At 70.0% G+C, this 56,060-nt stretch carries 56 protein-coding genes (2 of these 56 only partly in view); 43 read left to right on the forward strand and 13 right to left on the reverse strand.

From position 1 onward, the window contains the following. The 3 genes in view from ACFPZ3_RS64965 to tkt are tightly spaced (at most 7 nt apart) and all read right to left on the reverse strand, a layout consistent with a single transcriptional unit that may run on beyond the window. Window positions 1–303: the start of a glucose-6-phosphate isomerase gene (locus ACFPZ3_RS64965; protein ID WP_379524450.1), read on the reverse strand. It extends 1,305 nt beyond the left edge of the window; 303 of the gene's 1,608 nt are visible here — the first part of the coding sequence; it begins with the start codon at window positions 301–303; its stop codon lies beyond the left edge, outside the window. Then, window positions 303–1,394: a transaldolase gene (gene tal, locus ACFPZ3_RS64970; RefSeq protein ID WP_379524374.1), complete on the reverse strand. Its 1,092-nt coding sequence runs from the start codon at window positions 1,392–1,394 to the stop codon at window positions 303–305. The genes ACFPZ3_RS64965 and tal overlap by 1 nt, the downstream gene beginning before the upstream one ends. A 7-nt stretch (window positions 1,395–1,401) precedes the next feature. Further along, complete coding sequence (tkt, locus tag ACFPZ3_RS64975; protein ID WP_379524451.1) at window positions 1,402–3,432, reverse strand: transketolase; 2,031 nt, start codon at window positions 3,430–3,432, stop codon at window positions 1,402–1,404. 375 nt (window positions 3,433–3,807) lie between these two features. Here tkt and ACFPZ3_RS64980 point away from each other — a divergent pair, with 375 nt between their 5' ends. From ACFPZ3_RS64980 to ACFPZ3_RS64995, 4 genes are read left to right on the forward strand one after another with little or no spacing between them, the layout of a single operon-like run. Next, window positions 3,808–4,752, forward strand: coding sequence for a heme o synthase (locus tag ACFPZ3_RS64980; protein ID WP_379524375.1), 945 nt, complete (start codon window positions 3,808–3,810; stop codon window positions 4,750–4,752). Between the two features lie 53 nt (window positions 4,753–4,805). Further along, window positions 4,806–5,189 (forward strand): ArsR/SmtB family transcription factor, encoded by a 384-nt coding sequence (locus ACFPZ3_RS64985; RefSeq protein WP_379524376.1) that lies wholly within the window; start codon window positions 4,806–4,808, stop codon window positions 5,187–5,189. After that, window positions 5,186–6,163 carry a cation diffusion facilitator family transporter gene (locus ACFPZ3_RS64990; protein ID WP_379524377.1) on the forward strand — a complete coding sequence of 326 codons (978 nt, stop codon included), beginning with the start codon at window positions 5,186–5,188 and terminating at the stop codon, window positions 6,161–6,163. Before ACFPZ3_RS64985 ends, ACFPZ3_RS64990 begins: the two co-directional genes overlap by 4 nt. Beyond that, window positions 6,150–7,340 (forward strand): PrsW family intramembrane metalloprotease, encoded by a 1,191-nt coding sequence (locus ACFPZ3_RS64995; RefSeq protein WP_379524378.1) that lies wholly within the window; start codon window positions 6,150–6,152, stop codon window positions 7,338–7,340. Before ACFPZ3_RS64990 ends, ACFPZ3_RS64995 begins: the two co-directional genes overlap by 14 nt. Before the next feature lie 41 nt (window positions 7,341–7,381). Here ACFPZ3_RS64995 and ACFPZ3_RS65000 read toward each other — a convergent pair whose 3' ends face one another. Both ACFPZ3_RS65000 and ACFPZ3_RS65005 read right to left on the reverse strand, forming a co-directional pair. Next, a complete protein-coding gene (locus tag ACFPZ3_RS65000) occupies window positions 7,382–8,047 on the reverse strand; it encodes a SanA/YdcF family protein (protein WP_379524379.1) in 666 nt (221 codons plus the stop codon). Between the two features lie 104 nt (window positions 8,048–8,151). Continuing rightward, the gene (locus ACFPZ3_RS65005; RefSeq protein ID WP_379524380.1) at window positions 8,152–9,138 is read right to left on the reverse strand and encodes a COX15/CtaA family protein; all 987 of its coding nucleotides are present in this window, start codon (window positions 9,136–9,138) and stop codon (window positions 8,152–8,154) included. A 7-nt stretch (window positions 9,139–9,145) separates the two neighbouring features. Between ACFPZ3_RS65005 and ACFPZ3_RS65010 the strand changes: the two genes are divergently transcribed. The 8 genes from ACFPZ3_RS65010 to ACFPZ3_RS65045 are packed head-to-tail and all read left to right on the forward strand — an operon-like array spanning window position 9,146 to window position 16,529. After that, window positions 9,146–10,402 carry an NAD(P)/FAD-dependent oxidoreductase gene (locus tag ACFPZ3_RS65010; RefSeq protein WP_379524381.1) on the forward strand — a complete coding sequence of 419 codons (1,257 nt, stop codon included), beginning with the start codon at window positions 9,146–9,148 and terminating at the stop codon, window positions 10,400–10,402. After that, the gene (locus ACFPZ3_RS65015; RefSeq protein ID WP_379524382.1) at window positions 10,399–10,653 is read left to right on the forward strand and encodes a (2Fe-2S)-binding protein; all 255 of its coding nucleotides are present in this window, start codon (window positions 10,399–10,401) and stop codon (window positions 10,651–10,653) included. Before ACFPZ3_RS65010 ends, ACFPZ3_RS65015 begins: the two co-directional genes overlap by 4 nt. Next, window positions 10,650–11,978, forward strand: a complete 1,329-nt coding sequence (locus tag ACFPZ3_RS65020; RefSeq protein ID WP_379524383.1) for an FAD/NAD(P)-dependent oxidoreductase — start codon at window positions 10,650–10,652, stop codon at window positions 11,976–11,978. Before ACFPZ3_RS65015 ends, ACFPZ3_RS65020 begins: the two co-directional genes overlap by 4 nt. Before the next feature lie 27 nt (window positions 11,979–12,005). Continuing rightward, complete coding sequence (locus ACFPZ3_RS65025) at window positions 12,006–12,899, forward strand: dihydrodipicolinate synthase family protein (RefSeq protein ID WP_379524384.1); 894 nt, start codon at window positions 12,006–12,008, stop codon at window positions 12,897–12,899. After that, window positions 12,896–13,897 carry a proline racemase family protein gene (locus ACFPZ3_RS65030; RefSeq protein ID WP_379524385.1) on the forward strand — a complete coding sequence of 334 codons (1,002 nt, stop codon included), beginning with the start codon at window positions 12,896–12,898 and terminating at the stop codon, window positions 13,895–13,897. Before ACFPZ3_RS65025 ends, ACFPZ3_RS65030 begins: the two co-directional genes overlap by 4 nt. A 47-nt stretch (window positions 13,898–13,944) precedes the next feature. Further along, entirely contained in the window at window positions 13,945–14,898 is a 954-nt protein-coding gene (locus ACFPZ3_RS65035; RefSeq protein ID WP_379524386.1) for a proline racemase family protein, read from the forward strand. Then, window positions 14,895–15,848: an ornithine cyclodeaminase family protein gene (locus tag ACFPZ3_RS65040; protein ID WP_379524387.1), complete on the forward strand. Its 954-nt coding sequence runs from the start codon at window positions 14,895–14,897 to the stop codon at window positions 15,846–15,848. The genes ACFPZ3_RS65035 and ACFPZ3_RS65040 overlap by 4 nt, the downstream gene beginning before the upstream one ends. Window positions 15,849–15,860: 12 nt before the next feature. Next, a complete protein-coding gene (locus ACFPZ3_RS65045) occupies window positions 15,861–16,529 on the forward strand; it encodes a GntR family transcriptional regulator (RefSeq protein WP_379524388.1) in 669 nt (222 codons plus the stop codon). A gap of 414 nt (window positions 16,530–16,943) precedes the next feature. Here ACFPZ3_RS65045 and ACFPZ3_RS65050 read toward each other — a convergent pair whose 3' ends face one another. Next, the gene (locus tag ACFPZ3_RS65050) at window positions 16,944–17,864 is read right to left on the reverse strand and encodes an EamA family transporter (protein WP_379524389.1); all 921 of its coding nucleotides are present in this window, start codon (window positions 17,862–17,864) and stop codon (window positions 16,944–16,946) included. A 109-nt stretch (window positions 17,865–17,973) separates the two neighbouring features. On the opposite strand from ACFPZ3_RS65050, the gene ACFPZ3_RS65055 reads away from it, so the two are divergent. Beyond that, a complete protein-coding gene (locus tag ACFPZ3_RS65055; protein WP_379524390.1) occupies window positions 17,974–19,200 on the forward strand; it encodes an MFS transporter in 1,227 nt (408 codons plus the stop codon). Window positions 19,201–19,300: 100 nt separating this feature from the next. Here ACFPZ3_RS65055 and ACFPZ3_RS65060 read toward each other — a convergent pair whose 3' ends face one another. Together ACFPZ3_RS65060 and ACFPZ3_RS65065 are read right to left on the reverse strand one after the other, a co-directional pair. Continuing rightward, window positions 19,301–20,068: an ABC transporter permease gene (locus tag ACFPZ3_RS65060; RefSeq protein WP_379524391.1), complete on the reverse strand. Its 768-nt coding sequence runs from the start codon at window positions 20,066–20,068 to the stop codon at window positions 19,301–19,303. Beyond that, the gene (locus ACFPZ3_RS65065; protein ID WP_379524392.1) at window positions 20,065–20,973 is read right to left on the reverse strand and encodes an ABC transporter ATP-binding protein; all 909 of its coding nucleotides are present in this window, start codon (window positions 20,971–20,973) and stop codon (window positions 20,065–20,067) included. The genes ACFPZ3_RS65060 and ACFPZ3_RS65065 overlap by 4 nt, the downstream gene beginning before the upstream one ends. A 170-nt stretch (window positions 20,974–21,143) precedes the next feature. On the opposite strand from ACFPZ3_RS65065, the gene ACFPZ3_RS65070 reads away from it, so the two are divergent. The 10 genes from ACFPZ3_RS65070 (at window position 21,144) to ACFPZ3_RS65115 (ending at window position 30,947) form a co-directional block, all read left to right on the forward strand. Beyond that, on the forward strand, window positions 21,144–22,373 hold the full coding sequence (locus ACFPZ3_RS65070) for a multidrug effflux MFS transporter (protein ID WP_379524393.1): 1,230 nt from the start codon (window positions 21,144–21,146) through the stop codon (window positions 22,371–22,373). Between the two features lie 92 nt (window positions 22,374–22,465). Further along, window positions 22,466–23,164 carry a helix-turn-helix transcriptional regulator gene (locus ACFPZ3_RS65075; RefSeq protein ID WP_379524394.1) on the forward strand — a complete coding sequence of 233 codons (699 nt, stop codon included), beginning with the start codon at window positions 22,466–22,468 and terminating at the stop codon, window positions 23,162–23,164. Further along, complete coding sequence (gene sufB, locus ACFPZ3_RS65080) at window positions 23,161–24,573, forward strand: Fe-S cluster assembly protein SufB (RefSeq protein ID WP_379524395.1); 1,413 nt, start codon at window positions 23,161–23,163, stop codon at window positions 24,571–24,573. Before ACFPZ3_RS65075 ends, sufB begins: the two co-directional genes overlap by 4 nt. Next, on the forward strand, window positions 24,573–25,694 hold the full coding sequence (gene sufD, locus ACFPZ3_RS65085; protein ID WP_379524396.1) for a Fe-S cluster assembly protein SufD: 1,122 nt from the start codon (window positions 24,573–24,575) through the stop codon (window positions 25,692–25,694). The genes sufB and sufD overlap by 1 nt, the downstream gene beginning before the upstream one ends. Then, window positions 25,691–26,011, forward strand: coding sequence for a non-heme iron oxygenase ferredoxin subunit (locus tag ACFPZ3_RS65090; protein WP_379524397.1), 321 nt, complete (start codon window positions 25,691–25,693; stop codon window positions 26,009–26,011). The genes sufD and ACFPZ3_RS65090 overlap by 4 nt, the downstream gene beginning before the upstream one ends. Window positions 26,012–26,015: 4 nt before the next feature. Continuing rightward, a complete protein-coding gene (gene sufC / locus ACFPZ3_RS65095) occupies window positions 26,016–26,762 on the forward strand; it encodes a Fe-S cluster assembly ATPase SufC (protein ID WP_379524398.1) in 747 nt (248 codons plus the stop codon). Continuing rightward, entirely contained in the window at window positions 26,759–28,015 is a 1,257-nt protein-coding gene (locus ACFPZ3_RS65100) for a cysteine desulfurase (RefSeq protein ID WP_379524399.1), read from the forward strand. Before sufC ends, ACFPZ3_RS65100 begins: the two co-directional genes overlap by 4 nt. Before the next feature lie 2 nt (window positions 28,016–28,017). After that, a complete protein-coding gene (gene sufU / locus ACFPZ3_RS65105; RefSeq protein WP_379524400.1) occupies window positions 28,018–28,458 on the forward strand; it encodes a Fe-S cluster assembly sulfur transfer protein SufU in 441 nt (146 codons plus the stop codon). Continuing rightward, window positions 28,455–28,814 (forward strand): metal-sulfur cluster assembly factor, encoded by a 360-nt coding sequence (locus ACFPZ3_RS65110; protein WP_379524401.1) that lies wholly within the window; start codon window positions 28,455–28,457, stop codon window positions 28,812–28,814. Before sufU ends, ACFPZ3_RS65110 begins: the two co-directional genes overlap by 4 nt. A 309-nt stretch (window positions 28,815–29,123) precedes the next feature. Then, complete coding sequence (locus tag ACFPZ3_RS65115) at window positions 29,124–30,947, forward strand: DEAD/DEAH box helicase (protein WP_379524402.1); 1,824 nt, start codon at window positions 29,124–29,126, stop codon at window positions 30,945–30,947. Window positions 30,948–31,107: 160 nt separating this feature from the next. Here the strand turns inward: ACFPZ3_RS65115 and ACFPZ3_RS65120 are convergent, their stop codons facing one another. Genes ACFPZ3_RS65120 through ACFPZ3_RS65130 form a run of 3 tightly spaced genes read right to left on the reverse strand, consistent with a single transcriptional unit; the run spans window position 31,108 to window position 34,224 of the window. After that, entirely contained in the window at window positions 31,108–32,061 is a 954-nt protein-coding gene (locus ACFPZ3_RS65120; RefSeq protein WP_379524403.1) for a carbohydrate ABC transporter permease, read from the reverse strand. Next, window positions 32,061–32,969, reverse strand: coding sequence for a carbohydrate ABC transporter permease (locus ACFPZ3_RS65125; protein WP_379524404.1), 909 nt, complete (start codon window positions 32,967–32,969; stop codon window positions 32,061–32,063). Before ACFPZ3_RS65125 ends, ACFPZ3_RS65120 begins: the two co-directional genes overlap by 1 nt. Window positions 32,970–32,982: 13 nt before the next feature. Continuing rightward, window positions 32,983–34,224, reverse strand: a complete 1,242-nt coding sequence (locus ACFPZ3_RS65130) for an extracellular solute-binding protein (protein ID WP_379524405.1) — start codon at window positions 34,222–34,224, stop codon at window positions 32,983–32,985. Window positions 34,225–34,466: 242 nt separating this feature from the next. Between ACFPZ3_RS65130 and ACFPZ3_RS65135 the strand changes: the two genes are divergently transcribed. From ACFPZ3_RS65135 to ACFPZ3_RS65170, 8 genes are all read left to right on the forward strand, one after another. Then, complete coding sequence (locus ACFPZ3_RS65135; protein WP_379524406.1) at window positions 34,467–35,441, forward strand: acetylxylan esterase; 975 nt, start codon at window positions 34,467–34,469, stop codon at window positions 35,439–35,441. Window positions 35,442–35,549: 108 nt separating this feature from the next. Then, entirely contained in the window at window positions 35,550–35,813 is a 264-nt protein-coding gene (locus ACFPZ3_RS65140; protein WP_132516046.1) for a phosphoribosyl-ATP diphosphatase, read from the forward strand. Between the two features lie 55 nt (window positions 35,814–35,868). Continuing rightward, window positions 35,869–36,714, forward strand: coding sequence for an ATP phosphoribosyltransferase (hisG, locus tag ACFPZ3_RS65145; RefSeq protein WP_379524407.1), 846 nt, complete (start codon window positions 35,869–35,871; stop codon window positions 36,712–36,714). 85 nt (window positions 36,715–36,799) lie between these two features. Next, window positions 36,800–37,342, forward strand: coding sequence for a carbonic anhydrase (locus tag ACFPZ3_RS65150; RefSeq protein ID WP_379524408.1), 543 nt, complete (start codon window positions 36,800–36,802; stop codon window positions 37,340–37,342). A gap of 70 nt (window positions 37,343–37,412) precedes the next feature. After that, entirely contained in the window at window positions 37,413–38,309 is an 897-nt protein-coding gene (locus tag ACFPZ3_RS65155; protein ID WP_379524409.1) for an ABC transporter ATP-binding protein, read from the forward strand. Continuing rightward, window positions 38,309–39,043: an ABC transporter permease gene (locus ACFPZ3_RS65160; protein WP_379524410.1), complete on the forward strand. Its 735-nt coding sequence runs from the start codon at window positions 38,309–38,311 to the stop codon at window positions 39,041–39,043. Before ACFPZ3_RS65155 ends, ACFPZ3_RS65160 begins: the two co-directional genes overlap by 1 nt. Beyond that, a complete protein-coding gene (locus tag ACFPZ3_RS65165) occupies window positions 39,040–40,176 on the forward strand; it encodes a sensor histidine kinase (protein ID WP_379524411.1) in 1,137 nt (378 codons plus the stop codon). Before ACFPZ3_RS65160 ends, ACFPZ3_RS65165 begins: the two co-directional genes overlap by 4 nt. Then, entirely contained in the window at window positions 40,173–40,778 is a 606-nt protein-coding gene (locus tag ACFPZ3_RS65170) for a response regulator (protein ID WP_379524412.1), read from the forward strand. The genes ACFPZ3_RS65165 and ACFPZ3_RS65170 overlap by 4 nt, the downstream gene beginning before the upstream one ends. A gap of 6 nt (window positions 40,779–40,784) precedes the next feature. Here the strand turns inward: ACFPZ3_RS65170 and ACFPZ3_RS65175 are convergent, their stop codons facing one another. After that, window positions 40,785–41,840 (reverse strand): EAL domain-containing protein, encoded by a 1,056-nt coding sequence (locus tag ACFPZ3_RS65175; protein ID WP_379524413.1) that lies wholly within the window; start codon window positions 41,838–41,840, stop codon window positions 40,785–40,787. A 90-nt stretch (window positions 41,841–41,930) separates the two neighbouring features. On the opposite strand from ACFPZ3_RS65175, the gene ACFPZ3_RS65180 reads away from it, so the two are divergent. Then, window positions 41,931–42,599: an acVLRF1 family peptidyl-tRNA hydrolase gene (locus tag ACFPZ3_RS65180; protein WP_379524414.1), complete on the forward strand. Its 669-nt coding sequence runs from the start codon at window positions 41,931–41,933 to the stop codon at window positions 42,597–42,599. Window positions 42,600–42,746: 147 nt separating this feature from the next. On the opposite strand, the gene ACFPZ3_RS65185 is transcribed toward ACFPZ3_RS65180, so the two are convergent. Beyond that, window positions 42,747–43,568, reverse strand: a complete 822-nt coding sequence (locus ACFPZ3_RS65185; RefSeq protein WP_379524415.1) for an NAD(P)H-binding protein — start codon at window positions 43,566–43,568, stop codon at window positions 42,747–42,749. An 87-nt stretch (window positions 43,569–43,655) separates the two neighbouring features. Between ACFPZ3_RS65185 and ACFPZ3_RS65190 the strand changes: the two genes are divergently transcribed. The 11 genes from ACFPZ3_RS65190 to ACFPZ3_RS65240 all read left to right on the forward strand — a co-directional run. Further along, on the forward strand, window positions 43,656–44,240 hold the full coding sequence (locus ACFPZ3_RS65190; protein ID WP_379524416.1) for a TetR/AcrR family transcriptional regulator: 585 nt from the start codon (window positions 43,656–43,658) through the stop codon (window positions 44,238–44,240). Between the two features lie 165 nt (window positions 44,241–44,405). Further along, window positions 44,406–45,419, forward strand: a complete 1,014-nt coding sequence (locus ACFPZ3_RS65195) for a LacI family DNA-binding transcriptional regulator (protein WP_379524417.1) — start codon at window positions 44,406–44,408, stop codon at window positions 45,417–45,419. 497 nt (window positions 45,420–45,916) lie between these two features. Further along, window positions 45,917–46,567, forward strand: coding sequence for a DUF1961 family protein (locus ACFPZ3_RS65200; RefSeq protein ID WP_379524418.1), 651 nt, complete (start codon window positions 45,917–45,919; stop codon window positions 46,565–46,567). A 183-nt stretch (window positions 46,568–46,750) separates the two neighbouring features. Further along, window positions 46,751–47,320: a YesL family protein gene (locus ACFPZ3_RS65205; protein WP_379524419.1), complete on the forward strand. Its 570-nt coding sequence runs from the start codon at window positions 46,751–46,753 to the stop codon at window positions 47,318–47,320. A gap of 119 nt (window positions 47,321–47,439) precedes the next feature. Then, a complete protein-coding gene (locus ACFPZ3_RS65210) occupies window positions 47,440–48,873 on the forward strand; it encodes an extracellular solute-binding protein (protein WP_379524420.1) in 1,434 nt (477 codons plus the stop codon). 65 nt (window positions 48,874–48,938) lie between these two features. Further along, on the forward strand, window positions 48,939–49,916 hold the full coding sequence (locus ACFPZ3_RS65215; RefSeq protein WP_379524421.1) for an ABC transporter permease: 978 nt from the start codon (window positions 48,939–48,941) through the stop codon (window positions 49,914–49,916). Between the two features lie 11 nt (window positions 49,917–49,927). After that, window positions 49,928–50,839 carry a carbohydrate ABC transporter permease gene (locus ACFPZ3_RS65220; protein ID WP_379524422.1) on the forward strand — a complete coding sequence of 304 codons (912 nt, stop codon included), beginning with the start codon at window positions 49,928–49,930 and terminating at the stop codon, window positions 50,837–50,839. 26 nt (window positions 50,840–50,865) lie between these two features. Next, a complete protein-coding gene (locus ACFPZ3_RS65225) occupies window positions 50,866–53,439 on the forward strand; it encodes an exo-rhamnogalacturonan lyase family protein (protein ID WP_379524423.1) in 2,574 nt (857 codons plus the stop codon). A 116-nt stretch (window positions 53,440–53,555) separates the two neighbouring features. Further along, window positions 53,556–55,154 (forward strand): ABC-F family ATP-binding cassette domain-containing protein, encoded by a 1,599-nt coding sequence (locus ACFPZ3_RS65230; RefSeq protein ID WP_379524424.1) that lies wholly within the window; start codon window positions 53,556–53,558, stop codon window positions 55,152–55,154. Between the two features lie 113 nt (window positions 55,155–55,267). Beyond that, complete coding sequence (locus tag ACFPZ3_RS65235; protein WP_020547488.1) at window positions 55,268–55,483, forward strand: helix-turn-helix domain-containing protein; 216 nt, start codon at window positions 55,268–55,270, stop codon at window positions 55,481–55,483. Window positions 55,484–55,606: 123 nt separating this feature from the next. After that, window positions 55,607–56,060, forward strand: the 5' portion of a protein-coding gene (locus ACFPZ3_RS65240) for an enoyl-CoA hydratase/isomerase family protein (RefSeq protein ID WP_379524425.1). The gene runs 362 nt beyond the window's last position; 454 of the gene's 816 nt are visible here — the first part of the coding sequence; it begins with the start codon at window positions 55,607–55,609; the stop codon falls past the right edge of the window.

Here is a 56,060-nt window from a genome sequence, read left to right on the forward strand (position 1 = left end):
GTCGGCGGTGTCGCAGATGACCTGCGCCGCCAGCGACGAACCGCCCATCCCGGCCAGGACCACATTCGTCAGGCCCTCGGCGCGGGCCCTCCCGGCGAGCCCGCCCAGAGTGGGCAGGAGCTCGCGGGAGGAGCGGGGCAGGGTCAGCCAGCCGAGCCTGACCGCCGCCTCCGCCTCGGCGTCCTCACCCCACAACGTGGGGTCGCCGCCGGCGAGCCGCGAGGGCACGCCGTCGGCGACGAGGCGCCCCGCGACGGAGGAGGCGGCCGAGGCCACCCCCTCCTCGCGGTAGGAGACCTCCATCACGGAACCAGGTTCTTCGTGACGCTCTCGAGCAACTCGTTCCAGGACGCCTCGAACTTCTCCACGCCCTCGTCCTCCAGCACCTTCACCACGTCGTCGTAGTCGACGCCGGCGTCCTTGAGCGCGGCCATGGTGTTCCAGGCCTGCTCGTAGAACGGGCGGACGGTGTCGCCGGTGATGTTGGCGTGGTCGGCCGTGGCGTCGAGCGTCTTCTCCGGCATCGTGTTGACGGTGCCGGGCGCGACGAGCTGGTCGACGTAGAGGGTGTCGGAGTATTCGGGGTTCTTGACGCCGGTCGAGGCCCACAGCGGCCGCTGCGGCCTGGCGCCCGCCGCGCGCAGGCGCTGCCAGCGCTCGGAGTTCACCACGTCCTCGAACGCCGCGTACGCCAGGCGCGCGTTGGCCACGCCCGCCTTGCCCTTGAGCTCCGGCTTGCCCAGCTTGTCGAGCCGCTTGTCGATCTCGGTGTCCACGCGGCTGACGAAGAAGGAGGCCACCGACTCGATCGTGGCCAGGTTGAGGCCCTTGGCCTGCGCGGCTTCGAGACCGGCGAGCCAGGCGTCCATGACCGCGCGGTAGCGCTCAAGGGAGAAGATCAGCGTGACGTTGACGCTGATGCCCTCGGAGATCGCCTGCGTGATCGCGGGCAGGCCCTCGACCGTGGCCGGGATCTTGATGAACAGGTTGGGCCGGTCCACCATCCACCACAGCGCACGCGCCTCGGCGATCGTCTTCTCGCTCTCGCGGGCCAGGCGCGGGTCCACCTCCAGCGACACGCGGCCGTCCACGCCGCCGCTGGCGTCGTAGACCGGGCGCAGCACGTCGGCGGCCCAGCGGATGTCGTAGGCGGTGATGGCACGGACCGCCTCGCCCACCTCGACGCCGCGTACGGCCAGGTCGTGGAGCTGGGCGTTGTAGGCGTCGCCCTTGCTGAGCGCGTTGGCGAAGATCGTCGGGTTGGAGGTCACCCCGACGACGTTCTTGTCGCGGATCAGCTGTTCGAGGTTGCCGCTGCGCAGGCGCTCACGGCTGATGTCGTCGAGCCAGATGGCAACACCCTGGCCGGACAGCTTGTTGAGGATCTCGCTCATCGCTTCTTCAGTTTCCCGTCGTCTCGCCCTTGTCCTGACCCAGCTTGGCCAGGCTCGCCTTGGCCGCCGCAGCCACGCGGTCCGCCGTCAGCCCGAACTGCTCGTACAAAGTCCTGTACGGCGCAGAGGCACCGAAGTGTTCGAGGCTGACCACTTCGCCGCACTCGCCGACGTATTCGTGCCAGCCGAGCGCGATGCCCGCCTCGACCGCGACACGAGCCCGGATCGAGGAGGGCAGAACCGTCTGCCTGTATGCGGAATCCTGCCCCTTGAACCACTCGACACACGGCATCGAGACCACCCGTGTGGGGATGCCCTGAGCTTCGAGCAGATCGCGGCCGTTCACCGCGATCTCCACCTCGCTGCCGGTGGCGATGAGGATGACCTTCGGCTGCCCGTCGGACGCCTCGCGCAGCACGTAGCCGCCGTGGGCCACGCCGTCGGCGCTGGTGCCCTCGAAGACCGGCAGGTTCTGCCGGGTCAGCGCCAGGGCGGCGGGCCGGTCGGTGTGCTCCAGCACGGTCTTCCACGCGTAGGCGGTCTCGTTGGCGTCGGCCGGGCGCACCACGTCGAGGCCGGGGATCGCGCGCAGCGCCCACAGGTGCTCGATCGGCTGGTGGGTCGGGCCGTCCTCGCCCAGGCCGATGGAGTCGTGCGTCCACACGTAGGTGACCGGCAGCTTCATCAGCGCGGCCAGGCGCACCGAGGGCCGCATGTAGTCGGAGAAGACCAGGAACGTGCCGCCGTAGGGGCGGGTGCCGCCGTGCAGGGCGATGCCGTTGAGAATCGCGCCCATGGCGTGCTCGCGGATGCCGAAGTGCAGCGTGCGGCCGTAGCGGTTGCCGGGGAAGTCCTTGGTCTGGAACTCCTCGGGGATGAAGGACGGCTCGCCCTTCATCGTGGTGTTGTTGGACCCGGCCAGGTCGGCCGAGCCGCCCCACAGCTCGGGCAGCACCGGCGCCAGCGCGTTGAGCACCTCGCCGGAGGCCTTGCGGGTGGCGACCGACTTGCCCGTCTCGAACGACGGCAGCGCGGTGGCCCACCCGGCCGGCAGCTCGCGGTGGGAGATGCGGTCGAGCTCGGCGGCGCGCTCGGGGTTGGCCAGGCGCCAGTCGGCGTAGGACTTCTCCCACTCGGCGTGGTCGGCGCGGCCGCGCTGGGCGATGCCGCGGGCGTGCGCCAGCACCTCGGCCGGCACGTCGAAGGTCTTAGCCGGGTCCATGCCCAGCACTTCCTTGGTGGCGGCGACCTCGGCCTCGCCCAGGGCGGAGCCGTGGACGTCGCCGGTGTTCTGCTTGTTGGGCGCGGGCCAGCCGATGATCGTGCGCAGCCGGATGAACGACGGCCGGTCGGTCTCCGACTTGGCCGCCTCCAGGGCGGCGTAGAGGGCCTGGACGTCCTCGACGTAGTCGCCGGTGACGGTCCAGTCGACGCTCTCGGTGTGGAAGCCGTAGGCCTCGTAACGCTTGACCACGTCCTCGGACTTGGCGATCAGCGTGTCGTGCTCGATGGAGATGTGGTTGTCGTCCCAGATGACGATGAGGTTGCCCAGCTTCTGGTGGCCGGCGAGGGAGCTGGCCTCGTGGCTGATGCCCTCCTCGATGTCGCCGTCGCTGACGAAGCACCAGATGTTGTGGTCGAACGGCGAGGCGCCCTGCTCGGCGTCGGGGTCGAACAGGCCGCGCTCGCGGCGGGCCGCCATCGCCATGCCGACCGCGTTGCCCAGGCCCTGGCCCAGCGGCCCTGTCGTGGTCTCCACGCCGGCGGTGTGGCCGTGCTCGGGGTGGCCGGGCGTCAGGCTGTCCCACTGGCGCAGGCGCCTCAGGTCGTCGAGCGTCAGTCCGTAGCCCGACAGGTAGAGCTGGATGTAGAGCGTCAGGCTGCTGTGGCCACAGGACAACACGAACCGGTCGCGCCCGATCCAGCCGGGATCGGTCGGGTCGTGGCGCATCACACGCTGGAACAGCAGGTATGCGGCGGGGGCCAGGCTCATGGCGGTGCCGGGGTGACCCGAGCCCGCCTTCTCCACTGCGTCCATCGCCAGGGCCCGAACGACATCGACCGCCTGCTTGTCCAGGTCGGTCCATTCAAGGGTTGGCACGAGTTCGGTGCTCAAGTGCTCGATCTCCGGAATCTAGTTGTCATTGTTGGCTGTCCCGCCCACGGCGGGCCGCGTGCAGCGGCCGGTCGCAGGTTGCGCGGCCCGCGCCTACACGGGACCCTAACCGAGTGGAGCGGGCGATCGATTCCCATTCCACCCGCGCGTGTCCATGTACGGCGCAAGCCCCCCATTGGCCGGACCGGCCGACCCTGCGACTACAGTTTGTTTGTTCGCAGGGGCGCCACGGCGCCCACCCATGGATCCGCTCTTATTCAGAGGTTACGCGTTGACTCCGCACAGGCTGGAAGCGCCTTGACGGTGCTGACCAACAGGCAGGCCACGGCCCCATCACCACAGGTGGAGGCGCCGCGCTCGATCGGCACGACCATCAAGGCCTACATAGCGCTCACCAAGCCGCGGATCATCGAGCTGCTGCTGATCACGACGCTGCCGGTGATGTTCCTCGCCGCGGGCGGCCTGCCGCCGCTGTGGACGTCGATCTCGGTCATGGTGTTCGGCACCCTATCGGCGGGCAGCGCCAACGCGCTCAACTGCTACGTGGACCGCGACATCGACCAGATGATGCGCCGCACCCGCCGCAGGCCGCTGGCCAGGCACCAGGTCTCGCCCCGCGGCGCGCTGATCTTCGGCATCGTCCTGGGCGCCCTGTCCACGGCCGGGCTGTGGCTGACCACGAACGGGCTGGCCGCGGTGTTGTCGCTCGCGGCGATCCTGTTCTACGTGCTGGTCTACTCGATGATCCTCAAGCGGCGCACGGCCCAGAACATCGTCTGGGGCGGCATCGCGGGCTGCATGCCGGTGATGATCGGCTGGGCGGGCATCACCGACCGGCTCGACTGGGCGCCGCTGGTGTTGTTCGGGGTGGTGTTCTTCTGGACGCCGCCGCACACCTGGACGCTGGCCATGCGTTACAAGGAGGACTACGCGGCCGCCAAGGTGCCGATGTTGCCGGTGGTGGCCACCGAGCGGCGGGTGGTGCTGGAGTCGATCGCCTACACCTGGGCCACCGTGCTGTGCTCGCTGGCCTTGTGGCCGGTGGCCGGCACCACGCTGTTCTACCCGATCGTGGCCGCCGTGCTCGGCGTCATGTGCCTGTGGGAGGTGCACCGCCTGCTGGGCCGGCTCAACTCCGGCAAGAGCGGTGTCGACCTGCGGCCCATGCGGTTCTTCCACTGGTCCAACGCCTACCTGGCGCTGCTGTTCCTGGCCGTGGCGATCGACCCGCTCCTGGCCTGACCTTTCCCGCCCGGCCGTTGCGCCGGGCTTTTCTCCGCCCTTATCATGCACATATGAATAGCTCTTCAGGTGTTGTGGCGGGGCTGGACGGGTGCGTGGTGCAGGAGCCCGACGCGGCCAGGGTCGCGGCCACCCGTGACAGGCTCGTCACCCCTGAAGAGGCCACGCGGCTGGCGGAGCTGTTCCGCCTGCTCGGCGACCCCACGAGGGCCCGGCTGCTCTACGCGCTGCTGGAGGCGGGGGAGTTGTGCGTGTGCGACCTGTCGGACGCGGTGGAGGTGACCGACACGGCCGTCTCGCACGCCCTGCGCCTGCTGCGTACGGCGGGCATCGTGGCCAGCCGCAGGGCCGGGCGGATGATCTACTACCGGCTGGCCGACGCCCACGTCCGCATGCTGCTCGACCTGAGCCGGGAGCACCTGAGGGAGACCGGATGAGCGGGGATCACGGGCCCGGCAATGGCCACGGTCATGGGCACGGGCACGCGCTGAACGCGGACGCCGACAAGCGTTACCTGGTCGGCGCGCTGGCGCTCATCCTCGGCTACATGGTGGTCGAGGTGGTCGCCGGTGTGGTCGCCAACTCGATCGCGCTGATCTCCGACGCCGCCCACATGCTGACCGACGCCACGGCCATCGGGCTGGCGCTGATCGCCATGCGCGTCGCCGCCAGGCCGGCCAAGGGCGCCTACACCTTCGGCTACAAGCGGGCCGAGATCCTCTCCGCGCAGATCAACGGGGTGACGCTGCTGCTGCTGGTGGCGTACTTCGTCTATGAGAGCGTGCGCAGGCTCTTGGAGCCGCCCGACGTGCACGGCCCGGTCGTGGTGGTCACCGCCGTGGCCGGGATCGCCGTCAACGCGCTGGCCGCCTGGCTGCTGTCCAAGGCGAACCGGCGCAGCCTCAACGTCGAGGGCGCCTTCCAGCACGTGCTCAACGACATGTACGCCTTCATCGCCACCGCCGTGGCCGGCCTCGTCGTCTGGCTGACCGGCTTCCGCCAGGCCGACGCGATCGCCGCCCTCGTCGTGGCCGCGCTCATGCTCAAGGCCGGCTGGGGGCTGCTGCGCGACTCGGGCCGCGTGCTGCTCCAGGCGGCGCCCGACGACCTCGACCCCGACGAGATCGGCCGGCTGCTGGCCGCCGAGCGGGACGTGGAGGAGGTGCACGACCTCCATGTCTGGACGGTGACGAGTGGGTACCCCACGCTGTCGGCCCACGTGATCGTCTCGAAGGGCTCGGACTGTCACCAGGTGCGCACACGGCTCGCGGACCTGCTGCACGAGCGGTTCCAGATCGGCCACACGACGCTCCAGGTCGATCACGGCGTTCCCGGCCTCGACCCGCACTGCGCCGACCCGCACGGACCCCGGCACTCTGATCCGTTAAAGTCACCCTATGGCGACCCGTGATCCACGCTGGGTGTTGAAGGACCGCCCATCGTTCGCGTTGATCATCGGGCTGGTCCTCACCGGCATATGCGCCCTGGTCTCGTTCTCCTTCGACGTGTTCAACGGCGCGCCGGTGCAGTTCTTCATCGCCCTCGCGCTGGCGCTGGCGCCGGTTCCGCTGCTGCTGGCGGCGGTGCTGGCGCTGGACCGCATGGAGCCGGAGCCGCGCAGCAACCTGATCTTCGCCTTCGCCTGGGGGGCGGGCATCGCGGTGCTGGTCGCCGGCGTGATCAACTCGCTCAACCTGCACTACATCATCGACACCGCCAAGCTGTCCGAGGCCAGCGCCCGCAATCTCGCGGCCACCTTCGGCGCGCCCGTGGTGGAGGAGACGATGAAGGGGCTGGTGCTGCTGGGGTTGCTCAAGTTCCGCCGCGCCGAGCTGGACGGGCCGACCGACGGCGTCATCTACGCCAGCATGGTCGGGCTCGGCTTCGCCATGAGCGAGAACGTCAGCTACTACCTCGGCGCGCTGTCCACCTCGGGCGTCAAGGGGCTGGCGGTCACGGTGGTGCTGCGCGGCATCCTGTCGCCGCTGGCGCATCCGCTGTTCAGCTCGATGATCGGGGTCGCCGTCGCGTACGCGGCCCAGCGCAGCGGGCCCGAGCGGGTCACCTACGTGCTGGCGGGCTGGTCGGGAGCGATGATCCTGCACGGGTTGTGGAACGGCCTGGCCTCCTACGGCGGTTTCCCCGGGCTCGTGGTGGCCTACCTGGCGCTGCTGGTCGTGCTGGTGGTGCTCGTCGGCGTGGTGTTCAGGGACCGGCGGCGCATCGTGGCGCTCATCCAGCGTTTTCTGCCGCCGTACGAGCCGACGAAGCTGGTCACGCAGGCTGACATCTACATGCTCGCGACGTTCTCCCGGCGCCGTCAGGCCAGGCAGTGGGCCCGCGCCCACGGCGGCAAGCGGGGGCTGCGCGCGATGCGCGACTACCAGCTCGCCGCCACCGAGCTCGGGCTGCTGCACGAGCGGGCGGCCCGCCGCATGGTCGACGAGCACACCTTCCATGAGGAGCAGCGCGCGCTGCTGGAGTGCATGAGCACCGCCCGCGCGGACTTCCCGGTGCCGTCGATGCACGCCAGGTCGGTGGCCAGGGGCTCCCCACCGCCCGGCTACGCGCCCGGAGCTCCCGGCTGAGCCAAGAGCCCGGCGTTCCCGGCTGAGCCAGGACCGCTGGGTTACGCGCCCGGCGCTCCGGGCTGAGCCAGGATGCGGGTGAGCGAGACCTCGCGCGGCCCCGGATAGATCGGGTCGGAGTGCAGGACCATGGCGTCGGCGAACGCCTTGGCGGTGGCGAACAACTCGCGGGCGGCGTAGGCGTAGGTGGTGGAGGCCCAGCGCCTGACCGAGTCGTCACCCACCCCGAACGCCTCCAGCCCCGCCGTCCGGCACAACGTCACCGCCCTGGGGATGTGGAACTCCTGGGTCACCACCGTGATCCGGTCGGCGCCGAAGACCTTGCGCGCCCGCACGCACGAGTCCCACGTGTCGAACCCGGCGTAGTCCAGCACCATCACGGCGTCGGGCACGCCCCTGGCGCGCAGGTAGTCGCGCATGGCCGTCGGCTCGTCGTACTCCTTGCGGCTGTTGTCGCCCGACAGCAGCAGTGCCCGTACCTTGCCGCTCTTGTACAGGTCGGCGGCGATGTCGAGCCTGCGGGCCAGCATCGGGGTGGGCCGCGTGCCGTACAGGCCCGCTCCCAGCACGAGTGCGGCCTGCGTTCGCGGCACCCGCGCCTGCCAGCCCTGGTCCTCGGCCATCGCCCGGTGCCCCGAGCTGCTCAGCCAGGCCCACGTCATGGGCGCCAGGGCGAGCACGCTGACCACCACCAGCCCCTGGTACACGCGGCGCAGCGTCTTCCGAGCGGGGCGGACTTTTCCCAGCAAATCGCACCCCATCGAGGCCGGGGGAGTGGCGGACCTAACACCACATACCCTGGCATATCCGATCAGACGGCGGCGGCTGCTTCGGTGGGGGAGTGGGCGACGGAGGCGGACTCCGGGTCGCGGGTGCGCAGCGAGGTGACGACCCTGAGCGCGGCGATCCAGACCAGGGTCGAGCCGATGACGTGCAGCAGGACCAGCGCGGCCGGCACGGCCAGGAAGTACTGCGTGTAGCCGATCACGCCCTGCAGCAGCTCCACCCCGAGCAGCCCCAGCGCCGCCCGCCTGGCCGCACTGGGCGCGTTGGTCACGCGCAGGGCGAACATCAGCGCGAACGTCAGCCCCACCACGACGTAGGCCACGTCGGCGTGGAAGCGGGCCACCGCCTCGATGTCGAGGTCGAAGCGCGAGGCCATCTCATCGCCCGAGTGCGGGCCCGTGCCGCTGACCGCCACCCCGGCCACCAGCAGCGCGAACACCGCCGCGAGCAGCACGTGACCGAGCCTGCGGATGTCGCGGTGCGCCACCCGCCGCACGGGGCCGTCCGCCTCGCCGGCACGCGCGTACAGCAGCCAGCAGGCGGCGATCAGCCCACTGGAGATGAGGTAGTGCGTGCCCACGGTGAACGGGTTGAGCATCGTGTTGACCACCAGCCCGCCCCACAGGGCCTGGGCGAGGATGCCGACCGGCTGCAGCCAGGCCAGGCGCACCAGCGAGGTGCGGCGCGGCGCCATCCGCAGCGCGGCCAGCACGCACGCCACGCCCACGGCCAGCACCAGGAACGTCAGCAGCCGGTTGCCGAACTCCACGGCCATGTTGAGCGGGTCGACCTCGGGGTGCAACACCGGGACGAAGCTGTCGGGCGTGCACCTCGGCCAGGTCGGGCAGCCGAGCCCGGAGGCCGTGACGCGCACGCCCGCCCCGGTCACCGTGATCCCCGCGTTGACCACCACGGACGCCATCGCCCAGCCGCGCATCGACCGGGCGCTGGGCGCCCAGAAGGACAGCAGAAAACGCACGAGGGGGTTGGGGTTGTCCGTGGGTAGCTTCACGACATCGATGGTAGGGGCCGGTCCGGTCGGTCCCGCCATCGGGAACAGGCTTCTCAAGACCCCAAGGTATGTGACATATTACTGGGTGGAGGTGGGGATGTCCGACGTGATCGTGGTCGGCGCCGGAGTGGTGGGCGCGGCCTGTGCCTATTACGCCGCGCGCGCGGGTCTCGACGTGACCGTGGTCGACCGGGGACCCGTGGCGGGTGGCACGACGGGCTCGGGCGAGGGCAACGTGCTGGTGTCCGACAAGGAACCGGGGCCCGAGCTGGACCTGGCCGTGTTGTCGAACCGGCTGTGGCGCTCACTCGCGGGCTCACTGACGGGCTCACCGACGGGGCAAGGGTTCGAGTTCGAGCCCAAAGGCGGGCTCGTCGTCGCCGAGACCGAGGAGGTCCAGCGGCAGCTCACCGGCCTGGTCGCCAAGCAGGGCCTGGAGCACTCGCTTGTGCCCGCGTCGGAGCTGCGCGACTACGAGCCGCACCTGGCCGAGGGCCTGGCCGGTGGCGTCTACTACCCGCAGGACGCGCAGGTGCAGCCCATGCTGGCCGCCGCCGCCCTGCTCAGGCACGGGGCCGACAGCTTCGGTCACGGCACGCTGCGGCTGCGCCTCGGCGTCACGGTGACCGGGGTCCTCCGGTCGGGAGAGCGCGTGACCGGCGTGCGCACCTCGCACGGCGACCTGCTCGGCGGCGCCGTCGTCAACGCGGCCGGCACCTGGGGCGGCGAGGTGGCCGCGCTGGCGGGCGTGGACCTGCCGGTCCGGCCCAGACGCGGGTTCATCCTCGTCACCGAGCCGCTGCTCGAACCTCTCATCAGGCACAAGGTCTACACCGCCGCCTACGTGACGAACGTGGCCAGCGACTCCGCCGGACTGGAGACCTCGGCCGTCGTCGAGGGCACGCCCGCGGGGACCGTGCTCATCGGGGCCAGCAGGGAGCGGGTCGGGTTCGACCGCACGACGTCGGTGCCGGTCCTGGCACGGCTGGCCGCGCAGGCGGTGGCGCTGTTCCCGGCGCTGCGCGACGTGCGGGCCATCAGGTCGTACTGCGGGTTCCGGCCGTACTGCCCCGACCACCTGCCCGTCATCGGCGCCGACCCCCGCGCGCCGGGGCTGTACCACGCGTGCGGGCACGAGGGGGCCGGCATCGGGCTCGCCCCGGCCACCGGGCACCTGCTCGCCCAGCTCATCGCCGGCGAGCGGCCCGACCTGGACCTGAGCCCCTTCCGCCCCGACCGCTTCACCTCCCAGGAGGCCGCGTGAGTTCCGACGTGAGTTTCGACATCACCGTGGACGGCCGGCCGGTGCCGGTCGTGACGGGGCAGACGATCGGCGCGGCGCTGCACGCGGCCGGGGTGCGGTCGTGGCGGACCACCCGGTTCGGTGGCCGGCAGCGCGGGCTGTTCTGCGGGATCGGCGTCTGCTTCGACTGCCTGATCTCGGTCAACGGGCGGGAGCCTGAGCGGGCCTGCCTGCTGGAGGCTTCGCCGGGGGATGAGGTGACGACGGCGTGACGTACGACCTCGTGGTGGCCGGCGGCGGGCCCGCCGGGGTGGCGGGCGCGCTCACGGCGGCGCTGGCCGGGCTGCGGGTGGCGCTGGTGGACTCCGGGCCGCGGCTCGGCGGCCAGTACTTCCGGCACACCGCCGTTCCCAAGGCGGCCCCCGGGCTGGACCGGTTCCTGCGGCAGGCGCGCGCGTTCGAGGCGCGGGGCGAGGTGCTGACGCGGCACCAGGTGTGGAACGTCTCCCGCGAGCCGGACGGCGACCTGCTCGTCCACTGCCTGACCCGGGACTCCTCAGGCGAGCGGGCCGTGGAGTTGCGGGCGCGGCGGTTGCTGATCGCGACCGGGGCGCACGACCGCCCGCTGCCCTTCCCCGGCTGGGACCTGCCAGGAGTGCTCACCGCCGGAGGCGCGCAGGCGCTGCTCAAGGGCGCGGGAGTCGTGGCGGGGCGGCGGATCGTCGTCTCCGGCACGGGGCCGTTCCTGCTGCCCGTGGCCACGGGGCTGGCCGGGGCGGGGGCTCGGGTGCTCGGTGTGCACGAGGCCAACGGCGGCCTCGGGCTGGGCCGTCATCCACTGCTGGCCCTGGGGAAGGCCGGGGAGGCGGCGGGGTACGCGGCCGCCCTGGCCCGGCATCGGGTGCCGTACCGGACGCGGCAGGCCGTGGTCGCCGCCCACGGGGAGCGCGAGGTGGAGGCCGTCACCGTGGCCCGCCTCGACCAGGACTGGAACGTTCTGGCCACCCGGGTCGTCGAATGCGACGCCGTGGCCGTGGGCTACGGGTTCGTGCCGCAGATCGAACTGGGCACGCAGCTCGGGTGCGTGACCCGGCACGACGTGGACGGCAGCCCCGTGCTGAACGTGGACGACACGCTGCGCACCACGGTGCCCGGCGTCTGGGCGGCCGGGGAGCCGGCCGGCGTCGGCGGGTGGCGGCTGGCCGAGCTGGAGGGCCGCATCGCGGGCCGCTCCATCGCCTCCCAGGAGGTTCCCCCCGTGCTGATGCGGCGGCGGGAGCGGTGGCGGGCGTTCGGGGAGGCGTTGCAGCGGGCCTACCCCGTACAGGCGGGCTGGCAGGGGTGGTTGCGCGACGACACGATCGTGTGCCGGTGCGAGGAAGTGCCGCTGGCCGCCGTACGGGAGGCGCAACGCCTCGGCGCCACCGACGCGCGCTCCGTCAAACTCCTGGCCCGCCCCGGCATGGGCTGGTGCCAAGGCCGCATCTGCGGCCACGCCGTCGCCTGCCTGGCGGGAGAGAAGCCCCAGCCGCCCCGCCGCCCCATCGCCCAGCCCGTCACCCTCGGCGCCCTCGCCTCCCTTGACGAACCGAACTGAACCCCCGAACTCATGGAGGACTTCCCGATGGAAAACCGCAGCAAGCCCTGGCACGGCCTCATGGTGGCCACCGCGCTGCCCCTGCGCGAGGACCTGTCGATAGACCACGACGGCTTCGCCGGGCACTGCCGCTGGCTGGTCGCCAACGACTGCGACGGCGTCGTGCCGAACGGCTCGCTCGGCGAGTACCAGACGCTCAGCCCGCAGGAGCGGGCCAAGGTGATCGAGACCGCCGTCGAGGCCGTCGGCGGCCCCAACGTGATGGCGGGCGTGAGCGCCTACGGCGCCGCGGAGTCGCGCCACTGGGCCGAGCAGGCGGGCGAGGCCGGCTGCGGCTCGGTGCTGCTGCTGCCGCCCAACTCCTACCGGGCCGACGAGCGCTCCGTGGTCGAGCACTACCGCGAGGTGGCCAAGGCGGGCATGCCGATCGTGGCCTACAACAACCCCTATGACACCAAAGTGGACCTGACCCCGGCGTTGCTGGCCAGGCTGCACGAGGAGGGGCTGATCGTGGCGGTCAAGGAGTTCAGCGGGGACGTGCGGCGCGCGTACGAGATCGCCGAGCTCGCGCCCGGCCTGGACCTGCTGGTCGGCTCCGACGACGTGCTGCTGGAGCTCGGCGTGGCCGGGGCGGTCGGCTGGATCGCCGGGTACCCCAACGCGCTGCCCGCCTCCAGCGCCGCCCTCTACCGCGCCGCGCTCGCCGGGGACGTGGAGAGCGCGCTGCCCCTCTACCGGACGTTGCATCCGCTGCTGCGCTGGGACTCCAAGACCGAGTTCGTGCAGGCCATCAAGCTGTCCATGGACCTCGCCGGCCGCCACGGAGGCCCGTGCAGGCACCCCCGGCAGCCGCTGACGGACGAGCAGGCCGCTATCGTGCGGGCGGCGACCGAGAAGGCACTGGCAGAAGGGCTGCGATGAGGACCAAACGCGTGTTCCACGCCGTCGACTCCCACACCGAGGGCATGCCCACCCGGGTCATCACCGGCGGCATCGGCGTGATCCCCGGCGCGAGCATGGCCGAGCGGCGGGTCTACTTCCGCGACAACCTCGACCACATCCGCACGCTGCTCATGACCGAACCGCGCGGCCACTCGGCCATGAGCGGCGCCATCCTGCAGCCGCCCACCAGGCCGGACGCCGACTGGGGCGTGCTGTTCATCGAGGTGTCGGGGCTGCTGCCGATGTGCGGGCACGGCACGATCGGGGTGGCGACCGTGCTGGTCGAGACGGGCATGGTGGAGGTCGTCGAGCCGGTCACGACCGTGCGCCTGGAAGTGCCGGCCGGGCTGGTCGAGGTGGACGTGGCCGTCGAGGACGGCATGGCGATGTCGGTGACGCTGCGCAACGTGCCCTCCTACAGCGACCGGCTGGAGGCGAAGGTGAGCGTGCCGGGGTTCGGGGAGATCCCGTACGACCTCGCGTACGGCGGCAACTTCTACGCCATGGTGAACCTCGACCACTACGGCCTGCCCTTCGACCGCAAGGCCAAGAACGAGATCATCGCCGCCGGCCTGGCCACCATGGAGGCGATCAACGCCGCCGACGAGCCCGTGCACCGTGCGGACGACCGCATCCGCGGCTGCCACCACGTCTACTTCGCCGCCCCGGGCTCCGACGCCCACCACTCGCGGCACGCCATGGCCATCTACCCGGGCTGGTTCGACCGCTCGCCCTGCGGCACCGGCACCAGCGCCCGCATGGCCCAGTTGCACGCCCGCGGCGAACTGCCGCTCGGCCGGGAGTTCGTGAACGAGTCGTTCATCGGCACCCGGTTCATCGGCCGGCTCCTGGAGGAGACCACGGTGGGCGGCGAGCCCGCGGTCGTGCCGTCGATCACCGGGCGGGCCTGGATCACCGGCACCGCCCAGTACTTCCTGGACCCGCGCGACCCGTTCCCCGCCGGATTCGAGCTGTGAACCGATCGACGCGGCAGCACCCTCATGGTTCCGGCGAGGCCGGAACCATGATCTCCACGGTCGACTACCACACGGCAGGGGAGCCGTTCCGGATCGTGACCGGTGGGGTGCCCGAGGTCCCCGGCGCCGACGTGCCCTCCCGCCGCCTCGCCGCGATGGCCGGGTTCGACGACGTACGGCGGTTGTTGTGCCACGAGCCGCGCGGCCACGCCGACATGTACGGCTGCTTCCTGGTCCCGCCGGACGACCCCGGCGCGCACCTGGGGGCGCTGTTCTGGCACAAGGACGGCTTCTCCACCGCCTGCGGGCACGGCACGATCGCGCTGGGGGCCTACGCGGTGCACGAGGGGCTGGTCGAGGCGCCCCCGGACGGCGTGACGGAGGTGCTGGTGGACGTGCCGTCGGGCCGCGTCACGGCCCGCGTGCGCACGTCGGGAGGCCGGGTCGACGGCGTGACCTTCGTCAACGTCCCCTCCTTCGTCATCGCCCGCGGCCTGCCCGTCGCCGGCGTGCACGTGGACGTCTCCTACGGCGGCGCCATCTACGCGTCCGTGCCGGCCTCGGCCCTCGGCCTGTCCGTCGAACCCCGCCACCTGGACGCCCTCATCGGCCACGCCCGTCGGATCAAGGCCGCACTGGCCGGCCATCCGGCCGCGGAACACCCGTCCGACGAACGCCTGTCCGGCGTGTACGGCGTCATCTTCTACGACGACCTGGGGGCCGGGCGGCAGCGCAACGTGACCGTGTTCGCCGACGGCGAGGTGGACCGCTCACCGTGCGGCTCCGGCACCGCCGCCAGGGTGGCGCTCCTGCACGACGAGGGGCACACCGGCGACCTCGTCCACGAGAGCGTCGTCGGCAGCGTCTTCACCGCCCGCGTACGCGAGCAGACCCCCGGCGGCGTGATCGTGGAGATCGACGGCATGGCGTACAGGACCGGCAGGCACACCTTCGAACTCGACCCCGCCGACCCCTTCCAGAACGGGTTCACCCTGCGATGAACGGATTGCCCTACCTCGACGCCGCCACGCTGGAACGCCTGGTGCCGATGGAGCGGGCCGTGGACGTCCTGGAGGACGCGCTGCGGGCCGGGCTCGACCCGGAGGCCACCCCGCAGCGCCCCGTCGTGGACGTGCCCGCCGGCCAGCTCCTGCTCATGCCCGCCGCCACCCGGAGCTACGTGGGGGTCAAGGCGGTCAGCATCGCCCCCGGCAACGCGGAGCGCGGTCTGCCCCGGATCCAGGGGACCTACCTGCTGTTCGACGGCGGCACCCTGGCCCCGCTGGCCGCCATGGACGGGATCGCGCTCACCTCGCTCCGCACCCCCGCCGTCTCCGCCCTCGCCGTCCGCCACCTGGCAGAGCCGGGGGCGCGGCGGCTGGTGGTGTACGGGAGCGGCCCCCAGGCGTACGGGCACGTGCTGGCGCTGCGCGCGGTACGCCCCGTGGAGGACGTGACGATCGTGGGCCGCGACCCCGGCAGGGCCGAGGCGCTCGCCACCCGATGCCGCGGCCTGGGCCTGACCGCCCGCGCCCTGACCGACCCTCCCGGCTCAGCGGGAGGCGGCGTGGCGCGGGCCGTGGGCGGAGCCGATCTGGTCGCCTGCTGCACCACCGCCAGGGAGCCCCTGTTCCCCGGTAAGCTCGCCCGCGACGGCGTCACCGTCGTCGCGGTCGGGTCGCACGAGCCCGGTGCCCGCGAACTGGACGGCGACCTCGTCGCACGCGCCACCGTGGTCGTCGAGGCCAGGGCGGCCGCCCTGGAGGAGGCGGGAGATCTGATCATCCCGATCCGCCGGGGTACGATCACCTCTCGCCATCTCGCCGGTAACCTCGCCGACCTCGTCGCCGGCAGGGTGGTCGCCGGTCCGGGGCCGCGCGTGTTCAAGAGCACGGGCATGGCGTGGGAGGACCTCGTGGTCGCGGCTGCCGCATACGAGGCGTGGACATAGAAGGGATGGCGGATGGCTGCCGACGACCGGCTCGACCTGCCGATGGTGGGGGAGCGGCAGAGCCTGCGCGAGCAGGTCGCGCACGCGCTGCGTGCGGCGCTGATCACGGGGGAGATGCGGCCAGGGGTGGTCTACTCCGCGCCGGTGCTGGCCGCCCAGTTCGGCGTCTCGGCCACCCCCGTACGCGAGGCCATGCTCGACCTGGCGAAGGAGGGCCTGGTCGAGGCGGTGCGCAACAAGGGCTTCCGGGTGACCGAACTGTCCGACCGCGACCTCGACGAGCTCACCGAGATCCGCCAGCTCATCGAGGTGCCCACGGTGTCCAGGCTGGCCGACAGCTCGCGGGCGGAGGAGTTCGAGCGGCTGCGGCCCATCGCCGAGGAGATCGTCTCGGCCAGTGAGCGGGGCGACCTGCTCGCGTACGTGGACGCCGACCTGCGCTTCCACGTCGAGCTGCTGTCCCTGTGCGGCAACGCCCACCTGGTCTCGGTGGTGCGCGACCTGCGCAACAGGGCCAGGCTCTACGGCCTGTCCCAGCTCTCCGAGCGCGGCACGCTGAGCGGCTCCGCCAGGGAGCACCTGGAGCTGCTCGACGCGCTCAAGAGCGGCGACGGCGCGGCCGTCGGCCGGCTCATGGCGGAGCACATCGGCCATGTACGCGGTATTTGGGCCGAGCACTGACGAGCGGTATCCGGGCGGGGCATTGGCGAGCACTGAGGGTATTGGCGAGCACAGAGCTTATTGACGAGCACAGAGCTTATTGACGAGCACAGAGCTTATTGACGAGCACTGAGCGTTAAGTTCCGACATTCGGGGATCGAGCACTCCCCGATGGCGGTAATCTCAATGCGGGCCGGCCGGGCGACGCCTTCAGGCGAGCGCCGGCGGTCCCGCGATCCCCGGTCCCAGCGGACCGGCCACCCCGGCTCCGGTGGTGGCACCTACCTGGTCAAGCGGACACCCGCACTCCGCTGACCTTCGCCGGGCTCGGCACACCCGCCCATCGAGCCGAGCCCCCCGCCGCGCGTCCGAGAGACCCCATCCCACGGGCGCGCGGCGGCCCTCCACGGGCCTGCCGCTACCTCTTGCCTGCCGCTACTTCTTGCGCCGGCTCGCCCGGGTCGAGCCCAGGCTGGCGGCCACGATGCAGATGATCGCCGCCCACTGCTGCGCGTGCAGGAGCTCGCCCAGCAGCAGCACGCCGATCATCGCCGCCACGGCCGGCTCCACGCTCATCAGGATGCCGAACACGTGCTTGGGCATCCGCCGCAGCGCCTGCAGCTCCAGCGAGTACGGGATCACCGACGACAGCAGGCCCACACCCAGCCCGATCAGCAGGATCTCCGGCTGCAACAGCCCGGCCCCGCCGCTGACGACCCCGACAGGGGCGATCACCAGGGCCGAGACGATCATCGCGAACGCCAGCCCGCTCGTCCCGGGGAAGCGCTGCCCGGCCGCCGACGACAGCAGGATGTACCCCGCCCAGCAGACCCCCGCGACCATCGCGAACCCGATGCCGGCCCAGCTCACCGAGGCCGACTCGCCCCACGGGGCCAGCAGCGCCACGCCCGCCGCCGCCAGCCCGACCCACAGCAGGTCGATCCGCCGCCGTGAGGCCGCCACCGCCACGCCCAGCGGCCCGAGGAACTCGATCGCCACCGCGATCCCCATCGGCAGCCGCGCCAGAGCCTCGTAGAAGGCCAGGTTCATGAGGGCGAGCGTCGCGCCGAAGCCGATCCCCACCGCCCAGTCGCGCCACGACAGGCCTTTGAGCCTGGGCCGTACGAAAGCGCCCATGATCAGCGCCCCGGCCGCGATGCGCAGGAACACCACCGCGCTCGGCGGCAGCGTCGCGAACAGCTCCTTGGCGAAGCCGGCGCCGAGCTGCACCGAGAAGATGGCCAGCAGCACGAGCCCGGAGGGCGGGATCGAGTCCGCGGCGGTACGCAGCAGGTTTCCCGGCTTGGGCAGGCCGGAGCCGCGGTCGAGCGGGTCGTCGAGGGCGAAGGCGGTCACGGGACTCCTCAGGAGACGCAGGGCAACCTTCAGAGCTTACTCATGTCCCGATTTAGGGTGGTACTACTGCCTACTGGATCAATTTTCCGAACAAACGAACCATGGACGCATGGAAGCCCCCGCCGCTCTCCCCGTAAGCCTTACCCGCCCGCCGTTCACCGTGTCCGTGGCGTCGTTCGTCAGCAGCTTCGACCGCTTCGCCGTGAGCCCGATGCTGGTGCTCATCGCCATCGACCTGGACGTCTCGCTCGCGGCCTCGGTCGCCGCCGCCAGCGGCTACTACCTGGCCTACGGGCTCACCCAGCCTCTGTGGGGACTGCTGTCGGACCGGTTCGGCCGCGTACGGGTGATGCGCTGGGCGCTGTTCGGCGCCGCGGTGGCGGGGGCGGCCTCGGCGCTGATGCCCGCCCTGGCCACGCTGGTGGTGGCCCGCGTCGTGACGGGCGCCTGCTTCGGCGCGGTGATCCCCACGGGCCTGACGTACGTGGGCGACACCGTCGAGCCCTCTCACCGCCACCGCGCCCTCACCGACCTCCTGGCCGCCGCCGCCCTCGGCACGGCCCTGGCCACGGGGCTCGGCGGGGTGGTCGCGGGGCTGGTGGACTGGCGGGTGGGCTTCGCCGTCCCGGCCGTCTGCGCCCTGGTCTGCGCGCTGTCGCTGCGCTCCCTGCCGGAACCGCCCCGCCACGAGGGGGCCGTCCAGGGGGTGCGCCGCTACCTGGGGGCCGTGCTCGGGCAGCGGTGGGCGCTGCTGGTGTTCGGGCTGGCCTTCACCGAGGGGGCGATCATGCTCGGCGCCATGCCCTTCCTGGCCACCGCGCTGCAGCACACCGGGCTCGACGCCGCCGTGGCGGGCCTGGCCATCACCGCGTACGGACTGGGTCTGTGGGCCTTCTCCAAGCTCGTCAAGCGCCTGTCGGGCCGCTGGCCCGCGCCCCTGCTGATGCTCGTGGGCGGGACGCAGCTCTGCGTGGGGTTCGCGATCGTGTCGGTGTACGTCAGCGTGCCCACGGTGGCCGTCACGGCACTGCTGCTGGGCGGCGGCTGGTCGTTCCTCCACTCCTCGCTCCAGACCTGGGCCACCTCGGTCGTCCCCGAGGCCAGGGGCACCACGATCGCCTTCTTCGCCTGTGCCCTGTTCGTCGGCAGCGCCGTCGCGTCGTGGGCCGCGGGCCTCCTGGCCGACCAGGGCCGCTACGCCCTGCTGTTCGGCCTGGCCGCGGCGGCCACCGTCCCCCTGACCGCCGTCGCCTCCCTCTCCCGCCGCCGCTACGGGCTCTCTTCTTCCATCTCTTACGGCGGAGCCGCCGTCACACCGGACGCCGACCGTGGCTGAGGGCCCTCCAGGGAGACGCTCCTGATTCCCGCACATGGCCGGCCGCCGCAACGGCGCACAGTGGGCCGGTTACGTGGACATGCGGAGCCCGTCGCCCGCCTCACTCCCAGCGGAACGTGCGGGAGACCAGCGCCAGCGTCAGCACCGCCCAGCAGGCCAGCACCGCCACCGGGCCGAGCGGCAGCGCGGCCCCCTCGGTGAGTATCGCGCGCAGGCCGCCGGTCAGGGCCGAGATGGGCAGCGCCTCCAGGACCGGCCGCACCCCCTCGGGGAACTTCGTGAGCGGGAACACCACCCCGCCCGCCCCCAGCAGCACCAGGTAGACCAGGTTGGCCCCGGCCAGCGTGGCCTCCGCGCGCAGGGTGCCGGCCATGAGCAGCCCCAGCCCGCTGAAGGCCGCGGTGCCCAGCACGATGAGCAGGGCCGCGCTCAGGAACGACCCGTGCGGCCGCCACCCCAGCGCCAGCCCCACGGCCACGATGACCACGGCCTGGATGGCCTCCACGCCCACGACGGCCGCGGTCTTGGCGAGCATGAGCCCGCCCCTGGACAGCGGGGTCGCGCCGATCCGCTTGAGCACGCCGTAGCGGCGTTCGAAGCCGGTCGCGATGGCCTGCCCGGTGAAGGCCGTGGACATGACCGCCAGCGCCAGCACCCCCGGCGCCAGGAAGTCCACCCGCCGCCCGCTCCCGACGTCGATCAGCGGCGCCAGCGAGAAGCCGGTCAGCAGCAGCACCGGGATGATGAGGGTCAGCAGGAGCTGCTCCCCGTTGCGCAACATCGCGCGGATCTCGGCGCCCGCCTGGGCCAGCACCATGCGGGGGAACGGCGCCGCGCCGGGTGCCGGGGTGAAGTCCAGCGCGGTCATCGCAGCTCCCTGCCCGTCAGTTCGAGGAAGACGTCTTCGAGAGTGCGGCGTTCGATGCGCAGGTCGTCGGCCGTGACGCCCTCGGCCGCGCACCAGGCCGTCACCGTGGCCAGCAGCTCCGGCCCCACCCGGCCCTCGATGATGTAGTGCCCGGCGGGCGACTCCTTGGCCGCGCTGCCGGAGGGCAGCGCGTTGAGCACCTCCTCCAGCGCCAGCCCTGGCCGCGCCCTGAAGCGCAGCTGCCGCTCGGCCCCGGTGAGCGAGGCGGGGCTGCCCTCGGCCACCACGCGCCCCCTGTCGATGATCACGACGTGGTCGGCCAGCCGCTCGGCCTCGTCCATGTGGTGCGTGGTCAGCACCACTGACACGCCCGCGCCGCGCAGCTCGCCCACGAGCTCCCAGCAGGCGTGCCTGGCCTGCGGGTCGAGGCCGGCCGTCGGCTCGTCGAGGAAGACCAGCTCGGGCCGCCCGACGACGGCCGCGGCCAGCGACAGCCGCTGCTGCTGCCCGCCCGACAACCGCCGGTACGGGGTGCGTACGTGCTCATTCAGCCCCAGCCGCACCAGCAGCGCCCCCGTGTCGAGCGGATGGGCGTAGAAGCGGGAGACCAGACGCAGCCACTCGGCGCAGCGCATCGCCGGTGGGACGCCGCCCGCCTGGAGCATGACCCCCACCCGTGGTCGCAACTCGGGCAGTGTGGGCGCCAGGCCCAGCACTCTGACCGTGCCGCCGTCGGCCTTGCGGAACCCCTCGCAGATCTCCACCGTGGAGGTCTTGCCCGCGCCGTTGGGACCGAGGACCGCGGTGACCGCGCCGCGTTCGGCGCGGAGGGTGAGGCCGTCGACGGCCGTGGTGCCGCCGTAACGTTTGACCAGGTCGACGATCTCGACGGCTGGGGAATCCATGGCCACGAGTTTAGGGACTCCTCCCGTCGGTCCGGGCCGCAGGTGCAAACCAGGGCGGCGCCATACGAAATCGTGCGAAACATCTGATAACCGGGAATTCGGAGGACCGATTCATGGTTTGACTCTGCGGCCCTCGTGGGCCACAGGCCTACGAGGAAAGGGGAGCACGCATGTCCGTGGCAGCACAAGCCACGCCCACCGCCGTACAACCGAGTCAGAAGAGCCGCCGGGGATCGTTGCTGGTGATCCTGGGCGCCCTGTCGGCGATCGGCCCGCTCTCCATCGACATGTACCTCCCCGCGCTGCCCGCCATCACCTCCGAGATGCTCAGCGCCCCCGCCCAGGTCCAGCTCACCCTCACCGCCTGTCTCATCGGCGTCTCCGTGGGCCAGATCATCGCCGGCCCCGTGAGCGACGTGCGCGGGCGGCGGCTGCCGCTGATGGTGGGCGTGGCCGGGTTCATGGTGGCCTCGCTGCTGTGCGCGTTCGCCCCCTCGGTCCCGATGCTCATCGCCTTCCGCCTGCTGCAGGGCATGCTGGGCGGCGCCGCGCTGGTGATCGTGCGGGCCGTCGTGCGCGACCTGTACGACGGCGCGGCCATCGCCCGCATCTTCGCCACGCTGATGCTCGTCAGCGGCCTGGCGCCGATCCTGGCCCCCATCGCGGGGGCGCAACTGCTGGCGTTCACGTCGTGGCGCGGCGTGTTCGTGGCGCTCAGCGTCGCGGGCCTCGTGCTCCTCCTGGCCATGCTGGCGGGCGTACGCGAGACGCTGCCCCCGTCCGCGCGCGAGGGCGGCGGCCTCAAGCACACCGTGAGCACCTTCTGGTACCTCCTGCGCGACCGCAGGTTCATGGGCTACGCCCTGACCGGCGGCCTGGCGTTCGCGGCCATGTTCGGCTACATCTCGGGCTCGCCGTTCGTCCTGCAGGAGGTGTACGGCGCCACACCCCAGCAGTACTCCCTCATCTTCGGACTCAACGCCCTGGCCCTGACCGGCATGGCCCAGCTCGGCGGCCGGTTGTCGGGACGGGTGCCGCCCGTCCTGCTGGTCCGCATCGGCCTGGCCATCGGCCTGGTCGGCGCGGTGCTGCTGCTGACCGCCGCGCTGGCCGGGCTCGGCCTGGCGGGCATCGTGGCCGGGCTGTTCGTCATCATGCTGGGCCAGGGCCTGACCATGCCCGGCGCCGGCGCCCTGGCGCTCGGCTCGCAGCCCGCGCAGATCGCCGGCAGCGCCTCGGCGCTGACGGGCGTGCTGCAGTTCGCGCTGGGCGCGGCCGCGGCCCCGCTGGTCGGACTTGCCGGATCCGGGACCGCCGTTCCCATGGCGTGTGTCATGCTCGGGCTTTTCGCCTGCTCGGCGCTGGCGTTCACGATTCTGGGCCGGGCAAAGGTTAGGTAAGGCTACCCTGCGTGACAAATTCCATTCCCGTCCCTGCTCAGATCCGTTTGTGATCCGGGAAGGAATTACGGCACACTGATGTTGTGAAAAACATGCCCACGATGGAGCCAGGCAACGAGCGCGGCACCCGCGCCCGTGTCGCCAGGCTGATTCTTGAGCATGGCCCCGTCGCGGCCGCCGCTCTCGGCGAGCGGCTCGGGCTCACGCCCGCCGCGGTCCGGCGTCATCTCGACGCGCTGCTGGCCGACGGGATGATCGAGCCTCGCACGGTCCGTCCGCGCGGACAGCGCGGGCGCGGACGGCCGGCCAAGCTGTTCGCGATCACCGACGCGGGGCGCAGTGCTTTCGAGCATGCCTATGACGACCTGGCCGGGAGCGCGCTACGCTTCCTGGCCGAGCGCATGGGGCAGCAAGCCGTGGCCGACTTCGCCCACGAGCAGGTCTCTGGCCTGATCGACAGGCTCGAACCGGTCATGCAGACGGTGCCGGCGGACCAGCGCGTGCAAGTGCTGGCGCAGGCGCTGTCGGCGGAGGGGTATGCCGCCTCGGCCAGCAAGGCCAAGTCAGGCGGCGACCAGCTCTGCCAGCATCACTGCCCGGTGGCGCACGCGGCCGCGGAGTTCCCGCAGCTGTGTGAGGCCGAGACGGAGGCGTTCGCGCAACTGCTCGGCACGCCGGTGCAGCGCCTGGCCACGATCGCCCACGGCGACGGGGTGTGCACCACGCACGTGTCCCCGCAGTCGTTGGCCGATTCCGCACATAGAGACAAGAGCAAGGAGACCGGAAGGTGACTGTCACCGACCGCCCGGAGCTGGAAGGCCTCGGCAATTACAAGTTCGGCTGGGCCGACTCGGATGCCGCCGGGTCGGCGGCGAAGCGCGGCCTGTCCGAGGAGGTCGTCCGCAACATCTCCGCGCTCAAGAATGAGCCGGAGTGGATGCTGGACCTTCGCCTGAAGGGCCTCCGGCTGTTCCACAAGAAGCCGCTGCCCACGTGGGGCTCCGACCTCACCGGCATCGACTTCGACAACATCAAATACTTCGTGCGCTCCACCGAGAAGCAGGCCGCTTCCTGGGACGAGCTGCCCGCCGACATCAAGAACACCTATGACAAGCTCGGCATCCCCGAGGCCGAGAAGCAGCGCCTGATCGCCGGCGTCGCGGCTCAGTACGAGTCCGAGGTCGTCTACCACAAGATCCGTGAGGACCTTGAGGAGAAGGGCGTCATCTTCGTCGACACCGACACGGGCCTGAAGGAGCACGAGGAGCTCTTCAAGGAGTACTTCGGCTCGGTGATCCCGGTGGGCGACAACAAGTTCGCCGCGCTCAACACCTCCGTGTGGTCCGGTGGCTCGTTCATCTACGTGCCGCCGAACGTCGAGGTCGAGATCCCGCTGCAGGCCTACTTCCGGATCAACACCGAGAACATGGGCCAGTTCGAGCGGACCCTGATCATCGTCGACGAGAACAGCTACGTGCATTACGTCGAGGGCTGCACCGCGCCGATCTACTCCTCCGACTCGCTGCACAGCGCGGTCGTCGAGATCATCGTGAAGAAGAACGCCCGTTGTCGCTACACGACCATCCAGAACTGGTCGAACAACGTCTACAACCTGGTCACCAAGCGCGCCGTCGCCTACGAGGGCGCGACCATGGAGTGGATCGACGGCAACATCGGCTCCAAGGTCACGATGAAGTACCCGGCCGTCTACCTGATGGGCGAGCACGCCAAGGGCGAGACGCTGAGCGTCGCGTTCGCGGGTGAGGGCCAGCACCAGGACGCCGGCTCGAAGATGGTGCACCTGGCGCCCAACACCAGCTCCAGCGTCATCTCCAAGTCGGTGGCGCGCGGCGGTGGCCGTACCTCCTACCGCGGTCTCGTGCAGATCGAGGAGGGCGCCCACGGCAGCGCCAGCACCGTCAAGTGCGACGCCCTGCTCGTCGACCAGATCAGCCGCTCCGACACCTATCCCTACGTCGACGTCCGCGAGGACGACGTCTCGATGGGCCACGAGGCCACGGTCTCCAAGGTCAGCGAGGACCAGCTGTTCTACCTCATGAGCCGCGGGCTCGGCGAGGACGAGGCGATGGCGATGATCGTGCGCGGCTTCGTGGAGCCGATCGCGCGTGAGCTGCCCATGGAATACGCGCTCGAGCTGAACCGGCTGATCGAGCTGCAGATGGAAGGAGCCGTCGGCTGATGGGCCTGAACGAGAAGCCCCTGTCGACCTTGCACGAGAAGTCGTCCTTCGATCTGGCCGACTTCGAGGTCCCGACCGGGCGCGAGGAGGGGTGGCGTTTCACGCCGCTCTCGCGCCTGAAGGGGCTGCACAACGGCAAGGCCGAGCCTGTGGGCCACGTACGCGTCGACGTGGACGCGGCCCCCGAGGTGACCGTCGAGACGGTCGGGCGCGACGACGCCCGCGTGGGCAAGGCGTTCGTGCCCGGCGACCGGGTGAGCGCCCAGGCGTGGAACAGCTTCGAGAAGGCCACCGTGATCACGGTGCCGCGCGAGGCCGTCACGTCCAAGCACACCGTGCTGACGCTGACCGGCTCGGGTGACGGCGCCGCCTACGGCCACATCGTGGTCAAGGTGGAGCCGCTGGCCGAGGCCGTGATCGTGCTCGACCACAAGGGCAGCGCCGTCTACGCCGACAACATCGAGTTCGTCGTCGGCGACGGCGCCAGCCTGCGGGTCGTCAGCCTGCAGGACTGGGAGAACGACGCGGTCCACGTCTCGCACCACCACGCCCAGCTCGCCAAGGACGCGACGTTCCGCAGCTTCGTGGTGACGCTCGGCGGCGACCTCGTACGCCTGTCGCCCACCGTCACCTACACCGCCCCTGGCGGCGACGCCGACATGTCGGGCGTCTACTTCGCGGACGCCGGGCAGCACCTGGAGCACCGCCTGCTGGTCGACCACTCGCAGCCCAACTGCAAGAGCAACGTCGACTACCGGGGCGCGCTGCAGGGCGAGCGGGCGCACGCCGTCTGGATCGGCGACGTGATCATCAGGGTCGAGGCCGAGGGCACCGACACCTACGAGCTCAACCGCAACCTGATCCTCACCGACGGCGCCCGCGCCGACTCGGTGCCCAACCTGGAGATCCTCACCGGCGAGGTCGCGGGAGCGGGGCACGCCTCCGCCTCCGGCCGTCTCGACGACGAGCATCTGTTCTACCTCCAGGCCCGCGGCATCCCCTACGACGAGGCTCGCCGCCTGGTCATCAGGGGCTTCCTCGGCCAGCTCATCGAAAAGATCCAGATCGCGGAGATCCGGGACCGTGTGCTCGGCGCGGTGGAGGCGGAGCTCGCCCGATGAGTGACTTCGAAAAGGTGTGCAAGCTCGACGACATCCCCGACGAGGGGGTGATCGGCGTCGAGGTGGGGGACACCCCGGTCGCGCTCGTGCGCAAGGGTGAGGACGTCTTCGCCCTGCACGACGTGTGCTCGCACGCCGAGGTCAAGCTCAGTGAGGGCGAGGTCTACGACAGCACGCTGGAGTGCTGGCTGCACGGCTCGTGCTTCGACATCCGCTCCGGTAAGTCCACCGGCCCGCCCGCGACCCAGCCCGTGAACGTCTACACAGTCAAGATCGACGGCGATGACGTCCTCGTCTCGCTCTCGAAGGAGTCCTAAGCACATGTCCACCCTTGAGATCCGTGACCTGCAGGTCGCCGTCGAGGACAAGCAGATCCTGCGCGGCGTCAACCTGACCGTGAAGGCCGGGGAGACCCACGCCATCATGGGCCCGAACGGCTCGGGCAAATCGACGCTCGCCTACGCGATCGCCGGCCATCCCAAATACACGATCACCGGCGGCCAGGTGCTGCTCGACGGTGTGGACCTGCTGGAGCTGTCCGTTGACGAGCGGGCCCGCGCGGGCCTGTTCCTGGCGATGCAGTACCCGGTCGAGGTCCCCGGCGTCTCGGTGTCGAACTTCCTGCGCTCGGCCGTCACCGCCGTCCGCGGCGAGGCGCCCAAGCTGCGCGAGTTCGCCAAGGACCTCAAGAACGGCATGGACGCGCTGTCCATCGACGCCGCCTTCGCCCAGCGCAACCTGAACGAGGGCTTCTCCGGCGGTGAGAAGAAGCGCCACGAGATCCTTCAGATGGAGCTGCTCCAGCCGAAGATCGCGGTGCTCGACGAGACCGACTCCGGCCTCGACGTGGACGCGTTGCGCGTGGTGTCCGAGGGCATCAACCGCTTCCGCGCCTCGGGCGAGACCGGTGTGCTGCTCATCACGCACTACACCCGCATCCTGCGCTACGTGAAGCCGGAGTTCGTGCACGTTTTCGCGGCCGGCCGGATCGTCGAGGAGGGCGGGCCGGAACTGGCCGAGAAGCTCGAGGCCGAGGGCTACGAGCAGTACACGAAGGCATCTGCATGACATACACCAGCCTCGATGTGGAGAAGATCAGGAAGGACTTCCCGATCTTCTCCCGCGAGCTGCCCGACGGGCGACCGCTCGTCTATCTCGACTCGGGCAACTCCTCACAGAAGCCCAATCAGGTCATCGAGACCATGCGGGATCACCTGGCGCTGCACTACAGCAACGTCGGGCGCGCCATGCACGTGCTCGGAGCGGAGTCGACCGACGCCTACGAGGGCGCCCGCGACAAGGTCGCGGGCTTCGTCGGGGCGCCGTCGCGCGACGAGGTGATCTTCACCAAGAACGCCTCGGAAGCGCTCAACCTGATCGCCTACTCCTTCGGCAACCCCGCCAACACCGACCCGCGCTTCACCCTCGGCCCCGGTGACGAGATCGTCATCTCCGAGATGGAGCACCACTCCAACATCGTGCCGTGGCAGCTGCTCGCGCAGCGCACCGGCGCGACGCTGAAGTGGTTCGGCGTCACCGACGACGGGCGGCTCGACTACACGCCCGAAATCATCACCGAGCGGACGAAGATCGTCTCGATCGCCCACCAGTCCAACGTCCTCGGCACCGTCAACCCGGTCGCCGCGGTGGCCGCGCGGGCCCACGAGGTCGGCGCGCTGATCGCGCTCGACGCGTCCCAGTCCGTGCCGCACCACCCGGTGAACGTCACCGAGCTGGGCGCCGACTTCGTGGCCTTCACCGGTCACAAGATGGTCGGCCCGTCCGGCATCGGCGTGCTCTGGGGGCGGGCCGAGCTGCTCGACGCCATGCCCCCGTTCCTGGGCGGCGGCGAGATGATCGAGGCGGTCTGGATGGACCACTCGACGTACGCGCCGATCCCGCACAAGTTCGAGGCGGGCACGCCGCCGATCGTCGAGGCCATCGGGCTCGGCGCGGCGGTCGACTACCTCACCGAGGTCGGCATGGAGGCCGTCGAGGCGCACGAGCGCACGCTGACGGCCTACGCGCTCGAAGCGCTGCGCGACGTGCCCACCCTGCGCCTCATCGGTCCTGAGACGCTGGAGCAGCGCGGGGGCACGGTGTCGTTCACGCTGGAGGGCATACATCCGCACGATGTGGGGCAGATCCTGGACGACCAGTTCGGGGTCGCCGTACGCGTCGGGCACCACTGCGCCCGGCCGCTGCACCTGCGGTTCGGAATACCCGCGACCACGCGGGCGTCCTTCTACCTGTACAACACCACGGGCGAGATCGATGCCCTGGTGCGCGGTCTCCATCACGTTCAGAAGGTGTTCGCATAGCCATGATCGGCGAGTCGATGTACCAGGAGCTGATCCTGGAACACTACAAGCACCCGCAGGGGCGGGGGCTGCGCGAGCCGTACGACGCCGAGGTTCACCACGTGAACCCCACGTGCGGCGACGAGATCACGCTCAGGGTCAAGGTGGGCGACGCCGGCAAGGTCCTGGACGTCTCCTACGAGGGCCAGGGCTGTTCGATCAGCCAGGCCGCCGCCTCCGTGCTGCACGAGCTGGCCACCGGCTCGACCGTGACGGAGTCGCTCTCCGTGGTCGACGAGTTCACCCGGCTCATGCAGGGCAGGGGGCAGGTGGAGGCCGACGAGGACGTCCTCGGCGACGCGGTCGCGTTCTCGGGCGTGGCCAAGTTTCCGGCGCGTGTTAAATGTGCGTTGCTTTCTTGGATGGCCTACAAGGACGCTGTTGTGAGGAGTGCTGCCGAATGAGTAAGCCCGTGGAAACGCCAACCGGCTTCGACGGCGACACGACGACCGAAGAGATCATGGAAGCGCTCAAGGACGTCGTCGACCCCGAGCTCGGCATCAACGTCGTTGACCTGGGCCTGATCTATGGCCTCAACCTCGACGCGGCCGACGGCGCGCAGCCCGTGTGCACCATTGACATGACGCTGACCAGCGCGGCCTGCCCGCTGACCGACGTCATCGAGGACCAGGCCCACTCCGCGCTGGATGGTATGGTCTCCGACGTGAAGATCAACTGGGTCTGGCTGCCGCCGTGGGGCCCCGACAAGATCACCGACGAGGGGCGCGAGCAGCTGCGTATGCTAGGCTTTAACGTCTGATCTTTTCTGCTGTTGCGGCTGTCGTCAAGCGTCAGCCGTTTCAGCGTGCCCATGCCGGGATTCGGAAGGTCCGGACCCATACCCGGGGAATATCCGATAACATCCCCGGCGTTGGTAATCAGGTACACCTGACGTCTCATCACGCGTCACACGCGCCGCCTGCGGCCGGTGCCCCGGTGTATCCCCCTCATACCCGCCCCCATGGCGGCGGGCGCCCTTGAACCTGCGCGGCCAAGAGCTGCGCGTAATGGCTCGTCCTTTCGCAGAAGTGACGTGCCACTTCGACTGAAAGGCACGACTTTCGTGACCATGCTTGACGCTGTCATGCCCGAGCTCGGTGAAACCCCCGAGCAGGGCCCGTCCGAATTCGAGCTGCTGGGCCTGCCCAAGCCGCTCGTCAACGGACTGGCCAAGCTGGGCTTCGACAGCCCGTTCCCCATCCAGAGCGCGACGATCCCCGACGTGCTCGCTGGCCACGACGTGCTCGGCCGGGGCCAGACCGGCTCCGGCAAGACGCTCGCCTTCGGCCTCCCCACCATGGCCCGCATCGCCGGTGTGAGGCCCGCCCCCGGGCGGCCGCACGCGATGATCCTCGTTCCCACCCGTGAGCTCGCCCTGCAGGTCCACGACGCCCTTGAGCCCCTGGGCCGCGGCCTCGGGCTGCGCATGAAGGTCATCGTCGGCGGCATGTCCATGGGCAAGCAGATCGAGGCCCTGCGCCGCGGCGTTGACATCGTCATCGCCACCCCCGGCCGTCTGGGCGACCTGATCCGGCAGGGTGAGTGCTCACTCGGCGACGTCCAGGTCAGCATCCTCGACGAGGCCGACCACATGTGCGACCTCGGCTTCTTCCCCGTCGTCACCGAACTGCTCGCGCAGACCCCGGCCGACGGGCAGCGGCTGCTGTTCTCGGCCACGCTCGACGGCGACGTCGACAAGCTGGTGCGGCGCTTCCTGAACAACGCGATCACCCACTCCGTGGCCTCGGCGAACTCGCCGGTCGACACCATGGAGCACCACGTCATGCAGGTGTCGCGCGACGACAAGTTCGACGTCACGGCCGAGATCGCCAACCGCGAGGGCCGTACGATCATCTTCGTCCGCACCCAGCACGGCGTGGACCGGCTGTGCAAGCAGCTGGCCAGGGTCGGCGTGAAGTCGGGCGGCCTGCACGGCGGCAAGCGCCAGAACCAGCGCACCCGCATCCTCGCCGAGTTCCGCGAGGGTTCGGTCAACGTGCTGGTCTGCACCGACGTCGCGGCGCGCGGCATCCACGTGGACAACATCAGCCTGGTGCTGCACGTGGACCCGCCGCAGGACCACAAGAGCTACCTGCACCGGGGCGGCCGCACGGCCCGCGCCGGTGAGAAGGGCACCGTCGTCACGCTGGTGCTGCCCAACGAGCGCCGCTCCACCGACGCCCTCACCCGTCGCGCCGGGATCCAGCCGTTCCGCCTCAAGGCCACCCCCGGTCACCCGCGGGTCGCCGAGGTGGCCGGCGCCCGCACGCCGAGTGGCGAGCCCGTCCCCGTGTGGGAGCCGGACGTCCGCAAGCCGCTGCGCCCGCGCCGCGAAGGCGGCACCTCCGAGCGCAGGGGTGGCGGCCGCCGTGGTCGCCGGGATTTCGACGGTGACCGTCGTCCGAGGCGTGAGTTCGACGGTGATCGTCGCCCCCGCCGCCACGAGGACGGAGACCGCCCGTTCAACGCCGGTGATGACCGGCGCCCGCGCAGGCACACCGAGGGTGACCGGCCGGTCGCGCGTACTCAGGAGTCGCGCCCGGTGAGCGACGACCGTCGCCGAGACGGCGCGGCGCGGGGCGGCTACCGCTCCGACGAGCGTCCGGTCCGTCAGGACGACCGTGGGCCGCGCGGTGGTGGCTTCCGGTCAGACGACCGCGGTGGCCGCTACGCCGCCGACCGTGGCCGTCCGTTCTCGGCGACCGACGCGCCCGCCCGTGACCGTGGCTACCGCTCCGACGAGCGTGCGCCGCGTGACGGCTACCGTTCCGGTGGCGCGCCCTCTGACGAGCGTGCGCCGCGTGACGGTTACCGTTCCGGTGGTGGGCGTCCGGACGAGCGCGGCACCGGTGGCGGTTTCCGCCGCAACTCGGGCCGCCGCTTCGAGCGCTGATCCCATCTGACAGCACACGGCCTGCCCGCCGTGCCTCTCCCGCGAGTGGAGGCACGGCGGGCAGCGTCATTTCCGGCCCTTCGGCCCTGAGGTCCTGAAGTCCTGAAGTTCCGCGGCCCGTCAGCGCCTCAGCCCGTCAGGCCCTCAGCCCTTCAGGCCCTCAGCCCTTCAGGCCGCTGAGGGCGATGCCGCGGGTGAAGTACCGCTGGAAGATCAGGAAGAAGACGATCGTCGGGATCGACGCCAGCAGCCCGCCCGCCATGATCGCGCCCTGGTGGTCGGGCCCGGCGTAGTAGGAGTTGAGCCGGGCCAGGGCGACGGGCAGGTTGGCCATCTCGTCGCTCTGCACGATGATCAGCGGCCACAGGAAGTTGTTCCACTCCGCGAGCACGATGAAGATCGACATCGCCGCGAGCGCCGGCCGCAGCAACGGCAGCACGATCCGCCACCAGATCCGCCACTCCCCGGCCCCGTCCACCCTGGCCGCCTGGATCAGCTCGTTCGGCACCGACTGCAGGAACTGCACCAGGAAGAACAGCACGAACGCCTTGGCCAGCGCCGGGACGACATAGGCGGCGTAGCTGTCCAGCCAGCCCAGGTTCCGCATGATCACGTAGTTCGGGATCAGCGTGGTCTGCCAGGGCACCATCATCGAGGCGACGATCATCAGGAAGATCGTCCTGCGGCCCTTGATGTCGTGCTTGGCGATCACGTACGCGGCCAGCGAGCAGATCAGCAACGACACCACAGTGATCGCGGTCGTGATGAACAGGCTGTTGAACAGGAACCGCCAGAACCCGAAGTCCACCTGGAAACGCTGGAAGATGCCCTGCAGATGGCCGGGGTTGATCCGCTCGGGCGACCAGTCCCGGTCGTAGAAGTTGGCGAGGGTCGGCGACTCCGGCACGAAGGACGGAGGCGTCCTGGCCAGCTCGGACGGCGGCTTGAACACGGTGATGAGCAGCCAGTAGAACGGCGCGATCATCGTCAGCGACAACAGGTAGAACGGCAGGCGCAGCAGATGCCGGTTGACCCGGGAGCGCCCGCCGGTGCCGGTGCTCCCACGCCGGGACGGCGGCGCCGGGGCGATCGTCTCCGCTGGGGCGAGCGCCATCACAACTCCTTCGTCGCGCGGCCCAGACGCAGGTTGGCGAGGCTGAGCACGAAGATGATCAGGAACAGCACCCAGGCGATGGCCGAGGCGTAACCCAGCTTGAAGTGGGTGAATCCCTGGTCGTAGAGGTAGGGCACGATCATCAGGCCGGAGTCGAGCACGCCGCCGATCATGTTGGTGCCCCTGAAGACGATGTAGACGGCCTCGAACACCTGGAACGCGCCGATGAGGCCGGTCACGACGACGTACGTGGTGACCGGGCGCAGCAGCGGCAGCGTGATGTGGCGGAACCGCTGCCAGGTCGAGGCGCCGTCGATCTTGGCCGCCTCGTCGTACTCCTCGGGGATGGAGCCGAGCCCGGCGACGTACAGCACCATGCCGTAGCCCATGCCGCCCCACACCGCCATCAGCACCAGGATCGGGATCGTGAGGCCGGGCGTGGCCAGCCAGGCGACCGCCCTGCCGCCGAACCAGCTCACGATCGTGTTGGCCAGGCCCACGTCGCTGGGGAACAGGACCCACTTCCACATGAGCATGAGCGCGATCGAGGAGGTCACGGAGGGCAGGAAGAACAGGGTGCGCATGATCCGGTGCGCCCAGCCGGTGCCGTTGAAGGCCAGCGCCAGCCCGAGCGAGAGCAGGGTGCCGAGCGCGACCGACGCCACCACGTACACGGCGGTGTTGCCCAGGGCGTGGCGGAACCTGGTGTCGTCGAGCAGGTCACGGAAGTTGTCCAGGCCGGTGAAGGCGGCCGGGTTGATCCCGTCGAACGTGGTGAAGCTCAGGTAGAGCGAATTGGCCAGCGGCCAGAGCAAGAACCCCGCGAAGAGCGCGAGGAAGGGCAGCAACATCGCGTACGAGGTGCCGTAGCGGCGCAGCCTGCTGCGCAGGGGGACAGGGTTGGCCATCTCAGACTCCCGGCTATCCGGCGTTGCGCTCCATGACCTTGGCCGCCTCGGTCAGCGCCGTCTTGACGTCCGCCTTGCCGAGAATGGCCGACTGGAGCTGCTTGGAGACGTCCGGTGCGCTCTCGTCCCAGCCGGGACAGCCCGGTGCGGCCTTGCCCGTCCTGATCGACTGCTCGAACACCTGGGCCTGCTCAGGCGCGAACGACGAGGCGCTCACCACCTTGTCGGGGCGCGGCGGGATGTAGGGCAGGTTCCGTTTCCTGGCCTCCTCCACGATCGCGGTGATGGCCTCATCGCTGTACATGAACTTGACGAAGTCCGCGCCCGTCTGGGCGTGCTTGCTGAAGGCGGTCACGCCCATCGCGCGGCCCCCGATGAACGTGGTCGGCCCGGCGGGCCCGGCGGGCAGCGGGGCCATCGCCCACTTGCCCTTCAGATTCGGCTTGTTGACGTCGATGCCCTTGGCGATCCAGTTGCCCCCGACCACCAGGGCGGTGCCGGTGTCCAGCGCGTCGGAGGCTTCCACGCTGGCGGTCGGCGCGCCGTGCTTGCGATAGAGGTCCACCCAGTACTTCAGTGCCTGCTCGGCCTGCGGGGTGCCGAGCGAGGGCTTGCAGTCGGGGGTGTAGAACGTGCCGCCCGCCTGGTAGAGGTAGTTGAAGTAGCCGATCCAGTCGAGGTTGCCCCAGTCCTGGCTGTAGGGCTTCTTGACCCCGGCGGCCTTGAGCTTGCCGATGTCCTCGGTCAGCTCCTCCCACGTCTTGGGCGGGGCGTCGAGCCCGGCCTTCGCCAGCAGGTCGGTGCGGTAGTAGAGGGCGAGGGTGGACATGTCCAGCGGCACGCCGTACACCGAGCCGTCGGGGGAGATCGCCGACTCCCACTGGGCGGGCTGGGCCTGCGCCTTGAGCGAATCCAGACCATGCTTGCGCAGGTCGACCATGGCGCCCCTGGCGCCGAACTGGATGGTCCACGTCATGCCGCCGGAGATGACGTCCGGTCCGCTGCGGCTGGTGGCCGCCGCGAGGAGCTTGGCGTACGCGTCGTCCCACGACAGGGTCTGCACCTTGATCGTCACGTTGGGGTGCCTCTGGTGGTAGAGGTCGGCCGCCTTCTGGAAGATCGCGGTCTCGTCGTCGCCGCCCGTGGACCAGAAGGACAGGGTCGCCGGGGTGTTCTGGTCTGCCTGCTCGGTCGGCGTCTGGCCGCTGGTGGCACAGCCCGTGCCCAGGAGCAGGACCGTGCTACACGCTGCCATGGTTCGTCGCATGGAGGCCCGTCCGATCTCTCGCCGGTGGATGTAGGGATCTCACCACTTAAACGGGTAAGTGACAATAGGGGGGCGTGTAAGTTTCATCGGGCCTCTCCGGCTATGGTGATGACCTGGGGCGTTGATGACATGGAACGATCTATGCGAAGGTGCTCGCAAACGGATTGCTTTCCCGGTTCACGACCATAGAGTGGGGATCATTCGATCTCCCCGAGCCCCGAGGAACGTCCGTGTTCGTCGACATGCCACTCGCGCAACTGCGCGAATACCTCCCGGAACGCGCCGAGCCCGCCGACTTCGACGCCTTCTGGCAGCGCACGCTCGCCGAGACCCGCGCCCACGACCTGGCCCCCGAGTTCACCCCCGTCCCGAGCGAGCTGACCGTCGCCGACGTGTACGACGTCACCTTCGCCGGCTTCGGCGGCCACCGCATCAAGGGCTGGCTGCTCCTGCCACGGCACGTCACGGGCCCGGTGCCGTGCGTGATCGAGTACCAGGGATACGGCGGCGGCCGCGGCCTGCCGATCGACTGGCTGCTGTGGCCGAGCTTCGGCTACGCGGTGTTCGCCATGGACAGCAGGGGCCAGGGCGCGGGCGGGTGGCGGCGCGGCGACACCGCGGACCCGTTCCCCGGCACCGGGCCGCAGACGCCCGGCGTCATGACCAGCGGCATCCACGACCCCGGCGCCTACTACTACCGGCGGCTCTACACCGACGCCGTACGCGCGGTGGAGGCCGCCAGGGCGCATCCCGGCGTGGGCGCGGTGGCGGTGGGCGGCGCCAGCCAGGGCGGGGCGATCGCGCTGGCCGTCTCGGCCCTGGCCGCCGACCTGGACTCAGGCCTGGCCTGCGCGCTGCTCGACGTGCCGTTCATGTGCCACATCAGGCACGCCACGCAGATCACCCCCGAGCACCCCTACGCCGAGCTGGCCGCGTACTGCCGGGCGTTCAAGGACCAGGTGGAGCGGGTCTTCGAGACGCTGGCGTACTTCGACGGGGTCAATTTCGCCGCCCGCGCCGCCACACCCGCCCTGTTCTCGGTGGGGCTGCAGGACGGGATCACGCCGCCGTCCACGGTGTTCGCAGCCTACAACCACTACGCGGGGGCGAAGGACATCAGGGTGTATCCGTACAACGGGCATGAGGGCGGGGAGACGGCGCACGCCATGGAACGCGTCGCCGCCGCGAAGAAGGCGCTGGGGTGAATTCGGTAAGCAGGTGAGGGAGCCGTCTCGCGTGGCGGACGCGGGGCGGCGTCACCCCATGACGCAGACTAGGCTTATCAGGCACGTAGCCGACCGACGAGAGAGACCATGAAGACCTTCGAAGAGCTGTTCGCCGAGCTGTCAGAGAAAGCCACGACCCGGCCCGCGGGCTCGGGCACCGTGGCCGCGCTCGACGCCGGCGTCCATGCCATCGGCAAGAAGGTCGTCGAGGAGGCCGCCGAGAGCTGGATGGCGGCCGAACACGAGTCAGACGACAGGGCAGCCGAGGAGATCTCGCAGCTTCTCTATCACGTGCAGGTGCTCATGATCGCCAAGGGCATCGGCCTCGACCAGGTCTACAAGCATCTCTAGGGCGCCGAGCGCCCCTGACCTGGAGACATCGAGAGCGAGACACAAAGGACCTGACATGCTGCGTCTGGCAGTACCCAACAAGGGCGCGCTCAGCGAGGCCGCCCAGAACATGCTGAAAGAGGCCGGTTACCGGCCACGCAGGGACAGCAAGGAACTCGTCGTGGTCGACGAGGCCAACGGTTGCGAGCTGTTCTTCCTGCGCCCTCGCGACATCGCCGTCTACGTCGGCGAGGGCACCCTCGACGTCGGCATCACCGGCAGGGACATGCTGGTCGACTCCGGCGCCCCGGTGGAGGAGATCATGCCGCTCGGCTTCGGCGGCTCCACCTTCCGGCTGGCCGCCACGGCCGGCGCAATGACGTCCGTCAGCGATCTCGACGGCAGGCGCATCGCCACCTCCTACGCGGGCCTGCTCGACAAATACCTCTCCGACCAGGGCGTCGACGCCCGCGTGATCAAGCTCGACGGCGCCGTCGAGACCGCCATCAGGCTCGGCGTGGCCGACGCGGTGGCCGACGTCGTCGAGACCGGCACCACGCTGCGCAACGTCGGCCTGGAGGTGTTCGGCGAGCCGATCATGCGCTCGGAAGCCGTGCTGATCAAGCGGCAGAGCGCGCCGGAGACGGCGAGCGCGGAGCAGCTCGTCCGCCGCGTCAAGGGCGTCGTGCACGCCCGCGACTTCGTCATGATGGACTACGACATCCGCGCCGAGCGGATCGAGGAGGCCATCGCGCTCGCGCCCGGCATGGAGGGCCCCACGGTCTCGCCGCTGCACCGCGAGGGCTGGGTCGCCGTCCGGGTGATGGTCCCGCGCAAGGGCCACCAGCAGATGATGGACCAGCTCTGGGAGATCGGCGCAAGAGCCATCCTGGTCACCGCCATCTACGCCTGCCGCCTGTGAGATATGCCCGCTAGGCCACGGGCCAGGCGGGCATATCGCAACCGTGCGTAACGAATCGGTAGCCTGGCGTGGTGCCGCCAGGCAGATGTGGACCTTACTCGAGCAAGGCAACCGGCGCTGGGCGGCGGGCAGGTCCCACCGCCCGCACCAGGACGCCCGGCGCAGGAAACAGGTCGCCACGCGCCAGGCGCCCCACGCGGTCGTGCTGTCCTGCATCGACTCCCGCGTGCCACCAGAGGTCGTCTTCGACGTCGGCCTCGGCGACCTGCTGGTCGTCCGCACCGCGGCGCACACCCTCGACGCCCTGGTCACCGCCGCCGTCCAGTACGGCCCGCAGGACCTGCGGGCCAGCCTCGTCGTCGTCTTAGGCCACCAGCGCTGCGGCGCGGTCACGGCCGCCGCCCGGGCCTTACGCCGGCGGCTGACCCTGCCCGGCGAACTGCCCCACATCGTCGCGGCCCTCGAACCCGCCTTCGCCACCTGCGACGGCCGGGTCGAGCCCATGGCCCACGCCCACATCCAGCGGACCGTCTCGCGCCTGAGAGCCGACCCCCTCCTGTACGGCAGCGCCACCGTCATCGGCGCCTACTACAGCCTGGATACGGGGCTGGTGAGCCGTGTGACCTGACAAATGTCACCGCCAACGGCGGAGGGAACGCACTAACCCCGGCCACCCCCGCGGACCTAGCGTTCCCTCCATGAACGCCCCAACGAACGCGATCGTGTTCGACCACGTCAGCAAGCACTACGGGGACGTGCTCGCCGTCGACGACCTCTCGCTCGCCATCGAGCCCGGTTCGACCGTGGCACTGCTCGGGCCCAACGGCGCGGGCAAGTCGACCTCCATCAACCTGCTGCTCGGTCTGCTCGCCCCCACCAAGGGGACGATCGAGGTGCACGGCCACAGCCCGGCGGAGGCGGTCAAGGCCGGCGAGATGGGGGCCATGCTGCAGAACGGCGCGCTCATCCCCGAGCTGACCGTCAAGGAACTCATCGACCTCGTCCGCCGCCTCTACCCGCGCCCGCTCGCCCTGGACGAACTGCTGAAACTGGCGGACCTGACCGACCTGGCGGGGCGGCGGGCGAACAAGTTGTCCGGCGGGCAGACGCAGCGGGTCCGGTTCGCCCTGGCCATCGCGGGAGCCCCCAGGATCCTGCTGCTCGACGAGCCGACCGCGGCCATGGACGTGGAGTCCAGGCTGCGGTTCTGGGCGAGCATGCACGACTACGCCGCAGGCGGCAGGACCGTGCTGTTCGCCACCCATTACCTGGAGGAGGCCGACGAGCACTCCGACCGGGTGATCGTCGTCGCCAGGGGCCGGCTGGCCGCCGACGGCACCGCCGCCCAGATCAAGGCCGACGCCGGCGGGCACGCCGTCAGCTTCGCACTCGGCGACCAGCCCGCGGCCGGGCTCGACCTGCTGCCCGGCGTCACCGTGGTGGAGATCCTCGACGGTACGGCCACCCTGCACACCTCCGACGTCGACGCCACCCTGGCCGGGCTCTACCGGAGCACCACCCTCGACGTGCACCGCCTGAAGGTCTCCGGCGCCGACCTCGAAGCCGCCTTCCTCCAGCTCACCAGGGAGTCCTGATGCTGAACTTCGCCAAGATCGACGCCGTGCGCATGCTGCGCAACCGCCGCTACCTCATCTTCGTGGTCGCCTTCCCCGTCATGCTCTACCTGATCAACGCCAACATCTACGGCAAACAGACGGACGCCAGAGGCGTCAGCTTCAGCGTCACCCTGATGGTGTCCATGGCCGCCTACGGCGCGCTGGCCTCGTCCATGATGAGCTCCGCCGTGCCCCTGGCGACCGAGCGGCAGTCCGGCTGGCTGCGCCAGCTCCAGATCACCCCGCTGCCGAGCTGGGCCATCATCGTCGCCAAGCTCGTCACCGCGCTGGTGCTCGTGCTGCCGTCGCTGCTGCTGGTGAGCCTCGTCGCGATCCTGCAGCAGGGCGTGTCGCTGCCGCCCGGCAGGTGGGCGCTGCTGCTGCTGGTCATGTGGGTGGGCACCGTGCCGTTCATCGCGCTCGGGCTGGCCATCGGGTCGGTGCTGACGGCCGACGCCGCGCAGCCGGCCTCGATGATCTGCATGTTCGCCCTGGCCATCGCCGGCGGCCTGTGGTTCCCGCCCGAGATCTTCGGCGACACGATGCGGGCCGTCGCCACGGTCACGCCGTCCTACCACTACGCGGGACTCGGGTGGAGCGTGGCCGCGGGCCAGGGCGTGGCCGCCGTGGACGTGCTGGTCGTGGCCGCGTGGGCGGTCGTGCTGGGCGGGGCGGCGGCCTTCCTCTACCGCCGGGCTACTGTACGGGGATGAGTTTCGCGGAGAGGATCAGTTTCGGGAGCGACGACGGGGTGTCCTCGCGCAGACGGAGACTGTTCGGCATCTCGGTCGGGCTCGTCTACCTGGTCTTCCCCGTCGGGGAGATCGTGCTCGGCGTGCTCACGGGGGCGCGGGCGTTCTGGGCGGGCGTGCTGCTCGTCGCGTTCGTCACCTCCTTTCTGTCCACGGTGCTGAGCCCCAGGAGCATGGAGGAGGCAAGCCCCTGGACCTTGCCGCTGCTCGTGCTCACCAGCGTGCTCGGCATCGTCGGGGCACTGGTCTTCGGCGGCTCCTGGCTGAGCCTGCCCGTCTACACCGTCGTCCTGTACGGGTTCGCCCTGCCGGCCGCCTGGGCCCTGGGCGCGATGCTGGTGAACCTGCTCGCCGTGATCGCCGCGGGCGTGATCAACGGGAGCGAGACCGAGGGCCTCATCGTGCTGGTCCTCCAGGTGGTGACGCTGGGCATTCTGTTCATCGGCGTCCGCAACACCCGGGTGCTCAGCTACAAGCTGCGCCTGGCCCAGGACGAGGTGGCCCGGCTGGCGGCCACGGAGGAGCGGCTGCGCATCGCCCGCGACCTGCACGACCTGCTCGGCCACAGCCTGTCGCTGATCGTGCTCAAGAGCGAGCTGGCCGGGCGGCTGGCCGAGGAGCCGGCCCAGGTGCGCCAGGAGCTCGGGGACATCGAGTCGGTCGCCAGGAAGGCCCTGCTCGAAGTGCGCGAGGCCGTGACCGGCTACCGGCAGCGCAGCCTGGCCGAGGAGATCGACAACGCCAGGGTGGTGCTGGCGGCGGCCGGGGTGCGCCCCGAGGTGCGGGTCTCAGGGACGCCGCTGCCCAGCCTGCTCGACGGGCTGTTCGGGTGGACCGTGCGCGAGGGCATCACCAACGTCGTACGCCACGCGCGCGCCTCGCGGTGCGAGATCAAGATGACGTTCGACGGCGGAACCGCCACCCTGGAGATCATGGACGACGGAGGCGGCGAGAGCGGGCCGTACCAGATGGGCAGTGGACTGCGCGGCCTCACCGAGCGGGTGTCGGGCGCGGGCGGCACGGTCACGGCGGGCCCGGAGCCGGGCGGCGGCCACCTGCTGCGGGTGCTGGTCCCCGCGGGGGTGTGCGCGTGATCCGGGTGATGCTGGCCGAGGACCAGGGCATGATCCGCGGCGCGCTGGCCTCCCTGCTGGGCCTCGAACCCGACATCGAGGTCGTCGGCGAGGCCGCCGACGGTGCGCAGGCGCTGGCCGTGGCCTTGGACGTGCGTCCTGACGTGGCGCTGCTCGACATCGAGATGCCCGGCACCGACGGGCTCACCGCCTGCGCGACGATCACCGAGCGGGTGCCGGGGTGCCGGGTGATGATCCTGACCACGTTCGGGCGGCCGGGCTACCTGCGCACGGCGATGGAGGCGGGAGCGGTGGCGTTCCTGGTCAAGGACAGTCCGGCCAGGGAGCTGGCGGCGGCCATCAGGCGGGTGCACGCGGGGGAGCGGGTCATCGACCCCGGCCTGGCCGCGGCGGCGCTCAGCGCGGGGCCCAACCCGTTGTCCGGGCGCGAGCGCGACGTGCTGGCCGCGGCGGCGGACGGCTCGACGATCGGTGACATCGCCGCCAAGCTGCACCTGTCGGAGGGCACGGTGCGCAACTACCTGTCCTCGGCCATCCAGAAGACGCAGGCCCGCAACCGCATCGAGGCGGTGCGGCGGGCCCAGGCCCAGGGCTGGCTGTAGGCCCGCTCAGCCTCTGATGGCGGCCACCTGCCTGATCAGGTCGGAGACGCGGACGATGCCCAGGCAGCGGTTCAGCTCGTCGGTGACCACCAGGTCGTCGTAGACGCGGGTCGCGTCCCTGCCCGCCGCCTGCATGGCCGCGATCGCCGGGGTCGTGCGTGGCACCGTGCGGGGCGGGTCGGCCAGGCGCTGGGCGGGCTTCGAGCCGTGCAGGGCGTGGCCGTACCTGGCCGCGAACGACAGCAGGAACCGGCTGCGGTCCAGGCTGCCCTTGGGCCGCTGGAACTCATCCACCAGGATCACGCTGGTGATCGTCTGCTCGTGCCCGAACGCCGCCACCGCGTCCTCCGCCTTCGCCTCCGCCGGCAGTGTCACGGCAGGGAGCAGCAGCTCCTGCACGCGGGGGCCGAGCATGACCGTGGCGTGGGACTCGTCGGCGATCGGCAGCGGCACCCGTATCCTGCCGTCGGGGCCGGGCGCGAGCAGGGGACCGTGCGCGAAGCGCACGCCGAGGCCGCGGATCACCGCCACCTGCGCCTCCCGCTCGACGCCCGGCGCCAGCACGTGCGCGCCGATACCGCGCGCCAGCGACGCCACCGCCCGCGCCACCGCGGCCGCCCGGTGGTCGCCGGGGATGCGCGCCACCACGTCGGGGTCGAGGGCCAGCAGGTACGGGGCCGCCTGCGCCAGCACGTCCAAGGCCGGGCCCGCGGTGCCCACATGGGCGAAGCCGAGCAGGTACCCGATCGAGCGCAACCCGTCGATCCCCACCCTGAGCAGCGGCCGGTCCTGTTCCTGGCACGGTCCAGTGAGCAGCAGGATGGCCTCACGGGGGTGGCGGCCCGCCCGTCGCAGCGCCTCGTGCAGGGGAGCCAGCGCGCCCGCGCCCGCCAGCACCACCCTTACCGGCAGTTCCAGCATCATGGGCAGCGGTGCCGCCCTGAGGGAGCCGGTGGAGTCCACGATGGCGGGGTGCGCGATGACGGCACCGCTGTCAAGATCCACCATGGGACTGGTGAGCAGGGAGGACACGTACAGATGGTGCTCCTGCCACAGCGGCATCAGAAGCCCCGCGAAACAAAATTTACCGACATTTCCGTTTTGGTTCCCTCGTCGCAGGCCGGGGGAGCGGGTTCGGCTAACCTTCGGGGCATGAGCGCGCGTCCGGCGAGGGGCGGCGGCCGGTGGGTCACGGTGCCGCCTGAGCGCCTGCATCCGTGGATCGACGGCTTCGCCGGGCGCCACGGGCCGTTCACCGCGAGCGGAGACCGGCAGGTCGTGCGGCTGGTGGCCGCCGACGGGGCGCTGGCCGAGCTGCACGTGCCCTTCCCGCCCATGATGCCCTTCGGGCCGCCGCACGTGAGCCGGCTGGTCGCCCACTCCGGCGCCGATCGGCGGGTCGGGGTGTTCCTGGTGCGGCTCGGCGGGTACGCGGCCGGGGTCTTCAAAGGTGGCGAGCTGGTGGCGTCCAAGGTGGGGTCGCGGCTGGTGCAGGGGCGTACGGCGGCGGGCGGGTGGTCGCAGCAGCGCTTCGCCAGGCGGCGGCGCAACCAGGCGTCCCAGGCGTTCGACGACGCGATGGAGACGGCGGTGCGGGTGTTGACGCCGCACCTGGGGGAGCTGGACGCGGTGGTGCTCGGCGGGGACCGCAGGGCGGTGGACGCCCTGCGGCCGGACCGCCGGATGGCGCCTCTGCTGGCGCTGGAGCGGGAGCCGTTTCTGGTGGTGCCCGATCCGCGGCTGGCGGTCCTGCGTGAGACGCCCGCCCTGTTCAGGGCCGTACGCGTCCGCGTGGTCGATCCCGATTCGCTGGGCTCATAAGCCTGGCTCATAAGACTGGCTCATGAGCCCAGCCTCATAAGACTGGGCTCATGAGGCTGGGCTCATAAGGCGGCATTCTCGCGGCCGTCTCGTGAGGCGGCGTCCTTCCTTGTGGTCGTTTCACGAGACGGCGTCTTCGCGGTCGTCTCATGGCATGAAGGCGTCCGTGTGGTCGGCGAGGAAGGTCGGCCAGGTGCGCGGCGGGCGGCCCGTCACGTCCTTCACCACGGTCGTGGTCGCAGCCCAGCCGCCGTCGCCGGTTCTGGCCTGGAGCTCGGCGAGTTCGCCGGCGAACTCCTGCGGGATGCCCTGGCGTTCCAGGTGGGCGGCCATTTCCGGGACGGACAGGTTCACGTACCGGGCGGGGCGGCCGAGGGCCCTGCCGATCTCCGCGGCGATGCCTTCGTGCGACAGGGACTCGGGGCCGGTGAGGAGGTGGTCGCGGTCCGGGCCGACCGGGCTGGTCAGCAGGGTGGCGGCCACGTCGGCGATGTCGCGCGTGTCGATGTAGTTGACGGGGGCAGGGCCGTACGAGCCGTACATGGTGCCGCCCTTGAAGTCGCGCGGCAGGGTCTGCATGAAGCCGCTCGGCTGGAGGATCGCCCAGGGCACGCCCGACTTCCGCAGGTGGGCGTCGACCACGCCGTGCAGGCCCATGCCGAGCTTGGCGCCGGGGGCGGCGTCACGTACCGACACCGAGACGATCTGCGCCACGCCCGCCTTGGCGGCAAGGTCGATGACGGCGCGGTGGGCGTCGATGAAGCCGGGCCAGATCCCGCTGTTGAGGAAGAGCCTGTCGCCAGGCGAGAGCAGCTCGCCGATGGTCTCGGGCCGGTCGAAATCGGCCAGCTTGTACGGAATGCCCAGGTCGTCGGCCGGGCGGCGGACGACGGCGAGGGCGTCGTGGCCGCGCAGCCGCCCGGCGAGGGCACGGCCGATGTTGCCGGTGGCACCGGTTACCACGATCATGCGGGGACCTCCGTAAGTGGAATCTCGAATTCCGGTTGTTGGGACGGTACACTAAGCGGAATCGAGTCGTCCACTTGGGGGTCGTACGTGCGCGCGGATGCCAGGCGGAATCTGGGCAAGATCGTCGAGGCGGCCGCGGAGGTCGTCGCCGAGCGCGGCGTCAACGCCCCCATGGAGGCCATCGCCAAGCGCGCCGGCGTCGGCGTCGGCACGCTCTACCGCCGCTTCCCCGACCGCGACGCCCTGATCGCGGCCGTCGGCGACCACTACATCCACACGATGGCGGAGGCGCTCGACACGGCGTGCGGCAGCACCGCCGACGCCTGGGGCGCGATCTGGGACTTCATCTCCTGGGCCGCCGAGCCGGGCCGCACGGCGCTGTCCACCGCGCTGGCCGTGCTGCCGGACGAGGTGATCGTGGACAGGACCGAGTTCGCGCGGGTGCGCGAGCGGTGGGTGGGGCAGTTCGACGAGCTCGTACGCCGTGCGCAGGCCGAGGGCTCGATGCGCCCCGACGTCGGTGTCGAGGACCTCATCCACCTGTTGAACGTCTTCACCTGCCACCCCGACTCCCTGCCCGCGCCTGTGGCCGCCGATCCGCGGCGCTACCTGCGCCTGATGCTCGACGGCATGAAGTCCGGCGCCGCCACGGTCACCGAGTCGAGTCGTTGAGACGATTCAAAAGAATCTTGAATGCCGCTATGATGAGCCGAGTTCACGGTGCACCGCGTTCTGCGGTGCGCCGTACGTAGCGTTTCCTGCGCTTCACGGTGCTCCTTCGCGAGCGCCACGAGCGGCGGATTCCGCACATTCAGCAGCACGGCCTCGTGAGGATCGATGGCGACCAGGAGCATCAAGGAGGTCGCGCAGCTGGCGCGCGTCTCAGTGGGCACGGTGAGCAATGTGCTCAACCGCCCCGAGATCGTGTCCCCCGCCACACGCGAACGCGTCTTCGAAGCGATCAAGAAACTCGGGTTCGTCCGCAACGAGGTGGCCCGCCACCTGCGGATGGGCCGTAGTCGTACGGTCGGGCTAGTCGTGCTCGACGTGTCCAACCCGTTCTTCGTGGACGTGGCCCAGGGCGCCGAAGCGGTGGCCGACGATCACGACACGATGGTGGTGCTCTGCAACAGCGCCGGCGACCCCGGCCGCGAGCGCCGCCACCTCGACCAGCTCGAACAGCAGCGGGTGATGGGAATACTGATCACCCCAGTCGAGATGGACACCCCCTGGCTGGAGGAACTGACCGCCCGGGGCACCCCCGTGGTGCTGGTCGACAGCCCGGCGACCGGGCTGCAGTGCTCGGTGGCCGTGGACGACCGGCTCGGCGGGCAGATCGCCGGCGCTCACCTCATCGAACGCGGGCACCGGCGCATCATGTTCGTCGGCGGGCCGCCGTCCATCAAACAGGTGGCCGACCGGCACGCCGGCGTGACCAGCGCCGCCGCCGACGGCGCCGTCGAACTGCTCACCTGCACCGCCTCCACGCTCACAGTGGCCGAGGGACGGGCGATCGGGGAGCGGGTCGCGGCCCTGCCCGCCGACGAACGGCCCACCGCCGCCTTCTGCGCCAACGACATGATGGCGCTGGGCTTTTTACAGGCGATGGCCTCCCACGGGCTCCGGGTCCCGCAGGACCTGGCCATCATCGGGTACGACGACATCGACTTCGCCGCCGCTGCCGCCGTGCCGCTGTCCTCCGTCCGGCAACCTCGGGAACTGCTGGGCCGGACGGCCATCGATTTGTTGCTGGAGGAGGTGGCCGAGCCTGAACAACATCGGCATCGCCAGGTCATCTTCCAGCCTGACCTGGTGATTCGAGAGTCGAGCGCGTTGCGCCGGGAAGGGTGAGCTGCTCTTTCTCTTGGGGCCGGCTCGGCTGACGGGTGCGTGCATGTGAACGTCTGGCAGCTCTTGCCGCCGGTATCGATCGACGTGCTGGTCGCTGCGCGGCCGGTTCCGCGCCAGCGGTGGTCGGCGTGCGGTGGTGGCCGCTGTGCGGCGGGCTCTGCGCCGGTCGGCGTACGGCGGTTCCTGCGCCGGTCGGCGTACGGCGGTTCCTGCGCCGGTGGTGGTCGGTGTGCGGCTGTTCCTGTGCTGGTGGTGGTCGGTGTGCTGGTGGCCGTGCGCGTTGCGCCGGGCCCCTCCGTTCACCTTCTCGCCGACGCGGCGCGCCAGCGTGGGCGGCGGCGTGAGCTGGGCTTGCGGGTGTGTGCACCGCGCCCGCACCGCAGGTGGTGGCGTGTGCATGCCGGTCCCGAGGTGCGATGCAATGGCGGGCCCCGTGCATCAGAAGGTCCGGCCCGTGGCGGAGAGATGACGAACAACTGCGTCCCCGAAGGAGTCCCGTGAGCGAGATTTACCACAACCCCCTGTCCACCCCCGATGACCTGGCCGGATTCCGGATGGAAGGGGACGGGGCCACGTCGTTCCCCCAAGGGAGGCTGAGGTTGGAGAGCCGGAGACCGGCCTCCGACGGGCAGGCGGCCAACCTGGTGTTGTGGTGCCCGGAGGAGTTTCCGGCAGAGGTGCGGATCGAGTGGGAGTTCTGGCCGATCCGGGAGCCGGGGCTGGCGATCATGTTCTTCCACGCCAGGGGAAGGAACGGTGAAGATCTGTTCGATACGCCACCGCGCACCGGGCCGTACGAGCAGTATCACCACGGCGACATCGACGCCTACCACGTGTCCTACTTCCGCCGCATGTGGGCCTCCGAGCGGGCCCTGCACACCTGCAACCTGCGTAAGAGCCACGGGTTTCACCTGGTCGCGCAGGGTGCGGATCCGCTGCCGGGGGTGATGGACGCGGACGGGCCCTACACGGTGCGGGTGGAGGTCAAGGGGGGAGCGGTGAGCTTCTCAATCAACGATTTGGTCTCGTTCCGCTGGGAGGACGACGGCTCGATCGGCGGTTCCCCCCTGGCCGGAGGCAAGATCGGGTTCAGACAGATGGCTCCGCTGATCGGAGAGTACGCAAATCTCCGCGTATCTCGTCATTGACTTTGAGTCGATTCAACACTAATTTCGCACCAACCGCCGTTCACTCGCTTGTAACTAGGCAGGAACCACGGTGCAACACTTCCACCCCGCTGTCCGTGCACATGCCACGAAAGGTGGTGCCGGATGAACCACCCCTCCATGTCGATAAGGTTTCAAGCTGCCTGCTCAGAGCTCATATGGGCGGTGCAGCTGAACGTGATGTGGCTCGTTTTCACCCTCGCGGGAGGCGTGATTCTCGGGCTCGGGCCCGCCACCGTTGCCGCCTACACCCTGGCGCGGAGGCATGCCCGGAATGAATCGTTTCAGGCTTGGGCCGAATTCTGGGCCGTCTACCGACGGGAGTTCGTCCGGGCCTCGTTGCTGGTCCTGCCGGGGGCGCTGGCCGCCATCGTGCTGATCGGCAACTACCTCTACTTCTCCGCTCTGGGGCCCGGCATGGGGGCACCGCGGATCGCGACCTTCGTGGCGCTGATCGCACTGGCGGGTGTGGGGGCGCACGTAGGACCGCTCTACGTGCACTACGACCTGCCGCTGCGGGCCTACTGGCCCAAGGCGGCCCAGCTAGCGCTGCTGCGCCCGGCCTCGTCCGTGCTGTTGCTGCTAGCGCTCTCAGCCATCGCCTTCGCGACCTCGGTGGCGCCCATCCTGGCGCCGATGATCAGCTTCGGCGCGTGGATCTATCTCAACACGTGGCTCTGCCTGCGCTTCTTCCAGGAGAACGAGGCGCGCCTGCTTTCGAAAGGGAACTCATGAGCGCATCGCGTCGCCGGCGCCTCCTTGCCGGTGTGTTAACGCTAACGGCTGCTCTCACCGCCTCGGCCTGTTCTGGCGGTGGCGACGCGTCTCAGTCCGACCCGAACACGATCACCTTCATGTCGAAGCTGTTCGGCACGGCCCCCGAGCCGACCGGCGAGTTGCAGCAGGCCGTCGAGAAGTACCTCGGCAAGAAGATCAAGGTCACCTGGGTCCCCAACGCCGAGTACACCGAGAAGCTGAACGTCACCCTGGCCTCGGACAACATTCCGCAGGTCATCGTGGTGGATCCGCACCTTCCGGCGTTCGTCAAGGCCGCGCAGGCGGGGGCGTTCTGGGACTTGACCGACAAGCTGGACAAGTATCCGAACCTCAAGCCGGCGAACGCGCAGTCCGCGCTCAACGCCTCCATCAACGGCAAGACCTACGGCCTCTACCGGATGCGGCCCCTGCTGCGCTCGGCGGTCGTGATCCGCAAGGACTGGCTGAAGAAGGTCGGTCTCGAGGAGCCGAAGACGATCGAGGACTTCTACCAGGTCGCCAAGGCGTTCACCGAGAAGGACCCCGACGGCAACGGCAAGAAGGACACCTACGGCCTCATCATCCCGAAGTGGCCCGGCGACTACGCCAGCGCCAGCCCGTACGACGTGATCGAGACCTGGTTCGGCGCCCCGACCGGCTGGGGCGAGCGCGGCGGGAAGGTCGTGCCCGGGTTCGACACACCCGAGTTCCTCGAGGCCAACAATTGGCTGAAGAAGATGGTCGACGAGGGCCTGGTCAACCCCGACTTCGCCACCCTCGACTCCGCCAAGTGGAACGACCCGTTCTTCCACGGCAGGGGCGGCATGATCATCGACGTGAACATCCGCTCCCGCCAGCTCTTCGACCTGTTCAGGGAGAACGGTGACAAGGACTACGGCGACAAGGTCACCATGGTCGGCAACATGGCGAAGTCCGACACCGAGAAGCACTCCTACCCGTTCACGGGTTACGCCGACTCCCTGGCCATCTCCAAGCAGAGCGTGCGAACCGACGCCGAGCTGGACAACGTGCTGAAGACGCTGGACAAGCTGGCCACCAAGGACGGTCAGAACCTGGTCACGAACGGCATCGAGGGCCGCAACTACAAGGTCGAGAACGGCGACACCGCCGCGCTGATCAACGAGGACGACCCCGCGGTCAAGACCATCCAGGACAACGCGGACGACGCCTTCATCCAGCTCAGCACCAAGGGCAGCGTGGACACCGGCGGCATCGCCTACCAGCGCGTCCCGTCCGGCCAGGCGTACCGGGACATCCTCGACCTGCAGAAGAAGCTGGTGGCGGAGGACCTCAAGACGGCCGTGCACAACGTGGCGCTGCCCGTGATCTCGAACACGCAGATCGAGAAGGGCGCGCAGATCGACAAGATCGTCGCCGACGCCCGGGTCAAGTACCTGTCGGGCGCGATCGACGAAGCGGGGCTCAAGGCCGAGATCCAGCGCTGGCACACCAGCGGCGGTGACCAGGTGATCACCGAGATCAACGAGGGGCTCGCGAAGCTCCCCAAGTAGTCACCTCACGACCCGCCTGAGGGGCCCGGGCATTTTCCGGGCCCCTCATATGAAAGGAGGCCGCTGTGGCCACCGACCTGGCGACGCCTCCCGCGAAGGCGGCGTCCAAGGCGAAGAGGCGCAAGGCGGAGAAGGTGCCGCTGGGCACCGCGATCCTGCGTTACCGCTGGCTCTACCTGATGCTCCTGCCGGGCCTCGCCTACTTCGTGATCTTCAAGTACCTGCCGATGTACGGCGTGACCATCGCCTTCCAGGACTTCCTGCCGTTCCTCGGCTACTCGGGCAGCCCCTGGGTCGGCCTCAAGCACTTCGAAGCCCTCTTCGCCGGCGGCGACTTCGGCCTGCTGATGTTCAACACGCTCGTGTTGGCGCTGCTGCACATCTTCATCGTCTTCCCCGCGCCGATCGTCGTCGCGCTGCTGCTGAACGAGCTGCGGCTCAACATTCTCAAGCGCTCGATCCAGTCCCTCATCTACATCCCGCACTTCCTGTCCTGGACGATCGTCGCGTCGCTGACGTACGTGCTGTTCGCGGCCGATTTCGGCGTGTTGTCCGGCTGGATCCGCGACTTCCTGCACGACACCGCGAAGATCGACTACATGGCGCAGGAGGAGTGGTTCCGGCCGCTGATCGTCCTCCAGCAGCTCTGGAAGATGACGGGCTGGGGCACGATCATCTACCTGGCCGCCCTGGCCGGCGTGGACCCCAACCTGTACGAGGCCGCCCGCATGGACGGCGCCGGCCGTTTCCGCCAGCTCTGGCACGTCACGCTGCCCGCCATCCGCCCGACGGTCGTCGTCATGGCGATCCTCGCCTCCGGCAACCTGCTGGACACCGGCTTCGAGCAGATCTGGCTGATGACCACTTCGCTGAACCGCGACGTGGCGAACGTGTTCGACACCTACGTCTTCTACGCCGGCATCCAGAACGCCTCCTACAGCTACTCCACCGCCGTCGGCCTGTTCAAGGGCGTCGTCGGCGTCATCCTGATCTTCGGCTCCAACTGGCTGGCCAAGCGTATGGGCCAGCGGGGACTGTTCTGAGGAGGCCGGACATGACCACCATGACCGAGACCGAGCCCAAGAAGCTCACGGTCGACAACAACAGCTCGCTCGGCAGTCGCGTGTTCGACTCGCTCAACATCGCCGTGCTCCTCGGCCTGGCGCTGATCACGGTCCTGCCGCTGGTGTACGTGCTGGCCGCGTCGTTCGCCGGTGAGCCGGAGATCGCCTCCAGGCCCTTCTTCCTGTGGCCGGAGAAGATCGTCACCGAGTCGTACGCGTACATCTTCGCCACCCCCACCTTCGTCCGCGCCCTGCTCACGACCGTGATCGTGACCGCGGTGGGCATGGTGGTGCAGGTGCTGCTGACGTTCACCATGGCCTACCCGCTGGCCAAGCGGTATCTGCCGGGCCGCATCCTGGTCCTGAACCTGGTCATCTTCACGATGGTCTTCTCCGGCGGCATGATCCCCACCTACCTGGTGGTGCGCGACATGGGGCTGCTCGACAGCTACTGGGCGCTGATCCTGCCGCTGGCGATCAACCCGTTCTACCTGATCATTGTCAAGAGCTTCTTCCAGGAGCTGCCGCAGGCCCTGGAGGAGGCGGCGCGGATCGACGGCTGCAACGAGATGGGCGTCTTCTTCAAGATCGTCCTGCCGCTGTCCAAGCCGATCATCGCGACGTTCTCGCTGTTCTACGCGGTGGCGATCTGGAACGACTACATGTCGCCGCTGCTGTACATCAGCGATCCGAGCAAGTGGACGCTGCAGATCCTCGTCCGCCAGCTCACCAATACCGACGCCGCGAACGCCCTGGCGCAGATGGACCGCACCTGGATCCCGCCGGAGCAGGGCCTGAAGTTCGCCGTCATCGTGATCGCGACGCTGCCGATCCTGTTCTTCTACCCCTTCCTGCAGAAGCACTTCGCCAAGGGCGTGCTCATCGGAGGCGTCAAGGAGTGACTCGCACCACCCTCGAAGGAGATTCCATGACCGAGCTGCGCTGGCTGGACCGACCGGGAGACCAAGGGGTGACCTGGGGGGTTCCCTGGCCGCGCGGCGCGGTCGGGCGCGGCACGCCCTTCGCGCTGGCCGACGCCGAAGGGCGCGAGGTGCCCGTGCAGAGCTGGGTGACCGCGACCTGGCCCGACGGCTCGGTCAAGTGGTCGGCCCACGCCATCGGCGCGCGGCCGGACTCTGCGGCGTACCGGCTGGAGCCCGGTGAAGAGCCCGGAGCCCCCGCAGCCGCCGTCACCGTGACCAGGAAGGGCCGCGACCTGATCGTCGGCACCGGCGTCGTCACCTGGACGATCGGCGGCGGCGCGCTGGCCCGCTCGATCTCGCGCGGGAGCCGCGAGATCGCCAGGGACGTGCGCCTGGTCAGCCTGCGCCAGGGGGAGCCCACCCCCGACGAGGCCGGTCCCGTGGTCAGGGAGCAGGCCGCGGGCGTCGTCGAGAACGTCACGGTGGAGCAGGACGGCCCCCTGCGCGCCGTCGTGCGGCTGGAGGGCCGGCACGGCGACTGGCTGCCGTTCACCGTGCGCCTGTACTTCTACGCCGGCGCCGAGCACGTGCGCGTCATGCACACGTTCGTCTGGGACGGCGACCCCGAGCGCGACTTCCTGGCCGGGCTCGGGCTGCGCGCCGACGTGGTCATGCGCGACGAACCACACGACCGGCACGTGCGGCTGGCCGGGAGCGAGGGTTTCCTCACCGAGGCCGTACGCGGGCTGACCGGCCTGCGCCGCGACCCCGGCGAGGCCGCGCGCCGCGCCCAGGTCGAGGGCCGCCCGGCCGGCGAGCTGGACCCCGAGGTGGCGAGCCGGCTGCACCTCATCCCCACGTGGGGCGACTACACCCTCGACCAGACCTCCGCCGACGGCTACACGCTGCGCAAGCGCACGAAGGAGGGCCACTCCTGGGTGACGATCCCGGCCGGCGCCCGCTCCGCCGGGTACGGCTACGTCGGCGGCGTCAGCGGCGGCCTCGGCTTCGGGCTGCGCGACTTCTGGCGCCTGCACCCCGCCCGCCTCGACGTCAGGAACGCGGCCACCGACGTCGCCACCGCCACCGTCTGGTTGTGGTCGCCGTCCGCGCCGGCCATGGACCTGCGCTTCTACCACGACGGCATGGGCCAGGACACCTTCGCCGAGCAGCTCGAGGGCCTGGAGATCACGTACGAGGACTACGAGCCGGGCTTCGGCGACCCGCGGGGCATCGCGCGTACGCACGAGCTGAGCCTGCGCTTCCACGACGCCACCCCCGCGGCGCACGAGCTGGCGGCGCACGCCGCCGCCATGAACGAGCCTGGGCTGCTCACCGCGAGCCCCGAGCGGGTGCGCGAGGCGGGCGTGTTCGGCGTGTGGGGCCTGCCCGACCGCTCCACGCCCGCGCACGCCAAGATCGAGGACCGCCTGGACTTCCTGTTCGACCTCTACACCCGCGAGCGCGAGCAACGCCGCTGGTACGGGTTCTGGGACTACGGCGACGTCATGCACACCTACGACCGCGACCGCCACACCTGGCGCTACGACATCGGCGGCTACGCCTGGGACAACTCGGAGCTGTCACCCGACCTGTGGCTCTGGCTGCAGTATCTGCGCACGGGCCGGGCCGAGGTCTTCCGCTTCGCCGAGGCCATGAGCCGCCACACCGGCGAGGTGGACGTCTATCACCTCGGCAGGTGGAAGGGCCTGGGCAGCCGGCACAACGTGCAGCACTGGGGCTGCAGCTGCAAGCAGCTGCGCATCTCCAACGCCGCCTACCGGCGCTTCTACTACTACCTGACGGCCGACGAGCGCACCGGCGACCTCATGGACGAGCTCAGCGTCCCCGAGGAGACGTTCCTGGCGATCGACCCCCAGCGCAAGGTGCGCGAGGACGTCTACACCCCCGATCCCGCGGCCCTGTCGGTCGGCCTCGGCACCGACTGGGGCTCGCTGGCGGCGGCCTGGCTGACCCGGTGGGAGCGGCACGGGGACGAGCGGGCCAGGGACCGGCTGCTGGGCACGATGGCCGACATCGGCGCGATGCCACGACGGTTCCTGTCCGGCGAGGGCCGGATGGACCTGGAGACCGGGCGGTTCGACATCTCCCGCGACAAGATCTCCATCTCGCACCTGTCGTCGTTGTTCGGCCTGCCGGAGATGTGCGCCGAGCTGATCGGGCTCGACCTGGAGGTGCCCGGCTTCGAGGAGGCGTGGCTGGAGTACTGCCGGCTCTACCTCGCCACCCCCGAGGAGCAGGAGGCCGCGGTGGGGCAGCGGCTGAGCGGGATCTCGCTGATCCAGGCGCACAGCCGGCTCACGGCGTACGCGGCGGCGCGCACCGGCGACGCCGACCTGGCGGCCTGGGCCTGGCGCAAGTTCCGCCTGGGCGAGGGCGACCAGCTCAACCGCAACCCGCTGCAACACCAGGAGAACTGGGAGCTGACCCTGGTGGACGGCCCCGAGGTGCCGCATCCGGTGCGCGAGGCGCCCTTCGTCAGCACCAACAGCGCCGCGCAGTACGGGCTGGCCGCCATACACAACCTGGTGCTGATCGGCAAGCACCTGATTGAGTGATGATCGGATAGGTGGGGCTCCCACAGGGAGCCCTACACTGAGGTGTATGCATACTCCCGATTGACCGGCGTCGCACGCCCAATCCTCATTTCCTAGCTCGGGAGTGTCCGGTCACCATGATCATCGCTAATGATATCGAGCTGCGCGCGGGCGCGCGCCTGCTCATTGAGAAAGCCTCCTTCCGGGTCAATCCCGGCGACAAGATCGGGCTCGTCGGCCGCAACGGCGCCGGGAAGACGACCCTGACGAAGGTGCTGGCCGGCGAGGGTCTGCCCGCCGCGGGCACCGTCACCACCACCGGCAACGTGGGCTACCTGCCGCAGGACCCGCGCACCGGCGACCTGGAGGTGCTGGCCCGCGACCGCATCCTGTCCGCGCGCGGGCTCGACGAGGTCATCCGCAAGCTGCGGGAGGCGGAGCTGGGCATGTCGTCGGCCGACGACCGCACCCGGGAGAAGGCCGTCAGGCGCTACGGGCGGCTTGAAGATCAAATGCATGTGCTGGGCGGTTACGCGGCCGAGTCGGAGGCCGCCTCCATCGCCTCCAGCCTCGGCCTGCCCGACAGGGTGCTGGGACAGCCCTTGCAAACGCTTTCCGGGGGCCAGCGGAGGCGGGTGGAATTGGCGCGAATTCTTTTCAGCGGAGCGGAAACTCTCCTTCTTGACGAGCCGACAAACCACCTAGATGCGGACTCAATCGGCTGGCTTCGCGATTTTTTGCGCAGTCATCAAGGTGGCTTGGTGATCATCAGCCACGACGTCGGTCTTCTTGAAGCCACGGTCAACAAGGTCCTGCACCTGGACGCCAACCGCTCGGCCGTCGACCACTACAACGTCGGCTGGAAGGCCTACCTGGCCCAGCGGGAGACCGACGAGAAGCGCAGGAAGCGCGAGCGGGCCAACGCCGAGAAACAGGCCGGAGCCCTGCTGGCGCAGGCCGACAAGATGCGGGCCAAGGCGACCAAGGCCAAGGCCGCCCAGGACATGATGCGCCGCGCCCACCGGTTGTTGTCGGGCACCGAGGAAGAGCGCCAGAGCGACAAGGTGGCGCGGCTGCGCTTCCCCGAGCCGCTGCCGTGCGGGCGCACCCCGCTCATGGCCGAGGGCCTGTCGAAGTCCTACGGCTCCCTTGAGGTCTTCACCGACGTCGACGTGGCCATCGACCGAGGTCACAGGGTCGTCATCCTGGGGCTGAACGGCGCGGGCAAGACCACGCTGCTGCGGCTGCTGGGGAGCATCGAGACGCCCGACACGGGTGCGATCAAACCGGGACACGGCCTCAAGGTCGGTTATTACGCCCAGGAGCACGAGACTCTCGACAGCGGGCGGACGCTGCTGGAGAATATGCGATCTGCGGGCGGCGAGTTCACCGACACCGAGTTGCGCAAGGTGCTGGGTTCGTTCCTGTTCACGGGTGACGACGTCGACAAGCCCGCCGGGGTCCTGTCCGGCGGCGAGAAGACGCGTCTCGCACTAGCGATCCTGGTGCTCTCGAGTGCCAATGTGCTGCTTCTCGACGAGCCCACGAACAACCTCGATCCGGTCAGCCGCGAGCAGGTTCTCAATGCTCTGAGGTCGTATTCAGGAGCAATCGTCCTAGTCACCCATGACGAGGGTGCCGTTGACGCCCTGTCACCGGATAGGGTGATCTTGCTACCGGACGGAACTGAAGACGCATGGAGCGACGAATTTTCCGATCTTGTGGCACTTGCCTGATCTTAATTTGAGTGGGTACGGATCTTTTCCCGTGGAGTAGGTAGCCGATCCCGCTGAAATGACTGATCATGGCGGAGTAACGCTGCGGAAGTCCGGCACTACAGGAGGTACTCGTGGCCGAGACACTGAAGAAGGGCACCCGGGTCACCGGGGCCGACCGGGAAAAACTGGCCGGCGATCTCAAGAAGCGCTACGCCGCGGGCGAAAGCATCCGCGCGCTGGCCGCTTCAACCGGTCGGTCTTACGGGTTCATCCACCGCATCCTCAGCGAGTCCGGTGTGACTCTGCGCGGGCGCGGCGGGGCGACTCGAGGCAAGTCCAAGCGCTGACGGCCGCCTCGGAACGTGCGACCGCAGCCGCCCGTCCCTAGTCAGCCGCCGTCGCGCCCGAGCCAGAACGTTGTTCTGTAGGCTCGGGCGCGACGGTCAGCATTCCGGACGAGGGAGCGGGCGATGGCGGAAGCGCAGGCGCAACAGCGCGGGGGGTATACGGACGAAGACTCTGCCTCCGCGGGGAGCGGAGTCCGCTTCGAGGTGGACGGTGAGATAGCGACGATCGCGCTGGATCGGCCGGAAAAGCGCAACGCACAGACGTTCGCGACATGGTCCGAACTGGCTCGCATCGGCGAGAACCTGCCCGAGCAGGTGCGCGTAGTCGTCGTGAAAGGTGAGGGACCGTCCTTCTCGGCAGGTATCGACCTGCGAATGTTCACAGCTGAGGGGGTGCCCGGACAGGGCTCGTTCAGTTCGGCGGCCAAGAGCGACGACGCCGGCTTCGAGCAGCGCATCAGACAGGCCCAGGCGGGTTTCCTGTGGTTGCGCCGCCCGGAGATCGTCTCCATCGCCGCAGTGCAGGGCCACGCGATCGGCGCGGGATTTCAGCTCGCGCTCGCCTGCGACCTGCGGA

The sequence above is a fragment of the Nonomuraea insulae genome, from assembly GCF_042656245.1.

Coding starts and splice junctions, on each gene's coding strand:
- tal (WP_379524374.1), bottom strand. CDS start 1,394: ATGAGCGAGATCCTCAACAAGCTGTCCGGCCAGGGTGTTGCCATCTGG.
- tkt (WP_379524451.1), bottom strand. CDS start 3,432: ATGGACGCAGTGGAGAAGGCGGGCTCGGGTCACCCCGGCACCGCCATG.
- ACFPZ3_RS64985 (WP_379524376.1), top strand. CDS start 4,806: ATGAATAGCTCTTCAGGTGTTGTGGCGGGGCTGGACGGGTGCGTGGTG.
- ACFPZ3_RS64990 (WP_379524377.1), top strand. CDS start 5,186: ATGAGCGGGGATCACGGGCCCGGCAATGGCCACGGTCATGGGCACGGG.
- ACFPZ3_RS64995 (WP_379524378.1), top strand. CDS start 6,150: ATGGCGACCCGTGATCCACGCTGGGTGTTGAAGGACCGCCCATCGTTC.
- ACFPZ3_RS65010 (WP_379524381.1), top strand. CDS start 9,146: ATGGTAGGGGCCGGTCCGGTCGGTCCCGCCATCGGGAACAGGCTTCTC.
- ACFPZ3_RS65025 (WP_379524384.1), top strand. CDS start 12,006: ATGGAAAACCGCAGCAAGCCCTGGCACGGCCTCATGGTGGCCACCGCG.
- ACFPZ3_RS65030 (WP_379524385.1), top strand. CDS start 12,896: ATGAGGACCAAACGCGTGTTCCACGCCGTCGACTCCCACACCGAGGGC.
- ACFPZ3_RS65035 (WP_379524386.1), top strand. CDS start 13,945: ATGATCTCCACGGTCGACTACCACACGGCAGGGGAGCCGTTCCGGATC.
- ACFPZ3_RS65040 (WP_379524387.1), top strand. CDS start 14,895: ATGAACGGATTGCCCTACCTCGACGCCGCCACGCTGGAACGCCTGGTG.
- ACFPZ3_RS65045 (WP_379524388.1), top strand. CDS start 15,861: ATGGCTGCCGACGACCGGCTCGACCTGCCGATGGTGGGGGAGCGGCAG.
- ACFPZ3_RS65055 (WP_379524390.1), top strand. CDS start 17,974: ATGGAAGCCCCCGCCGCTCTCCCCGTAAGCCTTACCCGCCCGCCGTTC.
- ACFPZ3_RS65060 (WP_379524391.1), bottom strand. CDS start 20,068: ATGACCGCGCTGGACTTCACCCCGGCACCCGGCGCGGCGCCGTTCCCC.
- ACFPZ3_RS65065 (WP_379524392.1), bottom strand. CDS start 20,973: ATGGATTCCCCAGCCGTCGAGATCGTCGACCTGGTCAAACGTTACGGC.
- ACFPZ3_RS65070 (WP_379524393.1), top strand. CDS start 21,144: ATGTCCGTGGCAGCACAAGCCACGCCCACCGCCGTACAACCGAGTCAG.
- ACFPZ3_RS65075 (WP_379524394.1), top strand. CDS start 22,466: ATGCCCACGATGGAGCCAGGCAACGAGCGCGGCACCCGCGCCCGTGTC.
- sufD (WP_379524396.1), top strand. CDS start 24,573: ATGGGCCTGAACGAGAAGCCCCTGTCGACCTTGCACGAGAAGTCGTCC.
- ACFPZ3_RS65090 (WP_379524397.1), top strand. CDS start 25,691: ATGAGTGACTTCGAAAAGGTGTGCAAGCTCGACGACATCCCCGACGAG.
- sufC (WP_379524398.1), top strand. CDS start 26,016: ATGTCCACCCTTGAGATCCGTGACCTGCAGGTCGCCGTCGAGGACAAG.
- ACFPZ3_RS65100 (WP_379524399.1), top strand. CDS start 26,759: ATGACATACACCAGCCTCGATGTGGAGAAGATCAGGAAGGACTTCCCG.
- sufU (WP_379524400.1), top strand. CDS start 28,018: ATGATCGGCGAGTCGATGTACCAGGAGCTGATCCTGGAACACTACAAG.
- ACFPZ3_RS65110 (WP_379524401.1), top strand. CDS start 28,455: ATGAGTAAGCCCGTGGAAACGCCAACCGGCTTCGACGGCGACACGACG.
- ACFPZ3_RS65115 (WP_379524402.1), top strand. CDS start 29,124: ATGCTTGACGCTGTCATGCCCGAGCTCGGTGAAACCCCCGAGCAGGGC.
- ACFPZ3_RS65120 (WP_379524403.1), bottom strand. CDS start 32,061: ATGGCGCTCGCCCCAGCGGAGACGATCGCCCCGGCGCCGCCGTCCCGG.
- ACFPZ3_RS65125 (WP_379524404.1), bottom strand. CDS start 32,969: ATGGCCAACCCTGTCCCCCTGCGCAGCAGGCTGCGCCGCTACGGCACC.
- ACFPZ3_RS65130 (WP_379524405.1), bottom strand. CDS start 34,224: ATGGCAGCGTGTAGCACGGTCCTGCTCCTGGGCACGGGCTGTGCCACC.
- ACFPZ3_RS65140 (WP_132516046.1), top strand. CDS start 35,550: ATGAAGACCTTCGAAGAGCTGTTCGCCGAGCTGTCAGAGAAAGCCACG.
- hisG (WP_379524407.1), top strand. CDS start 35,869: ATGCTGCGTCTGGCAGTACCCAACAAGGGCGCGCTCAGCGAGGCCGCC.
- ACFPZ3_RS65150 (WP_379524408.1), top strand. CDS start 36,800: ATGTGGACCTTACTCGAGCAAGGCAACCGGCGCTGGGCGGCGGGCAGG.
- ACFPZ3_RS65155 (WP_379524409.1), top strand. CDS start 37,413: ATGAACGCCCCAACGAACGCGATCGTGTTCGACCACGTCAGCAAGCAC.
- ACFPZ3_RS65160 (WP_379524410.1), top strand. CDS start 38,309: ATGCTGAACTTCGCCAAGATCGACGCCGTGCGCATGCTGCGCAACCGC.
- ACFPZ3_RS65165 (WP_379524411.1), top strand. CDS start 39,040: ATGAGTTTCGCGGAGAGGATCAGTTTCGGGAGCGACGACGGGGTGTCC.
- ACFPZ3_RS65175 (WP_379524413.1), bottom strand. CDS start 41,840: ATGCCGCTGTGGCAGGAGCACCATCTGTACGTGTCCTCCCTGCTCACC.
- ACFPZ3_RS65180 (WP_379524414.1), top strand. CDS start 41,931: ATGAGCGCGCGTCCGGCGAGGGGCGGCGGCCGGTGGGTCACGGTGCCG.
- ACFPZ3_RS65185 (WP_379524415.1), bottom strand. CDS start 43,568: ATGATCGTGGTAACCGGTGCCACCGGCAACATCGGCCGTGCCCTCGCC.
- ACFPZ3_RS65195 (WP_379524417.1), top strand. CDS start 44,406: ATGGCGACCAGGAGCATCAAGGAGGTCGCGCAGCTGGCGCGCGTCTCA.
- ACFPZ3_RS65210 (WP_379524420.1), top strand. CDS start 47,440: ATGTCGAAGCTGTTCGGCACGGCCCCCGAGCCGACCGGCGAGTTGCAG.
- ACFPZ3_RS65220 (WP_379524422.1), top strand. CDS start 49,928: ATGACCACCATGACCGAGACCGAGCCCAAGAAGCTCACGGTCGACAAC.
- ACFPZ3_RS65225 (WP_379524423.1), top strand. CDS start 50,866: ATGACCGAGCTGCGCTGGCTGGACCGACCGGGAGACCAAGGGGTGACC.
- ACFPZ3_RS65230 (WP_379524424.1), top strand. CDS start 53,556: ATGATCATCGCTAATGATATCGAGCTGCGCGCGGGCGCGCGCCTGCTC.